The 57,671-nt window shown below is 57.4% G+C and carries 51 protein-coding genes and 1 tRNA gene (2 of these 52 only partly in view); 38 read left to right on the top strand and 14 right to left on the bottom strand.

What is annotated here, in order from left to right; translation table 11 throughout:
- The 9 genes from rpoD to METAL_RS14325 all read left to right on the top strand — a co-directional run.
- Positions 1-1,545, top strand: partial view of an RNA polymerase sigma factor RpoD gene (gene rpoD / locus METAL_RS14365; protein ID WP_005373380.1) — the 3' portion only. It extends 267 nt beyond the left edge of the window; only the last 1,545 of its 1,812 coding nucleotides appear in the window; its start codon lies beyond the left edge, outside the window; the stop codon is at positions 1,543-1,545.
- Positions 1,546-1,556: 11 nt separating this feature from the next.
- Positions 1,557-1,633, top strand: a tRNA-Ile gene (locus tag METAL_RS14360).
- A 71-nt stretch (positions 1,634-1,704) separates the two neighbouring features.
- Positions 1,705-2,865: a methionine adenosyltransferase gene (metK, locus tag METAL_RS14355; RefSeq protein ID WP_005373379.1), complete on the top strand. Its 1,161-nt coding sequence runs from the start codon at positions 1,705-1,707 to the stop codon at positions 2,863-2,865.
- 28 nt (positions 2,866-2,893) lie between these two features.
- Positions 2,894-4,183, top strand: a complete 1,290-nt coding sequence (ahcY, locus tag METAL_RS14350) for an adenosylhomocysteinase (RefSeq protein ID WP_005373377.1) — start codon at positions 2,894-2,896, stop codon at positions 4,181-4,183.
- A gap of 68 nt (positions 4,184-4,251) precedes the next feature.
- Positions 4,252-5,112, top strand: a complete 861-nt coding sequence (gene metF, locus METAL_RS14345; protein WP_005373375.1) for a methylenetetrahydrofolate reductase [NAD(P)H] — start codon at positions 4,252-4,254, stop codon at positions 5,110-5,112.
- 136 nt (positions 5,113-5,248) lie between these two features.
- Entirely contained in the window at positions 5,249-5,995 is a 747-nt protein-coding gene (locus METAL_RS14340) for a 16S rRNA (uracil(1498)-N(3))-methyltransferase (protein WP_005373372.1), read from the top strand.
- Positions 5,989-6,867 carry a CPBP family glutamic-type intramembrane protease gene (locus METAL_RS14335; protein ID WP_005373371.1) on the top strand — a complete coding sequence of 293 codons (879 nt, stop codon included), beginning with the start codon at positions 5,989-5,991 and terminating at the stop codon, positions 6,865-6,867. Before METAL_RS14340 ends, METAL_RS14335 begins: the two co-directional genes overlap by 7 nt.
- 5 nt (positions 6,868-6,872) lie before the next feature.
- On the top strand, positions 6,873-7,808 hold the full coding sequence (locus METAL_RS14330; protein WP_005373370.1) for a YbgA family protein: 936 nt from the start codon (positions 6,873-6,875) through the stop codon (positions 7,806-7,808).
- Positions 7,809-7,810: 2 nt separating this feature from the next.
- Entirely contained in the window at positions 7,811-8,647 is an 837-nt protein-coding gene (locus METAL_RS14325) for an SDR family oxidoreductase (protein WP_005373368.1), read from the top strand.
- 12 nt (positions 8,648-8,659) lie between these two features.
- On the opposite strand, the gene METAL_RS14320 is transcribed toward METAL_RS14325, so the two are convergent.
- On the bottom strand, positions 8,660-8,962 hold the full coding sequence (locus METAL_RS14320) for a hypothetical protein (protein WP_005373367.1): 303 nt from the start codon (positions 8,960-8,962) through the stop codon (positions 8,660-8,662).
- Between the two features lie 152 nt (positions 8,963-9,114).
- On the opposite strand from METAL_RS14320, the gene METAL_RS14315 reads away from it, so the two are divergent.
- Entirely contained in the window at positions 9,115-9,774 is a 660-nt protein-coding gene (locus tag METAL_RS14315) for a glutathione S-transferase family protein (RefSeq protein WP_005373366.1), read from the top strand.
- 5 nt (positions 9,775-9,779) lie between these two features.
- On the opposite strand, the gene bioD is transcribed toward METAL_RS14315, so the two are convergent.
- From bioD to bioB, 5 genes are all read right to left on the bottom strand, one after another.
- A complete protein-coding gene (gene bioD / locus METAL_RS14310; protein WP_005373364.1) occupies positions 9,780-10,451 on the bottom strand; it encodes a dethiobiotin synthase in 672 nt (223 codons plus the stop codon).
- 1 nt (position 10,452) lies between these two features.
- Entirely contained in the window at positions 10,453-11,259 is an 807-nt protein-coding gene (bioC, locus tag METAL_RS14305; RefSeq protein WP_005373362.1) for a malonyl-ACP O-methyltransferase BioC, read from the bottom strand.
- A complete protein-coding gene (gene bioH, locus METAL_RS14300) occupies positions 11,256-12,047 on the bottom strand; it encodes a pimeloyl-ACP methyl ester esterase BioH (RefSeq protein WP_005373360.1) in 792 nt (263 codons plus the stop codon). Before bioH ends, bioC begins: the two co-directional genes overlap by 4 nt.
- A 19-nt stretch (positions 12,048-12,066) precedes the next feature.
- The gene (bioF, locus tag METAL_RS14295) at positions 12,067-13,251 is read right to left on the bottom strand and encodes an 8-amino-7-oxononanoate synthase (RefSeq protein WP_005373359.1); all 1,185 of its coding nucleotides are present in this window, start codon (positions 13,249-13,251) and stop codon (positions 12,067-12,069) included.
- A gap of 180 nt (positions 13,252-13,431) precedes the next feature.
- Entirely contained in the window at positions 13,432-14,433 is a 1,002-nt protein-coding gene (bioB, locus tag METAL_RS14290; protein WP_005373356.1) for a biotin synthase BioB, read from the bottom strand.
- Positions 14,434-14,492: 59 nt separating this feature from the next.
- Here bioB and METAL_RS14285 point away from each other — a divergent pair, with 59 nt between their 5' ends.
- The 3 genes from METAL_RS14285 to METAL_RS14275 all read left to right on the top strand — a co-directional run bounded on the left by METAL_RS14285 (position 14,493) and on the right by METAL_RS14275 (position 17,237).
- Positions 14,493-15,188: a ComF family protein gene (locus METAL_RS14285; RefSeq protein WP_005373355.1), complete on the top strand. Its 696-nt coding sequence runs from the start codon at positions 14,493-14,495 to the stop codon at positions 15,186-15,188.
- A complete protein-coding gene (locus tag METAL_RS14280) occupies positions 15,188-15,481 on the top strand; it encodes a hypothetical protein (RefSeq protein ID WP_005373353.1) in 294 nt (97 codons plus the stop codon). The genes METAL_RS14285 and METAL_RS14280 overlap by 1 nt, the downstream gene beginning before the upstream one ends.
- A gap of 184 nt (positions 15,482-15,665) precedes the next feature.
- Positions 15,666-17,237, top strand: coding sequence for a glycerol-3-phosphate dehydrogenase/oxidase (locus METAL_RS14275; RefSeq protein WP_245549386.1), 1,572 nt, complete (start codon positions 15,666-15,668; stop codon positions 17,235-17,237).
- On the opposite strand, the gene corA is transcribed toward METAL_RS14275, so the two are convergent.
- The 4 genes from corA to METAL_RS14255 all read right to left on the bottom strand — a co-directional run bounded on the left by corA (position 17,215) and on the right by METAL_RS14255 (position 22,656).
- A complete protein-coding gene (gene corA, locus METAL_RS14270) occupies positions 17,215-18,279 on the bottom strand; it encodes a magnesium/cobalt transporter CorA (protein ID WP_005373350.1) in 1,065 nt (354 codons plus the stop codon). The genes METAL_RS14275 and corA overlap by 23 nt on opposite strands.
- A 5-nt stretch (positions 18,280-18,284) precedes the next feature.
- On the bottom strand, positions 18,285-18,926 hold the full coding sequence (locus METAL_RS14265) for a YchE family NAAT transporter (protein WP_005373348.1): 642 nt from the start codon (positions 18,924-18,926) through the stop codon (positions 18,285-18,287).
- A 65-nt stretch (positions 18,927-18,991) separates the two neighbouring features.
- On the bottom strand, positions 18,992-21,679 hold the full coding sequence (locus METAL_RS14260; protein WP_005373347.1) for an efflux RND transporter permease subunit: 2,688 nt from the start codon (positions 21,677-21,679) through the stop codon (positions 18,992-18,994).
- Positions 21,680-21,705: 26 nt separating this feature from the next.
- A complete protein-coding gene (locus tag METAL_RS14255) occupies positions 21,706-22,656 on the bottom strand; it encodes an FAD:protein FMN transferase (protein ID WP_245549385.1) in 951 nt (316 codons plus the stop codon).
- A gap of 491 nt (positions 22,657-23,147) precedes the next feature.
- Between METAL_RS14255 and METAL_RS14250 the strand changes: the two genes are divergently transcribed.
- The 4 genes from METAL_RS14250 to METAL_RS14235 all read left to right on the top strand — a co-directional run bounded on the left by METAL_RS14250 (position 23,148) and on the right by METAL_RS14235 (position 26,935).
- The gene (locus METAL_RS14250; protein WP_005373344.1) at positions 23,148-24,485 is read left to right on the top strand and encodes a hemolysin family protein; all 1,338 of its coding nucleotides are present in this window, start codon (positions 23,148-23,150) and stop codon (positions 24,483-24,485) included.
- A gap of 12 nt (positions 24,486-24,497) precedes the next feature.
- The gene (locus tag METAL_RS14245; protein WP_005373342.1) at positions 24,498-25,562 is read left to right on the top strand and encodes an AI-2E family transporter; all 1,065 of its coding nucleotides are present in this window, start codon (positions 24,498-24,500) and stop codon (positions 25,560-25,562) included.
- Positions 25,563-25,678: 116 nt separating this feature from the next.
- Positions 25,679-25,888, top strand: a complete 210-nt coding sequence (tatA, locus tag METAL_RS14240; protein WP_005373340.1) for a twin-arginine translocase TatA/TatE family subunit — start codon at positions 25,679-25,681, stop codon at positions 25,886-25,888.
- Between the two features lie 90 nt (positions 25,889-25,978).
- Positions 25,979-26,935: an IS5 family transposase gene (locus METAL_RS14235; RefSeq protein ID WP_005369238.1), complete on the top strand. Its 957-nt coding sequence runs from the start codon at positions 25,979-25,981 to the stop codon at positions 26,933-26,935.
- A gap of 572 nt (positions 26,936-27,507) precedes the next feature.
- Here the strand turns inward: METAL_RS14235 and nhaD (METAL_RS14230) are convergent.
- Complete coding sequence (nhaD, locus tag METAL_RS14230; protein WP_005373338.1) at positions 27,508-29,175, bottom strand: sodium:proton antiporter NhaD; 1,668 nt, start codon at positions 29,173-29,175, stop codon at positions 27,508-27,510.
- A 148-nt stretch (positions 29,176-29,323) separates the two neighbouring features.
- Positions 29,324-30,505, bottom strand: a complete 1,182-nt coding sequence (locus tag METAL_RS14225) for a cation:proton antiporter (RefSeq protein WP_005373336.1) — start codon at positions 30,503-30,505, stop codon at positions 29,324-29,326.
- Positions 30,506-30,834: 329 nt separating this feature from the next.
- Between METAL_RS14225 and METAL_RS14220 the strand changes: the two genes are divergently transcribed.
- From METAL_RS14220 to METAL_RS14185, 8 genes are all read left to right on the top strand, one after another.
- Positions 30,835-31,575, top strand: coding sequence for a dihydrodipicolinate reductase C-terminal domain-containing protein (locus METAL_RS14220; protein WP_005373335.1), 741 nt, complete (start codon positions 30,835-30,837; stop codon positions 31,573-31,575).
- 131 nt (positions 31,576-31,706) lie between these two features.
- Positions 31,707-33,851, top strand: coding sequence for an HAD family hydrolase (locus METAL_RS14215; protein ID WP_005373332.1), 2,145 nt, complete (start codon positions 31,707-31,709; stop codon positions 33,849-33,851).
- Positions 33,852-33,870: 19 nt separating this feature from the next.
- The gene (locus METAL_RS14210; RefSeq protein WP_031429566.1) at positions 33,871-34,725 is read left to right on the top strand and encodes an HAD-IIB family hydrolase; all 855 of its coding nucleotides are present in this window, start codon (positions 33,871-33,873) and stop codon (positions 34,723-34,725) included.
- On the top strand, positions 34,715-35,602 hold the full coding sequence (locus METAL_RS14205) for a carbohydrate kinase family protein (protein ID WP_005373329.1): 888 nt from the start codon (positions 34,715-34,717) through the stop codon (positions 35,600-35,602). Before METAL_RS14210 ends, METAL_RS14205 begins: the two co-directional genes overlap by 11 nt.
- A 4-nt stretch (positions 35,603-35,606) precedes the next feature.
- Positions 35,607-37,562, top strand: coding sequence for an alpha-amylase family glycosyl hydrolase (locus METAL_RS14200; RefSeq protein ID WP_005373327.1), 1,956 nt, complete (start codon positions 35,607-35,609; stop codon positions 37,560-37,562).
- A gap of 154 nt (positions 37,563-37,716) precedes the next feature.
- Positions 37,717-39,165 (top strand): sodium:proton antiporter NhaD, encoded by a 1,449-nt coding sequence (gene nhaD, locus METAL_RS14195; RefSeq protein ID WP_005373325.1) that lies wholly within the window; start codon positions 37,717-37,719, stop codon positions 39,163-39,165.
- 31 nt (positions 39,166-39,196) lie between these two features.
- Complete coding sequence (locus tag METAL_RS14190) at positions 39,197-40,756, top strand: DUF4118 domain-containing protein (RefSeq protein ID WP_245549384.1); 1,560 nt, start codon at positions 39,197-39,199, stop codon at positions 40,754-40,756.
- Entirely contained in the window at positions 40,753-41,460 is a 708-nt protein-coding gene (locus METAL_RS14185; RefSeq protein ID WP_005373321.1) for a response regulator, read from the top strand. Before METAL_RS14190 ends, METAL_RS14185 begins: the two co-directional genes overlap by 4 nt.
- 209 nt (positions 41,461-41,669) lie before the next feature.
- On the opposite strand, the gene METAL_RS14180 is transcribed toward METAL_RS14185, so the two are convergent.
- Together METAL_RS14180 and uvrA are read right to left on the bottom strand one after the other, a co-directional pair.
- Positions 41,670-43,079, bottom strand: a complete 1,410-nt coding sequence (locus tag METAL_RS14180) for an amino acid permease (protein WP_005373319.1) — start codon at positions 43,077-43,079, stop codon at positions 41,670-41,672.
- A gap of 357 nt (positions 43,080-43,436) precedes the next feature.
- Positions 43,437-46,253 carry an excinuclease ABC subunit UvrA gene (gene uvrA / locus METAL_RS14175; protein WP_005373318.1) on the bottom strand — a complete coding sequence of 939 codons (2,817 nt, stop codon included), beginning with the start codon at positions 46,251-46,253 and terminating at the stop codon, positions 43,437-43,439.
- 730 nt (positions 46,254-46,983) lie between these two features.
- Here uvrA and METAL_RS14170 point away from each other — a divergent pair.
- From METAL_RS14170 to hflC, 13 genes are all read left to right on the top strand, one after another.
- Positions 46,984-47,403 (top strand): hypothetical protein, encoded by a 420-nt coding sequence (locus tag METAL_RS14170; protein WP_005373316.1) that lies wholly within the window; start codon positions 46,984-46,986, stop codon positions 47,401-47,403.
- Between the two features lie 86 nt (positions 47,404-47,489).
- The gene (locus tag METAL_RS14165) at positions 47,490-48,284 is read left to right on the top strand and encodes an RMD1 family protein (RefSeq protein ID WP_005373315.1); all 795 of its coding nucleotides are present in this window, start codon (positions 47,490-47,492) and stop codon (positions 48,282-48,284) included.
- A gap of 4 nt (positions 48,285-48,288) precedes the next feature.
- Positions 48,289-49,140 carry a 23S rRNA (adenine(2030)-N(6))-methyltransferase RlmJ gene (locus tag METAL_RS14160; RefSeq protein WP_005373313.1) on the top strand — a complete coding sequence of 284 codons (852 nt, stop codon included), beginning with the start codon at positions 48,289-48,291 and terminating at the stop codon, positions 49,138-49,140.
- 237 nt (positions 49,141-49,377) lie between these two features.
- Positions 49,378-50,076 carry a type IV pilus assembly protein FimV gene (locus METAL_RS14155; RefSeq protein WP_157203350.1) on the top strand — a complete coding sequence of 233 codons (699 nt, stop codon included), beginning with the start codon at positions 49,378-49,380 and terminating at the stop codon, positions 50,074-50,076.
- 3 nt (positions 50,077-50,079) lie between these two features.
- A complete protein-coding gene (locus METAL_RS14150) occupies positions 50,080-51,261 on the top strand; it encodes a hypothetical protein (protein WP_005373310.1) in 1,182 nt (393 codons plus the stop codon).
- 33 nt (positions 51,262-51,294) lie between these two features.
- On the top strand, positions 51,295-51,831 hold the full coding sequence (locus METAL_RS14145) for a GTP-binding protein (protein ID WP_005373309.1): 537 nt from the start codon (positions 51,295-51,297) through the stop codon (positions 51,829-51,831).
- A gap of 1 nt (position 51,832) precedes the next feature.
- Entirely contained in the window at positions 51,833-52,477 is a 645-nt protein-coding gene (locus METAL_RS14140) for a hypothetical protein (RefSeq protein ID WP_005373307.1), read from the top strand.
- A gap of 36 nt (positions 52,478-52,513) precedes the next feature.
- The gene (locus tag METAL_RS14135; protein ID WP_005373305.1) at positions 52,514-52,876 is read left to right on the top strand and encodes a roadblock/LC7 domain-containing protein; all 363 of its coding nucleotides are present in this window, start codon (positions 52,514-52,516) and stop codon (positions 52,874-52,876) included.
- Between the two features lie 451 nt (positions 52,877-53,327).
- Entirely contained in the window at positions 53,328-54,101 is a 774-nt protein-coding gene (locus METAL_RS14130; RefSeq protein ID WP_005373304.1) for an alpha/beta fold hydrolase, read from the top strand.
- Positions 54,102-54,348: 247 nt separating this feature from the next.
- Positions 54,349-54,588 (top strand): RNA chaperone Hfq, encoded by a 240-nt coding sequence (hfq, locus tag METAL_RS14125; RefSeq protein ID WP_005373302.1) that lies wholly within the window; start codon positions 54,349-54,351, stop codon positions 54,586-54,588.
- 114 nt (positions 54,589-54,702) lie between these two features.
- Complete coding sequence (gene hflX / locus METAL_RS14120; RefSeq protein ID WP_005373294.1) at positions 54,703-55,971, top strand: ribosome rescue GTPase HflX; 1,269 nt, start codon at positions 54,703-54,705, stop codon at positions 55,969-55,971.
- A gap of 226 nt (positions 55,972-56,197) precedes the next feature.
- Positions 56,198-57,409 (top strand): FtsH protease activity modulator HflK, encoded by a 1,212-nt coding sequence (gene hflK, locus METAL_RS14115; protein ID WP_005373293.1) that lies wholly within the window; start codon positions 56,198-56,200, stop codon positions 57,407-57,409.
- A protein-coding gene (gene hflC / locus METAL_RS14110) for a protease modulator HflC (RefSeq protein WP_005373292.1) crosses the window boundary here: on the top strand, positions 57,406-57,671 show its 5' end (the start). Its footprint extends 595 nt past the window's final position; only the first 266 of its 861 coding nucleotides appear in the window; it begins with the start codon at positions 57,406-57,408; its stop codon lies off the right edge, out of view. The genes hflK and hflC overlap by 4 nt, the downstream gene beginning before the upstream one ends.

Here is a 57,671-nt window from a genome sequence, read left to right as displayed (position 1 = left end):
GACAGCGAATTCGGACGGACTACCGATCCGGTCCGAATGTACATGCGCGAAATGGGTTCGGTCGAGCTGTTGACTCGGGCGGACGAATTGAAAATCGCGAAAAGGATTGAAGAAGGGCAGCAGCAGCTGGTCAAGGCTCTGGCACGCTCCTGCGTGGTGGTGGACGACTTTCTGCAATCCTACAATTCGATTTCGGCCGACGAGGGCGGCATCCGCCTGAACGATCTGATCACCGGTTTCGCCGATTACAGCGAAACCGACGACTTGAGCGTGGCGCAGACCGGCGCGGAAGATGTCGAGGACACCGCTCCGGCCGACGAAGAGCTGAAAGGGCTGAATCTCGAAGAGGTCAGCGAAAAAGTCGAGCGGTTAAGGGTGCAATTGCAGGTCGCGACCAATGCCTGCAAGAAATACGGCTATGCGAGTGCGGAAACCGAGCAGGCGTTCGATGTGCTGGCCGATTTGTTCATGGAATTCAAATGGACGCCCCAGTATCTGAAAAAAATGTCCGGAATCATTCCCGAAGGCGTTGCAAGCGTTCGCGAGCAGGAAAGAATCATTCTGGACATCTGCACCAAGCATGCAAAAATGCCGCGTCCGGAATTCATCGCGATGTTTACCGAGGACGAGAGCAATCCGGTCTGGCTGGACCGCTGCCTGGAGGAGGGCAGCAAGTACGCGGAAGCGTTGAAGCCGCATGAAAAGGAACTCCGTAAGGCGATCAAGGCCCTGGGCGAGATCGAAGCGAAATTCGGTCTGACGATCAACGGCCTGAAAGACATCAACCGGCGCATGTCGATCGGCGAGGCCAAATCGCGGCGTGCGAAAAAGGAAATGATCGAAGCGAACTTGCGTCTGGTCATCTCGATCGCGAAAAAATACACGAATCGCGGCCTGCAGTTCCTCGACCTGATTCAGGAGGGCAACATTGGCCTGATGAAAGCGGTCGATAAATTCGAATACCGGCGCGGTTACAAATTCTCGACCTACGCGACCTGGTGGATTCGCCAGGCGATTACCCGCTCGATCGCGGATCAGGCGCGTACGATCCGGATTCCGGTGCACATGATCGAAACGATCAACAAGCTGAACCGGATTTCCCGGCAGATCCTGCAGGAACTGGGCCGCGAGGCGACGCCGGAAGAACTGGCCGTGCGGATGGAAATGCCCGAAGACAAGGTGCGCAAGGTGCTGAAGATCGCGAAAGAGCCGATTTCGATGGAAACGCCGATCGGCGATGACGAAGATTCGCATCTGGGCGATTTTATCGAAGATTCGAGAGTGCTATCGCCGGTCGAATCTGCTACAATTGCCGGCTTGCGCGAATCGACGCAAAACGTGCTGGCGGGACTGACCGCGCGTGAAGCGAAGGTGCTCAGGATGCGTTTCGGCATCAATATGAATACCGACCATACGCTCGAAGAAGTCGGCAAGCAGTTTGATGTGACCCGCGAAAGAATACGCCAGATCGAAGCCAAGGCGCTCAGAAAGCTGCGGCATCCATCGAGATCGGAACAGCTGCGCTGTTTTCTTGACGGCGACTAAAAAACGAACACGGGCCCTTAGCTCAGTTGGTTAGAGCGTCCGACTCATAATCGGCAGGTCGTAGGTTCAAGTCCTACAGGGCCCACCAACGCATAAAAAAGGCTGCCGTTGCAGCCTTTTTGCGTATCAGGCTTTCTATCACTTTTAAAAGGCACTTCTATGAGCAACAATTTCATTTTTACCTCGGAATCGGTTTCGGAAGGGCATCCCGACAAGGTCGCGGACCAGATTTCCGATGCGGTACTGGACGCGCTGCTGGCGCAGGACCCCAAATCGCGCGTCGCGTGCGAAACGATGGTAAAAACCGGCATGGTCATCATCGCCGGCGAAATTACGACCAATGCCGGGGTCGATCTGGAAGAACTGGTCCGCAAGACCGTCTGCGCTATCGGTTACGATCACGGCGACATCGGCTTCGACGGCCAGAGCTGCGCGGTGTTGAACGCGATCGGCAAACAGTCGTCCGACATTGCGATGGGCGTCGACGAAGCCGAAAACCACGAACAGGGCGCGGGCGACCAGGGCCTGATGTTCGGCTATGCGACCAACGAAACCGACGTGTTGATGCCGGCCCCGATCCAGTATTCGCATCTGCTGGTCAAACGCCAGGCCGAAGTGCGCAAGAATAAAACCTTGCCTTGGCTGCGTCCGGACGCGAAGAGCCAAATCACGTTCCGCTACGAAAATCACAAACCGGTCGCGATCGACACGGTGGTGCTGTCGACCCAGCATGCGCCGGACATCAGCAACCAGGCGATCCATGAAGCGGTGATGGACGAAATCATCCTGCCGGTATTGCCGAGAGAATGGGTACACAAGGACACCCAGTTTTTCATCAATCCGACCGGGCAGTTCGTGATCGGCGGCCCGGTCGGCGACTGCGGCCTGACCGGACGCAAGATCATCGTCGACAGCTACGGCGGCATGGCACGCCACGGCGGCGGTGCGTTTTCGGGCAAGGACCCGTCCAAGGTCGACCGTTCGGCGGCCTATATGGCGCGCTACGTGGCGAAGAACATCGTTGCGGCGGGCCTTGCCGAGCGCTGCGAAATTCAGGTGTCCTACGCGATCGGCGTGGCGGAACCGACGTCGATCACGATCGAAACTTTCGGCACCGGCAAGCTCGGCGAAGATCGTCTGGTCGAGATCGTCCGTTCGATTTTCGATCTCCGGCCGAAAGGCCTGATCGCGATGCTGGACCTGTTGAAGCCGATCTATCAGCCCACCGCCGCCTACGGCCACTTCGGACGGACCGAAGACACCTTTACTTGGGAAAGAACCGACAAGGTCGAAGCCTTGCGCGATGCGGCCGGCATTTAATTCAGTAAGGAAAATAGAGGAGCGGGAAATGAGCCAAGATTATAAAGTCGCCGACATGGCGCTGGCGGAGTGGGGGCGCAAGGAGATCGCCATCGCCGAAACCGAAATGCCGGGCCTGATGGCGCTGCGTGCCGAATACGGCGCCGGGCAGCCGCTGAAGGGCGCGCGGATCGCCGGTTGCCTGCACATGACGATTCAGACCGCGGTGCTGATCGAAACCTTGACCGCGCTGGGCGCGGAAGTGCGCTGGTCGTCCTGCAACATCTTTTCCACCCAGGACCATGCCGCGTCCGCGATCGCCGCGGACGGGATCCCGGTGTTCGCCTGGAAGGGCGAGACCGAGGCCGAATTCGACTGGTGCATCGAACAGACCATCGAAGGCCCGAACGGCTGGCGGCCGAACATGATTCTCGACGACGGCGGCGACCTGACGCTGATGATGCACGAGAAATATCCCGAGCTGATGGCGAACGTCCGGGGCCTGTCCGAGGAAACCACGACCGGCGTGTTGCGCCTGCACGAACGGGTCGCCAAAGGCACTCTGATGGTGCCGGCTTTCAACGTGAACGATTCGGTCACCAAGTCCAAATTCGACAACTTGTACGGCTGCCGCGAATCGCTGGTCGACGGCATCAAGCGCGCGACCGACGTGATGGTGGCGGGCAAGATCGCGGTGGTTTGCGGCTACGGCGACGTCGGCAAGGGCTGCGCGCAGTCGCTGCGCGGCTTGGGGGCGACGGTCTGGATCACCGAAATCGATCCGATCTGCGCCTTGCAGGCGGCGATGGAAGGTTACCGGGTCGTCACGATGGAAGAAGCCGCGCCGCTCGCGAACATTTTCGTGACCGCGACCGGCAACGTGAATGTAATCACGCATCAGCACATGCAGGCGATGAAAAACCAGGCGATCGTCTGCAACATCGGCCATTTCGACTCGGAAATCGACATCGCTTCGCTCCGCCAGTATACCTGGGAAAACATCAAGCCGCAGGTCGACCATGTGATCTTCCCGGACGGCAAGCGCCTGATCGTGCTGGCCGAAGGCCGGCTGGTCAACCTCGGCTGCGCGACCGGCCATCCGAGCTTCGTGATGTCCAATTCCTTCTGCAACCAAGTGCTGGCGCAGATCGAACTGTGGAACGCTGCCGAACAGTACGAAAACAAGGTTTACGTGCTACCCAAAAAGCTGGACGAAAAAGTCGCCAGCCTGCATCTGGCGCAAATCGGCGTCCAGTTGACCCGGCTGACCGAGGAGCAGGCGCGTTACATCAACGTGCCGGTCGAAGGTCCTTACAAAGGCGAATATTACCGTTATTGATCTTCTCCCGATCCGGGCTGCCTTGCTGGGCAGTCCAACCTATCGTCTGCCCGGCTCAGGCTCAACGCATGAAATCACGCTACACGCACCCGAAAGTGCTCAGTTTCGAGTTTTATCCTCCGAAAACCGAAGAAGGCGCGGCCAGCCTTAAAATCGTTCACGAGAAGCTTGCCCGGCTGAATCCCGGATTTTTTTCGGTGACTTTCGGCGCGGGTGGATCGACGCGCGAAAAAACCTTCGAAACGGTCGTCGAAATCCAGTCCAAGGGCATCGCGGCCGCGCCGCACCTGTCCTGCGTCGCTTCGACCCGGAATGGCATCCGGACGATATTGAACGACTATCGGGACAAGGGCATCCGCAAGATCGTCGCGTTGCGCGGCGACCTGCCGTCCGGCATGCTGTCGGCCGGCGAATTCCGCTATGCGAACGAACTGGTCGAGTTCATCCGCAAGGAAACCGGCGATGCGTTCGAAATTCACGTCGCGGCTTATCCTGAAGTGCATCCCCAGGCGCCGAATGCCGACGCCGATTTCAACAATTTCAAGCGTAAGGTCGAAGCGGGAGCGGACGCCGCGATCACCCAGTATTTTTATAACGCCGAGGCCTATTTTTATTTCCGCGACCGCTGCGAACGAAACGGGATAACGATCCCGATCGTGCCGGGCATCATGCCGATCACGCAGTACTCGCAGTTGTTCCGTTTCTCCGAGATGTGCGGCGCGGACATTCCGCGCTGGCTGCGCAAGCGCCTCGAATGTCTGGGCGATGATCGCGCGGCGATCCAGGTCTTCGGTCGGGATGTGGTGACCGAATTGTGCCGGAAACTGCTCGAACAAGAGGCGCCGGGCCTGCATTTCTATACGATGAATCAGTCGGGCCCGACGCTCGCGATACTCGAGAATCTCCAATTCTGGCCGTCGGCGGCATGAATACGCCGTCTTCCGGGGCCGCCTAATATAGACCTGCCAGGTTTTAAAAACCTGGTAGGTCTTGCGACCTTCTCAGACTGAATCTTCGGCGCTGCCCCCCGTCGAATTTCATATTGCCAAGCTTTCCTTCATCGCGATGCGAATTTCCCGACTCTATGTTTCCCAACCGTTAAACTGTGGTCAGCACATCGAACTTGACGATGACAGCGCGCACTATGTCAGGACCGTGCTGCGGTTGGCCAAAGATAACAGAATCATATTGTTCGACGGCTCGGGAGCGGATTATCCGTCGGTATTGCTCGAGGTCAGCCGGAACCGGGTGGCCGTCGCGATCGAGCAGCGGCAGAGCCGAGATGTCGAGTCTCCGCTGGCGGTGTGCCTCGGGCTCGGCATGGCGCGCGGCGATCGGATGGATTTGTCCGTGCAAAAAGCCGTCGAGCTCGGCGTGAACCGGATTACCCCGATCGAAACCGAGCGCTGCCTGGTACAGTTGAAAGGCGACAAGCGCGTCCAGCGCTTTACCCATTGGCAGCGCATCGTGCGGCATGCGACCGAACAATGCGGACGGAGCATCCTGCCGGAACTGGCGCCGATCACTTCGCTCCATCAATGGGTATCCGAACAACAAGGTTTGAAACTGTTTCTCGACCCTTATGCCGAGATTACCCTGGCCGATTTGCAGCCGGAAGATGATCAAGTGACGCTGTTGACCGGACCTGAAGGCGGCTTTGCCGATCACGAGCGGGAGGCCGCGAAAGCGGCCGGTTTCGTGCCGGTTCGGCTCGGCGGGCGGATTTTGCGCACCGAAACCGCCTCGTTGGCAGCCTTGTCCGCGGTGCAGATGCTGTGGGGCGATTTTCGGAGCGGCCCGAAAGCATGCTGAAGCGCATTTATTATGCGTTGGTTCCGCTGGCGGTCTTGCTGGCCGTTTCGCTGCTGGCCTGCCTGCTCGGTTATTTCCTGGTTCAGGCCGTCGGCGACCGTTTTACCCTGTCCAAAGTCATTTCGAAAACCACGCTGGTTTTCCTGGTGCTGAGCATCTTTCCGGCGATGGCCCGGCTGAAGATCGGTCGGAGCGACCTGGGCTTCGCCTCCGGGAACCTGTGGCTCAAGCAGATTCCGCAGGGCTTCGCGCTCGGCCTCCTGATACTGCTGCCGGTGCTGTCGGCCGAGTATCTTCTGGACATCCAGAGCCTCGACCGGGCGAAAGAGTGGACTGCCCTGCTGATCGCCCGGAAGATGGGTTTGATCCTGTTATTGTCGCTGCTGATTTCGTTGATCGAAGAGTCGCTGTTCCGCGGTTTGCTGATCGCGTCGCTGGGCAGGAAAATGCCGCCGTTCGCGGCGATCGCGGTTAGCGCGCTCTATTATGCCTCGCTGCACTTTCTGCACAGCCATTCGACGATTCCAGGGGAACAGGCGGATTGGTCGAGCGGTTTCCGGCTGCTCGCCGAAGCGTTCGGGAATCTGTTTAACGCGTACAATTTTCCGGACTGGCTGGCTTTGTTTGCGGTCGGCATTTTTTTGGGCATCCTGCGAACGCGTTCGTCCGCGAATCTAGGGCTTTGCATCGGTTGCCATTCGGCCTGGGTCTGGCAGATCAAGATGGGCAAGACCCTGTTCGATACGCATCACAATGCCGAATACGGCTTTCTGGTCGGCTATTACGACGGCATGATCGGCTGGCTGGTGGCCGGCTGGCTGGCGCTGTTCCTGCTCGCTTACGGCGTTTACCTTCGCGTTCGCGGTATTTGAAAAATATGAACAAAATTCCGATCGGCATCAGCAGTTGTCTGCTCGGCCAGGAAGTCCGTTTCGACGGCGGCCACAAGCACGATTTTTATATTACCGGTACGCTCGGCCAATATTTCGAATTCCATCCGTTTTGCCCGGAGGTCGAGATCGGCCTGGGCGTCCCGCGGCCAACGCTGCACCTGGTCAATGTCGACGGACAGGTACGCTGCGTCGGCGTCAAAGACTCCGAACACGACGTGACCGAGCGCCTGCGGGCGTATGCGGAAGGGCTCAAGGACCGGCATGCCGGGCTGTGCGGCTACATTTTAAAAAAGGACTCGCCGAGCTGCGGAATGGAGCGCGTCAAGGTCTATCACGGCGGGCAGCCGCGCAAGGAAGGGGGCGGGATCTATGCGGAGGCGATGATGAAGGCGAATCCGCTGCTGCCGGTCGAGGAGGAGGGCAGGCTCGGCGATCCGGGGCTGCGCGAGAATTTCGTCCAGCGCGTTTATGTCTATTACCGCTGGAAGCAACTGATCGCCGAAGGCATTACCGCCCAAAGCCTGACCCGCTTCCATGCCCGCCATAAACTGATCGTCATGAGTCACGGCGATTACCGCGAACTCGGGCGGATGCTGGCCGGTTTGACCGAAGAGAATCTGGCCGAAACGGCCGGGCGGTATATCGCCGGGCTGATGAAACTGCTGAGACCCGTGCCGACCCGCGGCAGGCACGTGAATGTCCTCCAGCATATCCAGGGCTATTTGAAAACGGAGCTTGATTCCGACGACAAGGCCGAAATGGCGGAGGTGATCGAACGCTACCGGCGCGGCGAAATTCCGCTGATCGTGCCCTTGACCTTGCTTAAGCATCATTTCCGGAAGGCGCCGGATCCCTACATCGACGATTCTTACTACATGTCGCCTTATCCGCAGGAACTGCGGCTGATCAACGGACTGTAACGATGGCCAACATTTTGATCGTCGGCTGCGGCGATGTCGGCACGCGGCTCGGAAAGCAGTTGATCGCCGAGGGGCATCGGGTGACCGGTTTAAGACGGTATCCGCCCGATGTCGAGGAAGGCATTCGTTGCCTGAAGGCGGATATTTCGAATGCGGATACGCTAGCCGGTCTCGAAGCGGATTTCGACCAACTGTTCTACATCGTCTCGGCCGACGGCCGGAACGAAGCCAGTTACCGAGCCGTTTATCAAACCGGCTTGCGGAATGTGCTGGAAAAATTTCCCGGCACACCCTGGATCTTCGTGTCATCGACCAGCGTGTACGGGCAGTCGCACGGCGAATGGGTCGACGAAATGTCCCCGGCCGAACCGGGCAATCCGAACGCCCGGCTGATCCGGGAAGCGGAAAAACGGGTACTGGCGGCGCATCCCGGCAACATCGTCGCGCGCTTTTCCGGCATTTACGGGCCGGGACGCGAATATCTGGTCAGGCTGGCGGCGAGCCGGTCGGCGATTCAGCGAACGCCGCCTTACTATACGAACCGGATTCACCGGGACGACTGTGCCGGCGTGCTGGCCTTTCTCTTCGAACAGCGTCTGGCGGGCAGGGCATTGGATGCCTGTTATCTGGCCAGCGACGACGATCCGGCGCCGCTGTGGGAGGTCGTCTCCTGGCTGGCCGAACGCCAGCAGTGTCCTCTTCCGGCCGTCAAAGAGACCGGCACCGATGCGCCGATGAACAAACGCTGTAATAACGCCCGCTTGAAGGCGCTGGGGTACCGTTTTTTATATCCCGGTTATCGGGAGGGATATGGGTGGGTAAAACCGGCGCCGGATTGAAGACGCCGGGAGTCAGAAATCGCCACTTTCGGTAACGGTGAATTCGATCCCGCCGGTTCGTTTGGCGATCCGGTTATATAAAAAGCAACCGATCACTGTGAAAAGATAGCCGAACAAACCGCTGATCAGCGGGATCATCAAGGTGGCGATCAGCAAGCGAAGCCATATTGCATTAAAGCGGCCGAGTATTTCCGGATGCGAAATCACCCCCACGAGCAACAGTGCGATAAAAAAGAGGATACTGACGGCGGCGGATACAAACGCGACGATTTTGCCCGTCCGATGCAAAGAGATATGGGTGATTTGTTTTTTCATGGGGGTCGAATATTACATTTTGCGGTAGCTGGAAAAATGCACTGCATCCTATCGTATTTCCGGCCCGTCTGAAAACTCCCGCATAGCGGATTAAAAACGGGCAGGGCATCGGGCGCTGCTTTCGCCGGACAACTCACCGGAGCATCGACAGCATGATCGAAATTTTTTGGGGCCGCGGCAGCCCGTATTCCTGGCGGGTCCAACTGGCGCTCGAAATCAAAGGAATCCCTTACCGGAGCCGGCAATTGAGTTTTGCCGATGAGGATCTCAAGTCGGACGAGTTCCTGGCCATCAATCCCCGGGGACAGGTTCCCGCGCTGAGAGACGGCGGATCGACGCTGTACGAATCGATCGCGATTCTCGCTTATCTCGATGCGATACGGCCGGAGCCGGCTCTGTTCGGGAACGCTCCCGAGGAACGCGGGCTGATCTGGCGGCTGATCATGGAATGTGTTTATCACCTGGAACCGCACATGACCGCGTTTGCGGGCACGATCATTTCCGGAGAGTTGCCGGAAAAAACGGACGAAGCGATCGCGTCCCGCCGGCAGGTCGAACAGGAGCTGGACCGGCTCGAAGCGCTACTGGAGCGAAACGATTATCTGGCCGGCAGCCGGCTTTCCGCGGCGGACATGGCGGTTTATCCGGTCGTTCAGCTCCTGCTGATCGCCGCCCGGCGCGAAAACACCGAGGCGGTCAGCGGCAGGCTGTGCCGGGCCGATGCGCATTTTCCGGCGCTGAAGGCGTGGTGTCGGCGGATCGAGGCATTGCCCGGATTCGAAAGGACCAATCCGCCGCACTGGCGGGTTTGAGGGCGTCAGAGCCGATCCGTCGTCAGAAAACGGCCCAGGTCGTTTAAATCGGCATTCGGCAGATAGGGGAGCGTCCCCAGCAGAGGCGCAGCCAGCGTTTCCCTGAGGGTGGCGATATTGGCTTCCGCGCAGCGCATGTCGGGATCGTTGCACACCGCAATCCAGCCGGCCAGCCTGAGTCCTTTCAGCGTGATCGCTTCGGCGGTCAGTTTCGCGTGATTGATGCAGCCGAGTTTGATTCCGGCTGACAGGATCACCGGAAGGCCCAAGGTCAGGGCAAGGTCGCTGATGTCCTGGTGCGCATTGACCGGCGCATACCAGCCGCCGGCGCCTTCGACCAGAACGACGTCGGCTCGCGCCTGCAATTGTTCGAGGCGGGATTTTACCACAGCGAAATCGGCCGGGTTGTTCCTGCCGGCCAGATGCGGTGAAATCGGCAGTTCGTAGGCGTAGGGATTGATCAGGTCGTAGTCGAGGGAGACGCTGGCATGGGCCTGCAGCAGCAGCGCGTCTTCGTTTGTCAATTTTCCGCCCCGAAACCGGCAGCCCGAGGCGACCGGTTTCATGCCCGCGACCCTTTTTCCCCGGTGTTTGAAGGCCTGCATGAGCGCCAGCGTCGCCCAGGTTTTGCCGGCGTTGGTGTCGGTGCCGGTAATGAAATAGCCTTGCCGGAGCATGTCAGGCACGCGCGGAAACTTGTAGGATTTCGAAAGTAGCCGGAAGCGAGCCTTCGACCCGGTGACGCTCGTAAGCGCCATACATCGCCTGCATCCGCGCTTTGCCGGTTAGGTTTTTCGGCCTGGCGAGATGGGCATTATGGGCGCCGATCGCTTTGAGTTCGCGCATCAGGTCGGCCACGTTCGCATAGCGGGGCGTATGAACGAATTGCCGTATCCGGCATGCGCTGAAACCCGTTGTTTGCAGGAGACCGAGCAATTCCTGTCGGGTATGAAAGTCGTTCACATGCGGCAAATCGTCGACTTTAGCCCAGGCGCGCTTGAGTTCCTTCAGGGTTTGCGGGCCGAACGTCGAGAAGATCAACGGGCTGCCGGGTTTCATGATCCGCTTCAGGTCGGTCAGCACCCGGTCCAACCGGTCGCACCACTGTAGCGCCAGATTCGAATAGACGCCGTCCAGACACGCGTCCGCGAACGGCAGGCGTTCGGCGTCGGCGCAGATGTAAGTAACCGTCGAATCCGCGTTAAGAGGCCGGCCTAGCTTGGCGCGCGCGGCATCGAGCATGGCCGGGGCGATGTCCAGTGCAATCACGGTCTTGGGCGGAATGGGAACGGCTAACAACAGCCCGGTCAGATTGCCGGTACCGCAGCCGAGATCGAGCACGGTGCCGCGGATGCCCGCTTCCTCGATCGGCCGCATCAGGTCGGACGCGCTCCGGCGCTGCAATGCGGCAGCCCGGTCGTAAGTCCGGGAAGCGGCGCCGAACGATTGCCGGATGCGGGGCTTGTCGAGCAGGGCCGCGTTCATTGGGACTCCATAAAGCCGGCAATGATCGCCAGCAGCTGTTGCTGATGAGTCAGGAAGGGCACATGCCCGGCCTTCTCCAGCCGATGTAATTGCAACTTCGGCTGCAGGCGCTGGAGATGCGCGCCGACCGCGTGCGGCACCAGGGTGTCCCGCCCGCCCAGAATCGCCGCGACGGGGCGGTCGAAGGCGGCCACGGCCAGGCGTAAGTCGGCCTCTTTCAGCACTTGCAATCCCTGCAGCAGCGAGGCATTGTCGGGCGGAGCGCATTCGAAAACGGCCGCTTTCAAGATCTTCAACAACGCTTTCGTTTCGGGCAATCCATGCACTTGCAGGGCTAGAAAGCGCAGCAGGGTTTGCTGGGCATCGGCGGTCAACTGGCCGGAAAAAGCCTCGAGCACGCGAAGCGAGACACCGGGCCAATGGTCGGGATCGTCGGTGCCATCATAAGTGCGGACGAAGCGGGGATTGCCGGCCAGCAGAAGCAGACGGTCGGTGCGGTCCGGGAAGCGGGAGGCGATATCGAGCGCGACCGTTGCGCCGAGCGACCAGCCCAGCCAGCAGGCCGGCTCATCGCCGACCGCGGTCAGCAGGGCTGGGGCGAGATGCTCCAGGTCAAACGCGGAAATCCTGCCGCTGCGTCCGTGTCCCGGCAGATCGACGCAGGTGACGCGGTAATGCCCGGCCAGCGCCTTGGCAAAGGGCCGCCAGATGCCCGAGTGCATGCCCCAGCCGTGCACCATCACGATCGGTTTGCCGTGGCCGTAGGTTTCTGTATGGATGTGTGTCATTTAGGAAGTTCAATGCCGTTCACGGCGCCGTATCCGTATCGTTTTTAGCCTTGAGTCGGTCCAGTGCATCCAGCAGCCTGTCGACCTGCGCTTCCTCATGGGCCGCGGAAAGCGTGACTCTAAGCCGCGCGCTGCCTTGCGGTACGGTCGGCGGCCGAATCGCGCCGATCAAAAAACCCGTTGCGAGCAGTGCTTCGCTGAGCGCAGTGGCTTTCCAGCTGTCGCCGATCAGGATCGGCTGGATCGGCGAGGGAGACGGCATTGGTTCGAGGCCGATCTGTGCGGCGCCGTGCCGGAAGCGCTCGGTCAGGATTTTCAGCTTGTCGCGCCGCCAGGTTTCGGCATGGGCAAGCCGCAGGCTCGCGCGTGTCGCTTCCGCGACCGCGGGCGGCAGCGCGGTGGTATAGATGTAGGTGCGCGCTTTCTGGATCAACAGTTCGATGAGGGCGTCGGAGCCGGCCACGAAGGCGCCGAAGGTGCCGAACGCCTTGCCCAGCGTGCCGACCAGCACCGGTACGTCGGTTTGATTCAGTCCGAAATGTTCGAGCACGCCGCCGCCCCGTTCGCCGAGCACCCCGAGGCCGTGCGCATCGTCGACCAGCAGCCAGGCGCCGGTTTCTTGCGCGAGTTCGGCGAGGGCCGGCAGCGGCGCCAGGTCGCCGTCCATGCTGAAGACGCCGTCGGTCACGATCAGTTTTTTGCCGCCGGCGCCAGACATTGCGCTTTTCAGGTGTTCGGGGCCGGCATGGCGGTAGCGCTTGAAGCGCGCGCCCGACAACAGGCCGCCGTCGATCAGCGAAGCATGGTTCAGGCGGTCTTCGAACACCGTATCGCCGCGGCCGGTCAGCGCGGCAATCGCGCCGAGGTTTGCCATGTAACCGGTCGAGAACAGCAAGGCCCGCTCGCGGCCGGTAAACTCGGCCAGTTCCTCTTCGAGCGCGTGATGGGCCATGCTATGGCCGCAGACCAGATGCGCCGAGCCGCTGCCGACGCCGTAGCGGTCGGCGGCGTTTTTGAAGGCGCCAATCACCTCGGGATGATTCGCGAGGCCCAGATAATCGTTGCTGCAAAAATTGACCAGTTCGCGGCCGTCGGCCGTCAGATGCACGCCTTGCGGCGAGGCAACGATACGCCGTCTGCGGAATAAGCTTTGTGCGGCTATCGCTGCGAGCGTATGTTCGACATCGGTCTCGAAGGCGTTCATTCGGAAATATTGTTGGCAAGCGTAGGGCGGATGCCGTCAGGCGATCCGCCAACTGGCAATTATCACCGGCGGAACCGCTATCGCGTTCCGCCTTACTCGGGTTGTCGTTAACCCTGCATGAGTCCTCAAATGTGTTGGGTTGTAACCCAACTTACCTTTGAACCCTCGGGGCGATGGCCGTTATTGATGCGCGTAGTTGGAACCGCCCATATGCACGCCGAGCCGTTCGAACAATGCCTTGTCGCGGTTCGTCATCGGGTTGTCGGTGGTCAGGAGCTTGTCGCCGTAGAAGATCGAATTGGCGCCGGCCAGAAAGCACAACGCTTGCATTTCGTCATTCATTTCGGTGCGGCCCGCCGACAGGCGCACGCGCGATTTCGGCATCATGATCCGCGCGACCGCGATCGTCCGGATGAAGACGAACGGATCCAGCGCTTCGGTGCCCATCAGCGGCGTGCCTTCGACCTGCACCAGCATGTTGATCGGCACGCTTTCAGGGTGCGACGGCATGTTCGCCAGCTCGATCAGCAGTTTGGCGCGGTCGTCGTCGCTTTCGCCCATCCCGACGATGCCGCCGCAGCAGACATTAATGCCGGCGTCGCGGACACGCGCGAGCGTGTCGAGGCGGTCTTGGTAGGTGCGGGTGGTGATCACCTCGGAATAATACTCTTCGGACGTATCCAGGTTGTGATTGTAGTAATCGAGGCCGCCTTCCTTCAGGCGCGCGGTCTGTTCGTCGGTCAGCATGCCCAGCGTAACACAGGTCTCCATGCCCAGCGCTTTGACGCCCTGCACCATTTCGACTACTCTCTCGATATCCTTGTCCTTCGGCCTGCGCCAGGCGGCGCCCATGCAGAAGCGGCTCGCGCCTTCCGCCTTGGCCCGTTCCGCGGCTTTCAGGACCGCATCGACCGGCATCAACGCCTCCGGCTTCAGGCCGGTATCGTAACGGGCGCTTTGCGGGCAGTAGCCGCAATCTTCGGAGCACGAGCCGGTCTTGATGCTCAACAGGCTGCTGACCTGCACTTCGTTCGGGTCGAAGTAGGCCCGGTGCGCGCATTGCGCCTTGAAGATCAGATCGTTGAAGGGCAATGCGAACAGCGCGCGTACTTCGTCGAGTTGCCAGTCATGGCGGACCGGTGCGGCGGCTTCGAGGGCACTGGAGGCAGGAAGGGCGGTCATGCGAAAAATCTCCGGGTAGGGCTGAATTGAAAACCGATCCACTCAATTCTCTAAAAAGGGTGAACAACTGGCTCGATATTATACAGCAACTGCTGTTTCCGCCAACCTGTGTCCTGTGCGGGAGTGCGGGGCAGACGGGGCGTGATCTTTGCTTGCCGTGCCGGGAGCAATTGCCGGTCAATGCCTGCTGTTGCCCGCGCTGCGCAAATCCGCTGGCAGCGGCCGATGCGGACCGGCTTTGCGGGCGCTGCGTTGCCCGCCCGCCTGCGTTCGATCAGGTGTATGCGCCTTTTCTGTACCAGGAAGGCATGCGCCATCTGATCACCGGCCTGAAATTCGGTTCCCGCCATGCCCATGCGCGTTTGCTCGGGCAGCTGCTGGCCGAGCATGTCGGCCGGCATGCGTTGATGCCCGATTGCATCATGCCGGTGCCTTTGCACAGGGCGCGCTACCGAAAGCGCGGATTCAATCAAGCGATCGAGATCGCCCGGCTGATCGCTTCCGAAACCGGGACTCCGCTCGATCTCTACAGTTGCCGGCGGCGGCGCGCTACCCCGCATCAGGCCGGCCTGACTTCCAAACAGCGGCAGAGAAACATCAAAAGTGCGTTTGAACTGATTGTGCCGGTTCATTACCGGCATGTGGCGATTCTCGACGACGTAATGACGACCGGTTCCACCGTGCAGGAGATGGCTTTGCTGCTCAAGGGGCAAGGGGTCGAACGCGTCGATGTCTGGGTTTGCGCCCGCGCCTGATGTGTTATGATCAAATCCACGAAAAACACGAAAAACACGAAAAACACGAAAAACACGAAAAACACGAAAAACACGAAAAACACGAAAAACACGAAAAACACGAAAAACACGAAAAACACGAAAAACACGAAAAACACGAAAAACACGAAAAACACGAAAAACACGAAAAACACGAAAAACACGAAAGGCGCGAAAGGCGCGAAAGGCGCGAAAGGCGCGAAAGGCGCGAAAGGCGCGAAAGGCGCGAAAGAGTGTCGTGCTTAGGGGCGGAAAATGTATGGCTGCTTTTTTGAGCCGGTCTATCAAGAGCGCAGGGAATATCCGAGAGCGCCTGGTTTGCCGATCGGCTTGAGCCGCTATCCGAAAGCGACGGTTGAATGGATCAAGCTATGAAATCTTTCGTGCCTTTCGTGTTTTTCGTGGACAATGCACGGTATCAATGATGAGGTATTTACGGCGGCTGAGGCAATGAATCGGATGATGACGCGCGATTTTTCCCGATTGAACGGGCCGATATTCGATGTATTGGTTTGCGGCGGCGGCATTTACGGCGCCTGGACCGCGTATGATGCGGCCCTGCGCGGCTTGAAAGTCGTCTTGATCGACCGGGGCGACTGGGCGAACGCGACGTCCAGCGCTTCGAGTAAGCTGGTGCACGGCGGCCTTCGCTATCTCGAAAATTTCGATTTCAAGCTGGTGCGCAAAACGCTGGCCGAACGGCAGATGCTGCTGGCCGCGGCGCCGCATCGGGTGCGGCCGTTGCGTTTCGGCGTGCCGGTTTACCGGGGCGGCCGGCTGGACCGCTTTCGGTTGGCGGTCGGCCTGACGCTGTATGACGGGTTGGCCGGCGCGATCGGCGGGGGCCAGGGTTTTCGTTATTACGGCGGACGCAGGTTTTCCGGGCGCTTTCCGTTTTTGCGCGCCGACGGTTTGAAAGCCGGATTTACCTATCTCGACGCCCAGACCGACGATGCGCGGCTGGTGCTGGAGTTGGTGGCCGGTGCGCAAAGCGCCGGCGCGGTCTGTGTCAATTACTGCGAAGCGGGCGATTTTCTGGAGCGGGACGGCAAACTTTCCGCCACGGTCGTGACCGACCGGACGACAGGCGAAAGCATGGCCGTGCAGGCGCGGCACTTCGTGAATACGGCCGGGCAATGGGCCTTCCGGCTGCAGCAAGGCCGGCAAAACTACCGCCTGAGCAAGGGCGTGCATCTGGTGCTGCCGAACCTGTTGGGCAATGAGGCCTTATTGCTGACCGCAAAGGCCGACGGCCGGGTATTCTTCATGATTCCCTGGTACGGACGGACGCTGGTCGGCACGACCGATACCGACTATGCGGGCGATGTCGACGCCGTAAAAGTCGAAGCGGAGGACATCGATTACCTGTTGAACGAAGTGAACCATTTCGCTCGCAATACGCATTGGGCGAAAGACGACATCATCGGCGCTTTCGCGGGACTGCGGGTCCTGAAGGCAAGCGATGCGTCCTCCCCGTCGGCGGTCAGCCGCGACTGGGAACTGCAGGCGGCGCCGAACGGGCTGTTGACCTCGATCGGCGGCAAATTGACGTCGGCCAGAAGCGACGCGGCGGAGATCGTCGACCGGCTTTGCGGTGACTTGGGTAAACCGGTACGCTGCGCGACTTTCGGCAAGCCGCTGCCCTGGGCGCCAGAGGGGGATTTTCCGGCTTGGTCCGCAGCGATGATCCGGCGCGCCGTTGCACTGGGCATCGACCGCGAAAGCGCCGACTGGCTGCTGTTCCGGTACGGCAGCCGCGTCCCGGAAATCTTCGACCAGTGCGGGAAACGGCCCGGCTCGGCGGTGCGGATCGTTGCGGACGCGCCTTTTATCGTTGCCGATTTGCTGGTCTGCGCACGCACCGAAATGGTCGTGCGTCTCGAAGATCTGCTCCGGCGCAGGCTGCCTCTGCTGATTCTGGCGAAACTGGCGCCGAAAGAGGTCAGGCGGATTGCGGAAACGATTGCGCCGGTTCTGGGCTGGGATCAGGAAAGGATCGAGGCGGAACTCAAAGCCATTTGCGTTTCTTGAAGAATAGCAGCAGTACGCCCGAGATGGCGATAAACACCGCCCACAATACCGGATAGCCCCATTTCCATTTCAGTTCGGGCATGTATTCGAAATTCATCCCGTACACGCCGGCAATGAAAGTCAACGGAATGAACAGCGTCGCGAACACGGTCAATACTTTCATCGTCTCGTTCATTTTGTTGCTGATGCTGGACAGGTAGATATCCAGCATTCCGGAAATCAGGTCGCGGTAGGATTCCAGCGCCTCGATGATCCGGAGCGCATGATCGTAGACATCGGTGAAATAATGTTGGGTACGTTCGTGCAAGAGCGGCGATTCGCTGCGGTGAATCGCCGTCAGCAGTTCTCGGAGCGGGGAGATCGATCGGCGCAGATAAATCAGTTCGCGTTTGATTTTCTGAATCGTCGCCAGGGTGCAGTGGGTCGGATTGGTCAGGAGCTCGTCTTCGACCGTTTCGATCAGTTCGTCGAAAGCATCCTGCAGCGCGAAGTATTCGTCGATGACCGTATCCATGATTACGTAAGCCAGATAGTCGCCTTTCTGGGTGCGTATGTGGCTTTGCGGTACGTTCAGCCGGTTGATGATCGGGTCCAGGATCGTGTCGGACTTTTCCTTGAAGGTGAAGACGATATTGTTCAACAGCAGCAGGCTGATCTGCTCGTACTCGACCGAGGCATCGCCGTTCTGCAGCGCGATCGCCTTGAGTACGATATACAAATAATGCTCGAATTCCTCGAATTTGGGCCGCTGGTGCGTATTCAGAATGTCTTCGAGTACCAGAGGATGAATATTGAAATGCCGACCGATTGTCTCGACGACCGAGACATCCTGCAGGCCGTGCACAATGATCCAGGTGACCGTTTCGGGCGTGTCGTACTGCGGGATCTCGTCCGTTGCGGCGAGTGTGCGTATTTCAAGTAGCGAGGCGTTGTAATTGATTACCGTAATGCTCCGGATGTGATCGTGCACTTCGCCGACATGCACGAGCGAGCCGGGCGGCATGCCCGATTTTTCGGAAGCATAGCTTAACGATTCGATCATGCGCGTCAAAGCGGGGCGGACAAAACCGGAAACAGGCCTTTCAAGCCGCTCGCCATGAACTCGATCGCCAGCGCCGACAGGATCAGGCCCATCAGCCGGGTAAAGACATTGATGCCGGTCTGCCCCAGGTGCCGGGTCAGCCAGGGAATGAAACGGATGACGGCCCACAAGATCAGCACGACCGCGAGAATGTCGAGGCTGATCAGCAAATAGTGTTCGATGCCGTTACCCATTTGCGCATACAGGATCACCGCGCTGATCGCGCCGGGGCCGGCCAACAGCGGCATCGACACCGGCACGATCGCGAGCGAGCGGTGGTTTTCGAGCGCTTCGGCTTCCTGGCGGTTATGCACCGTTTCGCTGGTTCTCGCCTGCAGCATCGAGAGCGCCATCAGCATCAGCAAAATGCCGCCGCTGATTTTAAAGGAATTGATGCTGATCCCGAAAAAATGCAGCAGATCCTCGCCGACGAACAGCGCGGCCAGCAGGATCGCCGCGACCGCCAGCGCGGCGGTGCCGGCGATCGAATTCAGTTCGTTCCGGTCGCCGCGCGCCGTCAGGCCGGCAATGATCGGCATGACGCCGACCGGATCGACCACCGCCAGCAGCGCAATGAAGATTTTGATATAGTCGCTATAGTCGAGCATCGTTTATCTTCCTCCAGGCGGCTTGCGGCGCAGGATCGTAAATGGAAACGGGATGACGCTTCCCGTCAGGCCGTTTCCGGCAGTTTGACCGTGGGATGGGATATTTTGTGTTTGAATACCAGTTTGCTCAGCGCCGGCAGAATCACGAACGTACAGGTCATGATCCAGAAGATTCCGATCGTGATCACCAGGCCCATGCTCGCGATGCCCTGGTGCGGCGAAAACGCCAGCCCCGCGAAGCTCGACGCGGTGGTCAGCGCGCCGTAGAACATCGCCCGCGCGGTGCTCGACTGGTAGATGTTCTGCTCTTCCGACAGCGAGTGATGCAGTTTTTCGACCATGTGAATGCCGTTGTCGACGCCGAGGCCCAGGAGCAGCGGCAGCGCGATGATATTGGCGAAATTGATCGGCGTGCCGGTCAGCACCGTGCTGGCCATCGTAAACAGCCCGGCCAGAATCAGCGGCGTCATCACCAACACCGTATCGATCACGTTGCGGCGGATCGCCATCAAGAGCAGGGTGATCGTGATCAGCGCGATGATGATCGCTTCCTGGAAGGCGTTGATCACTTCCTTCATCGACTCCCAGTACATGATCGGCAGATCGGTGGTTTCCGGCGCGATTGCCTGCACGTCGGTGATGAATTTCGCCATGTTGTCGAGATTGTTCAGATCGTATCTGGGAATGATCTGAATCCGGTACAGCCCGCTCTTGCTGAGCCATCTTTCCCTGATGTCCGGCGGCACGTCGGCGAGCGTGACCTCGCTCGCGTTCAGGCTCGCGTAGAGTTCGTTCATCACTTTCGGCAGCGTGCCGAGCAGCGTGATCTGCACCTGTTCGATGAACTGGTCGCGGCTGGTGATCTGTCTTGCGTCCAGCTCGATCAAAATGTCGCTCAATTCCTTTCTCAGCGTGGTCAGCGACTCGACTTCCTTGGCGTTGGTTTTTTGAGGCAGCACCGTGTCGATGGCCCGAATCAGTTTTCCGATGCCGTTTTCCGGAGCGCGATCGGGCTGCAGCTCGGGGAATCGCTGCGGCTGGGCGCCAAGTATCAGGGCAATTTCCTCGATGATCGCCAGTTTGTCTTCCTGGTTTTCCGGCACGAAATCGAACAGGCTGATCGATTTATCGACCGTATCCACTTTCGCGAGCTGCCGCTGCAGCGCCTTGGTTTTGTCCGCATCGGGCGCGAGGATGGTCAGGGTCATCGGCGAAGTGTCCTTGTCCTTCATCAGATCTTTGAACGCGATCACCGACTCGGTTTTGGGATCGCGCAGGTTCAGCGGATTGAAATCGGTTTCGACCTGAAAGACCAGCACGATCGACAACAAGGTCAGCAATCCGGTCACGATCGCAATCGGTTTGGCATAATGCAGGGTCAGATTGGCCAGCCTCTCGGCCAGTCTGGCCAGTGCCGGATGCGTATTCATGGTGTCGGCGGGAACCGAAACCGGCACGAATTTGAGCAGCAGCGGCAGAACGGTCAGCGTGATCAACAGGCAGATGAACAGGCTGGTCCCGGCCAGGAGGCCAAGTTCGGACACGCCTTTGTAATCGGTCGGTATGAAAGCGTACAGCCCGATCGCGGTGGTGCCGGCGCACAACAGCAGCGACGGGCTGGTGCTGAGCAGGGTGCTGCGGATCGCACGGACCTTGTCGATGTGGTGGCTCAGGTTGTCCCGGTAGCGCAGGCAGAAATGGATCGCATATTCGACGCCGAGGCCGATGTTCGAAACCGCGAACGCGACCGAAATCAGGTTCAACTGCTTCACCGAAAGGGCGGCGAAACCGCCGCAAAACACCATGCCGAGTGCCAGAGTGAACAGGGTCGCCAAGGTCAGGGCCAGCGAGCGGTAAGCGGTCAATAAAATAGCGAAGACCAGCACTACCGAAAAAATGCTGGCGTTGAAGGTGCCGGTACTCATGCCGAGGAGTTCGTCGTCTTCGAGGCCGACTTCGCCGGTCACCCAGACTTTGACTTTCGGCAGGTTCGGTTCCTGAATCGATTCGGCCGCTTTCCGGATCGCTTCGATCGCGTTTTCGGCGGGCCGTATCGACGTGTAATCGAATTTGGGCAGCACGTTGATGAAACCTTTGTTCGCGCTTGCCTGGGTGATTTTCTGTTCGGCGATCAGGTTTTCCCAAGACAACAGGCTGTCTTCGCCGTTGACGCGTTTATGCAGGGCGGTGTTGATTTTGTCGATCAGCGAGGTCAGATCGATCGGTACGGACTGGTCCTTGTTCGCGGAGGTCAGCGCCTCTTCGAGAATCGAGAAAAAACCGGTCAGGTTCGGCTCTTTCGAGATGCGGCCGATAAAAGGCTGGGCCTGCGACAGGCTGTCCGACAGGGTTTGCAGGTCGTCCTGCCCGAGATAGAGCAGGCCGTTGCGGTGAAAATAGTCGTTGTCGTTCGGCACGTATACCGAATCGAAATGGGTTTTGTCCGCGCTCAGCAAGCGGCCCAGGCGCTTGGTCGCCGATTTGGTCAGTTCGGGCACGTCCGATTCGACGACCAGCAACAGCGTATGCATATCCTGGGAGAAGTTTTGTTCGAACTTGCGGCGGTTTTGTTGAAACGGCGCATCGGGCGCGATCAGTTCCGCGGTATCGGTATTGATGCTCAAATTGTTGGCGGTGTATTGCACGACCAGGCCGACCAGCAGGCAGATGATCAGAAAAGTTTTGAACGGATTGCCGAGGATACGGTTGCCGACAGCGGAGATGATTTTCTGTAGGTTGCTTGTAGAAGACATTCAGCGGGTGTCCTTATTCCGAGCGCTTATGGATGGGTGACGAGATTGGACGCAGCGAACGAGTCCGATTGCGATTCAACCAACTGATCGTTTTGCAGCCGTATGAACAGGGCGGCGAGATGTTCGGCATTGGCGGTTTTGAGTCCCTGCGCCTCGCCGAGGCACAAGAGGGCCGTGGACCAGGCGTCGGCGACGGTCGGATCGGGATGGGCGACCGTCACCGAAACCAGGTCGTGCGTGACGGGCCGGCCGGTGCGCGCGTCCAGGATATGGCCGTAGCGCCGGCCGTCGGCGTCGAAATAGTGTCGGTAAGTCCCCGAGGTCATGATCGCGAGCGGCGACGCTTTCGGCATCGCCAGAATCTTGTGCAGCGTGTGCTCGCCGGGCAGGGGTTTTTCGAGGGCGATGCGCCAGGCCGTCTGATCGGGCTTCTGGCCGCGGGTTTTCAGTTCGCCGCCGATTTCGACCATGTAGTCGCCGATCCCGTGTTTTTCGAGCACGCGGCTCAGGCTTTCCACGCTGTAGCCCTGCGCGATGGAAGACAGGTCTGTCTGCAGTGTCGCCTGTTTCTTGCCCAGATGGGTATCGTCGACAACGGTCAGTTTCTCCATGCCGATCTGTTTTAACGTGTCGGCTATCGCTTTGTCATCCGGAACGGCCGGCGTTTCGCCGTTGAACCCCCACAACGTGAATAACGGTTTGATCGTCAGGTCGTAGCAGCCTTGCGAAGCTTTATGGACCGTTTCCGCGATTTTCACCAATTGCACGATTTCGGGGCCGACTTCCTGGCTATCCGTCGTGGCATGGCGATTGAACGATTCGATGACCGAATCGGGGCGGTAATTGGAAAGAAGTTTATCGAGGGAGGCGAATTCATCGGCGACCGCTTTCTTGACCGCCTGGGCATCGACCGGGGCGGGAGACCAGTAACTGATATGATAGCTGGTGCCTTGCGCGAAGCCTTTCAACTGCTGCACGGGCGGCGGTTGCGTGCAGCCTGCGGCCGCGATGAACAGAAAGGCCGTGATGATGCCGGGCCAACCCGGCGGAAAACGCCGACGGCGCGGCTTGCGTGAGGAAGCACTGAATCGAGCGGGAAATGAAGGTGCTGCAAAATCTCTCGGGGCGTAATCGCGGCATGGTGCTGGTCTGATCATTCGGCAGATATTAATACGAAATAGAGTTGGATACGAGCTTTGGACGGACGCAAAACGGGGCCGGTTTATCGCAAAAAGCGGGGGTGAGTCGGTTTCATTCGAGTCCTCGCATTTGGCCGTGGGGTTTATTATAATCCGAACGGTCTTGGGGGATTTTAAAAATTGGCGTTCGGACAGGCGCAACGCCCATCGAACGATTGTCTACAGACTTGTATGATGGCGGGAAGCCATGCCCATCCTTTCCAATCTCCGCGGCCTTCGGAAGGTCACTCCGAAAAACTCGAAAACGAGTTTTTATCTTTTATGAATATATGAATAATCTGTTTTTGATTGCGATCGCCGTTTTGCTCGTTGCCCTGAACGGTTTTTTCGTGGCGGCCGAGTTCGGGTTGGTCAGGCTGCGCCCGACGCGCATCCGCGCGATTGCGAAAACCCAGGGCTGGCGCGGACGCATGCTCGCGAAAGTTCATGCGCATCTGGATGCGTATTTGTCCGCCTGCCAGCTCGGCATTACGCTCGCCTCGCTCGGCCTCGGCTGGATCGGCGAGCCGGCATTCGCCGATCTAATTTTGCCGGTATTGAGCCTGATGGATCTGCATTCGCCGGAGATGGTACACAGCATCGCTTTCCTGATCGCCTTTTCGGTCATTTCCGTTCTGCATATCGTTGTCGGAGAGCTGGCGCCCAAATCGCTTGCGATCCGCAGCCCGGAAAAGACCGGCCTGATCAGCGCCGCGCCGCTCTATGGATTCTACGTGCTGATGTACCCGGCGATCCGGCTGTTGAACTGCAGTGCGAATCTGACTCTGCGGCTATTCGGAATCAAACAGCGTGACGGGCACGATCCCCATTACACCGCCGAAGAGCTGAAGCTGATCCTCCGAAGCAACCGCAAGGGCGGCACGTTTACCCGGGAAGAATGGAGAGTGCTCGCGAATACGCTCGATTTCGGCGAATTGCAGGTTTCCGACCTGATGCGTCCTCTGCATGAAATGGCGGCGCTCCATGCGAAGAAAAGTTTGAACGAAAATTTGCGGTCCGTCTGTCAAAAGCGTTTTAGCCGTTATCCTTATTTCGACCGGAACGGCGTGGACGTGCTGGGATTGATTCATTTGAAGGATTTATTTTTCGCGCAGCAGCAAGGCAGGCCGATCGACGATCTTCGCCCGTTCCTGCGCCCTGTTCATTATGTTTCCGCGCATACGCCGGCGCTTGAACTGTTCCGCCATTTTCGCGCCGGCGCCGCACACTTCGCCATTGTCGGCCGGAAAAACCGGATGCCGCAGGGTTTCATTACGCTGGACAATTTATTGAGCGCAATGGTCGGCGAGATTCGCGACGAATTCCGCCCCAACATTGCAGAATGGACCCGGCTCGATGACGGTACGATCGTGGCGAAAGGCAGTCTGGCGATTTTTTCGCTGGAACGGATTCTGGGTATCGATATCGAAAACGAAGAACTCGAACTCGAAAACGAGGTGTCGGTCGCCGGTTTGATTCTGGCCAAACTCGGCGACATACCGGTCGAGGGGCAGCAGATCGAATTCAGTCAGTTCGATGTCGTGATCGACAAGATGCAGAACTCGCGAATCGAGCAAATCCGTATTTTTCCGACCAACACGGAAAGTCTTGAGCTCCCTCCGGAATGAGGCCGTCGTCCGATGTTAAACGAATTGCTGCCCGACAAGCCGACCCGCTTCCTGATACCCGGCATTTTGCTGGTCGGCCTGTTGTGGTTGAGTTACCTGGTGCTGCGCGAGTTCTTGCAGACGATCGCCTGGGCTTTGATCGTCGCCTATGTGATGTGGCCGGCCTACCTCAGGCTCAGGGGCAGGTTGGGGTGTCGGAACACGTTGAGCGCCGCGGTGATGTCGTGCATTATTTCCGCAGTGATCCTGCTGGTGCTGTACGGGCTGGTCGATGTCTTGCAGGAGGAGCTCAGGACCATGTATCAGGTGGTCGCGAACAACCTGCAGAATCCGTCTTACCGGATGCCCTCGCTTCTGGCCGAGATTCCGTGGGTCGGTCCTCACCTGCAGGAGGAGCTGGATCAGTTTATCGGTGACCGCGCCGGGATGGCCGCGCAGGTTTCCAAATGGGTGCAGCAGTGGCTCGGCGACGCGGCCCGGTTCATCGGCGGGATCGGCCAGTATGTGCTGAAGCTTTCGGTGATGCTGGTCATGCTGTTTTTTTGCTTCCGCGACGGGGAAACCGCTGTCGAGCAGCTGCAGCAGGGGCTGGTCCGATTTCTGGGCAAATACCAGCACGTGTATCTCGGCGCCGCCGGTTATACGACCCGCGCGGTCGTCTATGGCTTGGTGCTGGCCGCCCTGGCGCAAGGTATCGTGGCGGGCTTCGGCTACGCCTTCGCCGGGGTCAGGGCGCCGGTCATGTTCGGCGCGGTCACCGCGTTGCTGGCGCTGGTGCCGATGGGCGCGACGCTGGTCTGGGCGCCGCTGGGATTGGGCTTGATCGCCACCGACCATCTCTGGCAGGGGCTCGGGCTGATCATGTGGGGCGTGCTGGTCGTCAGCACGGTCGATAATGTGATCCGCCCTTTGGTGATCAGCGGCGCCAGCCGCGTGCCGTTCCTGATCGTGATGTTCGGGGTTCTGGGCGGGTTGTCCGCCTTCGGCCCGATCGGGCTGTTTTTGGGGCCGGTGATTCTGGCGGTGCTGCTGGCGGTCTGGCAGGCCTGGATCCAGCAACAGCGGTTGGAAGAATAGCGCGGCGCGGTTTACGCGCGCTACGGTAAAATACGGTCCATATTCCGAATATTGCCGTATTTGCAGGAAATCCGCCGGATCGTCGGCGATTCTTAACTTCACTTAAGGCGATAAAGATGGGAATCAGCGTTACCAAATTGTTAATCGTACTGGGCATTGCGGTGGTCTTGTTCGGCACCAGGCGCCTCAGAAACGCCGGGGCCGACATCGGCGCGGCCATACGGAATTTTCGTTCGGCGATCAAGGAGGGCGAAAGCGAGACGCACGAAAGCGAACAGGATTCGTCTGTCGAAGGCGAAGCGGCCGGGCGTAAAAAAGAAGACTGAAATACGGATTAAGAGCTAAAGGAAACTCTGAATAAGTCCTACGCCTGGGATAAAATATCCGCAGCTTGCCATTTTCGATAGGTGCCCGCCATGAAGCAACTCGGACTCAGTGCCCCACTGTTTGTGAAGAAACCGAAACAGACTCGGCGGCAGCAATTTCTCCAAGAGATGGAGCAGGTAGTGCCTTGGAGTTTGTGGACGAGCCGGATAGCGCCGCACTACCCGACAGCGGGCCGAGGCCGCCGCCCCTTTCCCTTGGCGACGATGTTGCGCATTCACCTGATGCAGCAGTGGTTCGGCTATTCCGATCCGGCGATGGAGGAAGTATTGCACGACATGCCGCTGCTGCGCGAGTTTGCCGGGCTCGATGCGGGCGAGGACGCCCTGCCGGATGAAACCACGATCCTCAAGTTCCGGCATCTGCTGGAACGCCATCAGTTGGCACAAACCCTATTTGATGAAACGGCGGCGCTGTTGGCCGAAAAAGGCCTGTTGCTACGGCAAGGCACGATCGTCGATGCGACATTAATCGCTGCCCCGCCGTCCACCAAGAACCGGGCGCGCAAACGGGATGCCGAGATGAGTTCGACCAAGAAAGGGAACAATTACCACTTTGGGATGAAGGCGCACATTGGGGTCGATGCCGAGTCGGGGTTAGTGCATACTGTGGAGATGACCACCGCCAAGGTGGCGGATGGGGTCATGACGGAGGCGTTGCTGCACGGCGAGGAACGGGTCGTGCTGGGCGATCGGGCCTATACCCGCAAGGACCGGAATCTGGCGGCGGATCGCCTGGAAGGTGAGCCGGTTTGGGCCTTTCCGTTCAAGCGGGGGAAGGGTGAGGAGTTGCCGGTAGAGCAAGCCCTTCACAACCACATGCTGGCGCCGTTACGCGCCATGGTCGAACATCCGTTCCGGATCGTCAAGCGCCAGTTCGGCTATACCAAAGTGCGTTACCGGGGGCTGTTCAAGAATGCCCAACAACTCTACTTGCTGTTTGCCCTGGGCAATCTTTATCACGTTCGGCAGGCGCTGCAGCCGACCTAGGGAGACCTTTGTCCTTCGCCCTGGAAAACCGAGAACACTGAGTGAAATCACCCCGATAGCGGGCGCTGCCGGGAAGGATTTGCCCATTTTCGGCGAGGTGCCACGGATGTCGCACGGTGTCGCTTATAAAAACCACTTATTCAGAGCTTCCTAAAGGTTGTTATGCTGTGAAAGCAGCCTATATAAAATCCCCCCTATCCCCCCTTTTTCAAAGGGGGGAGCGGCATTCCTTTTTCAAAGGCGGAAAGCGGCATGCTCAAAGGGGCGAGGGCAGGAGTCGCTTCAACCGTGGCCAAAACGACATCTTCCTTTGAAAAAAAGGGGCCCCAGTGCTTCACTCATTTCGCAAACGGGAAGACGACATCCCCCCTTTGAAAAAGAGGGTAGGGGGGATTTGCTCTGCAAATAGTGGGTGGGGACAGTGCTTAATTCGCATTGAAGTCTTCTTCCCCAAAGGCCGCCCTGGCTGCGTTGATAGTATGGCTCCGCTGCGGTTAACCGAACGGCAAGGCTACCTTTCCTGGCAAATCGGCCGTGGCGCCGGCTTGAACGATCCGGCGCCGCGGGGACGGTTACTCTATGAAATAATGCCCGTTGATCAGGAAATGGGCGCCGATACTCGCGAAAAATCCCAAAACGATCGCCGGCGTCCACTTTAAATGGCTGGTGAACGTGTACAGGCCTTTGGTTTGCCCCATCAGCCCGACGCCGGCGGCCGAGCCGACCGCCAGCATGCTGCCGCCGACCCCGGCGGTCAAGGTGACCAGCAGCCATTGCCCCTGCGAAATATCCGGCGCCATGGTCAGCACCGCAAGCATGATCGTGCCGTTGTCGACGAACGCGGAAGCGAAGCCGACCAGAATGTTCGCGATGGTCGGGTCCATGCCGGTGTACAGATACTGCGAAGTCAGTTCCAGATAACCGATAAAGCTGAGTCCGCCGACCGCCACCATCACGCCGTAGAAAAACAGCAGGGTATCCCATTCGAGATTGGCGACCTTGGTAAATACGTCGAAAGGTTCGTTCAGTTGTTCTTCCCGGTCATGCTCCCATTTTTCCATCCGGTGCATGATCTTCATCGGGCCGAAATAATCGATATAGCCTTCCTTGACTACGGTCAGGTCTTTGACCGCCAGATCTCTTTCGGCTTGCATTTCGAGCTGGTATTCTTCAGTGTCTTTTTGAGAATGAATGAGGCCAGCAGGGATTTTTTGCAGGTAATAGCTGAAGAATTTCAGATAAGTCAGACCCATCATCATGCCGGCGGTCGGCGGTAGGTGCAGGAAGTTCTCGAAGCAGGCCGAAGTCATGATCGTCAGGATGAACAGGACGATGATCGCGATACCGCCGCGCTTCATCGGTTGCGACTCTTCGATCGGAACGGGACAGGCCTCCGGGATCCAGAAATACATCAGCGCGGCCGGCACGATGAAATTGACCAGCGCCGGGATCAGCAGCGAAAAGAAGTCCGCAAAAGGTACGACGCCTCTCTGCCAGACCAGCAGCGTCGTGATGTCCCCGAAAGGGCTGAACGAGCCGCCGGCATTCGTCGCCACGACCACATTCACGCAGGACAGCGAGACGAAACGCCGGTTGTCCTTACCCATCGCCAAAATGACCGACCCCATCAGGAGCGCCGTGGTCAGGTTATTACAGGCGGAAGAAATGAAAAATGAAAGAAAGCCGGTAATCCAGAACAATTGCCGGTAGTTGAAGCCTTTATTCAACAGCCAGACCCGCAGGCGTTCGAATACGCCGCGGTCTTCCATCGCATTCAGGTAGCTCATCGACACTAGAATGAACAAAAACAGTTCGGCGTACGCTTCCAGCGTGGTGCGGAAAGCGGCCCCGGCCTGTGCGGTCATATCGCCGTGTGCATAGATGCCGGCGATGATCACCCAGATCAGACTGGCCGCAAACACCATCGGTTTCGATTTGCGCAGATCGGTGATCTCTTCGAGCATCGCAAGGATGTAGGCGATCACAAACAGCAATACAACCAAATAGCCGCCCCAATGATGAGTCAAGTTCAATGATTGGTCGGCGCTGGTTTCGCCCGTCTGGTCGATTGCAAACGAGAGAGTGGGCAGGAGCAGTCCGAACACGGTTAGGATGGCTTTGCAAAGCGGCGGAAGACGCGTTGCGGCTTTGGTTCTGCGGTTCCGGCAGCAATGGTTGAGTAAGTAAGAATAGGAGAGAAGAGCGAAAGAAAACAAGCAGAACACAATGTAAGAATCCATAACCCGATAAGTATAATCGACAGAAATACTGGGTTTATTATATAAAATTGCGGCTTGTGCGTCATGTGATTAACCGCGCCCGCCAAGGCTTCGCGTTCCCCCGCGGGGTTAAAGCGGAGGCTGCGTGATCCGTTTCATCTTTGGTTTTTTATGGTTGGTGAAACAAACTGAATTTTCCGCGCAGTTTTACGGCGAGAATAGGGAACAGCAAAACCGAAACCATGCCGGCGCTGACCAGGATCGCCGCCCTGTCCGGCTGCATGAGCCCCGAGGAAACGCCGATTTCGCTGATGATCACGATCAGCGGGAGTCCCGTGGCCGAGTAAAACGCGAAAGGCAGCCGCTCATCGGGAGTCAGTTCCTTCTTGTAAAGTACGAGCGGAACGCCGCGCACCAGGACCAGCAAGCCGGACAGCAACGCCACTTGCAACGGCGCCAACGGCGCGGACCATAAGGCGCTGACATCGAAATTCATGCCCGCGACGATAAAGAAGATGGGGATCAGAAAGCCGTAACCGATGGCGTCCAGTTTTTGCAGCAGCAATTCCCCTTGTTTCCCTTTAATGACGAGTCCTGCCACTATGCCGGCCGCAAAAGCGCCCATCACGATATTCAGGCCGAATTCGGCGGCGAGCGCGACGAACAGAATCTGCAGCAGTATGCAAATCCGCACCGGAAGCTGGCCGCTGCTTTGCATGGTGCGCTTCATCATTTCGATCAAGCGCATCGAACGCGCATTCAGGGCGAGATTCGCCGCGATAAAAGCGATAATGATGAACGTCACCATGAACAGCCCGTGCAGGAACGTGTCGTGCGTGGGAATCAGCAGCAGCGAAATGATCATCAACGGGCCGAATTCGCCGGCTGCGGCGGCGGCCACCATATAAGTGCCGAAGGCGGAATCCAGTTCTCCCCGGTCGCGCAGGATCGGGGCCAGGACTCCCAACGCGGTGGTGGACAAGGCGACCGCGGCGAGTAACGGCGGCGCTTGAATCAACCCGATCATGCTGAAAATGAACATGCAGGCCAGGGCCACGAACAGCGAAAGAAACCAGCCGCCGATCGCCAATACCGCAGGTCTGCCGCGGATCTTGTCAAAGTCGATCTCAAGCCCCACCATGAACAAAAGAAACGCCAGACCGAGTTCCGCCATCGTCGCGATCATGCCGTCCGGACTGGCCAGGTGGAGCATGTGAGGACCTATCAGGATCCCCAGCATGACTTCGAGAACCACGACGGGCAAGCGGAAGCCGGTGGGCAGTTCGGCCAGGAGCGGCGCGAGCATCGCGGCGAAGGCAATCAGCAGAAGTTCGGAAGGATAGGCTTCCATGGCGGCACTCCGGAAGAGGTTAATGACGATCGATGGGACCGAAGTTTAAAGGAGAAAGCAATCGGTGACCAATATTTTTTCGATATTTTTCCGCGTGCGAATTCGCCGGAAATGCCCGACTTCCGCACTTTTAGACGCCATGACTAGCGTAATTCAAGCCGTTTGCAAAAGGGCACGAGTTTGGCCTGCTCTTCATTATCGTGCTACCATCCCGATTGGCACAAACCACTGTTACAACGATCACCCGCTTGAAAGTTGCCTATTTATCAATAGTTTGGCTTTGATGTTGCGGCAATTTCCGGGAGGATGTGTACCAAAGGAGATTCTTCTTGATCCATAAAATACGAATCGGTCTGATCGGTTACGGTAAAACGGGTAAAGCCGTTGCCAATGTTTTTAGCTCGGATTCGCGTTTCGAACTGTGCTGGATTGCCCGGAGCACCGTCAGTGAAGGCGTTCAAACGCATCCGGACACTGCCGTTCCCATTTTCGGCATGGAGCGCCAATCGTTCGAGCGGCTGTTCGACAGTTATCCGGTCGATGCCATTGTGGATTTCTCTTCGGCGAAAGCCGTCCATCGGTACGGAGAACTGGTCCGTAAACGAGGCATGATGCTGGTGAGCGCGATTTCTTCCTATTCCGAAAGCGATCTGGCTTATATCCGCAGTCTGGCGCAGAGCGCGCGCGTCATGTGCTCTCCCAACATCACTCTGGGAATCAATCTCCTGATGATGGCGGCGAACCTGTTGCGCAAGGCCGCGCCTTTCGCGGATGTGGAAATCATCGAGCAGCATTTCAAGGAAAAACCCGAAGTTTCGGGTACGGCATTAAAGATTGCGGAAAATCTGGGTTTGCGGAAGAATCAAGTCACTTCATTGAGGCTCGGCGGGATTGTCGGCGAGCATGAAGTGATTTTCGGCTTCCCCCACCAGACCGTACGGTTGGCCCATTCGTCGATTAGGCGCGAGGCTTTCGGTGCGGGCGCCGCTTTCGCCCTTTCCCATTTATCCGTTTGCGGTAACGGATTTTACACCTTCGAAGATTTATTGCTGCGGGCGGCATACCGGTAGCTGCCGAAGCCGGACAACTTCCCGGAGAAGTCCGACAGCCTACAGGCGCAGGCAGTTTACAGTTTATAGCCGCCGAGCGGGCGGCGCCTTACTGGCCACCGTTTTGTCAACGGGATCGACAGTAGAAAGAAATGACCAAAAACAAAAAAAGCGAACCGCTGTATCTCGTACTGATCAGCGTGCACGGCCTGATTCGCGGCCGCGACCTGGAGTTGGGGCGCGATGCGGATACCGGCGGGCAAACCAAATATGTCGTCGAGCTGGCGGAAGCCCTGGCGAAACAGCCGGAAGTCGGGCGCGTCGATTTGGTGACCCGACGCATCATCGACAGCGAGGTTGCGCACGATTATGCGGAGGCGATCGAGCCCTTGGCGGACAATGCCCGGATCGTCCGCATCGCGGCGGGTCCCGAAGGCTATATCCGGAAAGAAGAGCTTTGGGACCATCTGGACTGTTTTGCCGACAATCTGCTCGGCTGGCTCCACAAGCAGCCCCGTCTGCCGGATATTCTGCACAGCCATTATGCGGATGCCGGCTATGTGGGCGTCCGGCTGGCGCATCTGACGGGGTTGCCGCTTGTTCATACCGGTCATTCCCTGGGGCGGGACAAGCGCCGCCGCCTCCTGGCCCAGGGGGCTTCGATGGCGGAAATCGAGCAGCGTTATCATATTTCCTGCCGTATCGGCGCCGAAGAAGACGCCTTGACCAACGCCGATCTGGTCATCACCAGCACGCAAAACGAAATCGTGGAACAGTACGAGCTTTACGACTGCTATACGCCGGAAAAAATGGTGATCATACCGCCCGGTATCGACCTCGAACAGTTTCATCCGCCGGCCTCCGCCGGCGAAGCAATCGCGTTTGCCAAGGTCCTGGAAAAGTTTTTGCACGCGCCGGAGAAGCCGATGATCCTGGCGCTGTCCCGGCCGGACGAACGGAAGAACATCGTCGGACTGTTGGAGGCCTTCGGCGAGTCGCCGCGTCTGCAGGAGGCGGCCAATCTCGTGATCATTGCCGGCAACCGCGGGGACATCCGGGAAATGAACGAAGGCGCGCAAGCGGTCTTGACCGAATTGCTGCTGGTGATGGACCGTTACGATCTGTACGGGCGCGTGGCGTTGCCGAAACATCACCATGCCGGCGAGGTCGCCGAGATCTATAGGCTCGCGGCCGCTTCGAAAGGGGTTTTCATCAATCCGGCCCTGACCGAGCCTTTCGGCCTGACGCTATTGGAAGCGGCTGCGAGCGGGCTACCGCTGGTCTCCACGGAAAACGGCGGGCCGGTCGACATCATCGGTAACTGCCGCAACGGCTTGCTGGTCGATCCCCTGGATAAATCGGCGATTGCCGAAGCCTTGTTGACGATTCTCAAGCATCCGAAAATCTGGAAGGCATTTTCCTCCAACGGCCTGCAAAACATTCGCCGGCGTTATGCCTGGAACACCCATGCCCAGACCTATTTGCGGCGCATCCAGCCTTTGACGGAGGGGAGGGACAGGCTGCCGAAAACCCCACCGGTCGCGATGGCCGGCCGCTTTCGGACGCGCGCCATTTTTACCGCACTCGACCGAACCCTGTTGGGCGATACGGAAGCCTTGGAACAGTTCATCAAGTTCGTCCAGGACAAACGCAAAAAATTCCTGTTCGGCATCGCCACCTGGCGGCGGCTGGATTCGGCGCTGGCGGTATTGAAAAAATACCGGATCCCGACGCCGGATATCCTGATCACCAGTCTCGGCACCGAAATCTATTACGCGCCGCAACTGATTGCCGACATCGCCTGGACGCATCACATCGACCATTTATGGACGCCCCAGGCCCTGCGCCGGATCATCGGCGAGCTCCCCGGCATCCCCGGCCTGGTGCCGGCCAAAGCCGAGCAAAGCCGCTTCAAGCTGTCTTACCACTACGACAGTGCCGCCGCACCGCCGATGGAAGACATTTTGATGGTGCTGCGTCAGCATGAAGTGTCGGTCAATCCCACGCTTTCGTTCGGCAAGTTTTTCGACCTGGTTCCGGCGAGGGCCTCCAAGGGCAACGCGCTGCGCTATATCGCCCGGCAATGGCAGATTCCTCTCGAACGGATTCTGGTGATGGGCGGCTCCGGAGCCGACGAAGACATGCTGCGCGGTAACACCCTCGGCGTCGTGGCCGCCAATGACAATCGCGCGGAGTTAGCGGCGCTCGGCGATCAGGAGCATGTTTATTTTGCCGAACACCCCTATGCTTTGGGGCTGCTCGAAGCGATCGAACATTATGACTTTTTTGGCCATTAGCCTGGGGATACGCAAGCTCATGCTTAAACGTCTCCTGATTTGCACCGACCTGGATCGGACTTTATTGCCGAACGGCCGCCAGCCGGAATCGCCCGGCGCCCGTGAGCGTTTCGCGTGCCTGGCGGCGCGGCCCGAAGTGATGCTGGCTTATGTCAGCGGCAGGCATCGGGCGTTGGTCGAAGAGGCGATCCGGGACTATGCGCTGCCGCTGCCCGACTGGGTCATCGGCGACGTCGGCACCACGATTTACCGTGTCCGGAGAGGAATATGGCGGCACTGGCCCGAATGGGAGCAGGATATCGGCAGCGATTGGCGCGGCCTGGAAGCGAAGGATTTGCGGCCTTTGTTCGCCGATCTGCCGGACTTGTGCCTGCAGGAAGAAGCCAAGCAGAACCGTTATAAACTCAGCTATTACCTGCCGCCCTACATAGACGCGGAGGCGCTACAGCAGGAAATGGGGCGGCGCCTGTGCGCAAGCAACCTGACGGCCGGCCTGATCCACAGCGTCGACGAACAAACGGGTACCGGTCTCCTGGATGTGTTGCCCGCGCGGGCGACCAAACTGCATGCGGTCGAATTTTTAATGCGGCATCAGGCTTTCGCCGTGGCCGATACGGTTTATGCCGGCGACAGCGGCAACGACCTGCCGGTGATCGTCAGCCCGATCCGCTCCGTCCTGGTCGCCAACGCCGCCGCCGACGTGGTCGAGAAGGCCGAAAGGCTGGCGGCGAAACAGGGATCGACGAACGCATTTTATCGGGCCCGGGGCGGATTCCTGGGTATGAACGGCAATTACAGCGCGGGGATCCTGGAGGGCGTCGCCCATTATCACCCTGACGCAGTGCTTTGGATGAAAGAAGACAATGAACGATAACCCGCCTATCCATGTTTTCGGCGAAGTGCTTTTCGACCATTTTCCCGACGGCAGCCGAGCCCTCGGCGGCGCGCCGTTCAACGTGGCCTGGCATCTGCAGGCACTCGGACAATCGCCCCGCTTCATCAGCCGCATCGGCGACGATCCGCCGGGGCGCGAAATCGCCGCCTCGATGGAAGCCTGGGGCATGAGCCGCGCGGACCTGCAAATCGACCGCGATCGTCCTACCGGCAGCGTCCGGGTGTCGATCAGGGACGGCGAACCGCATTATGAGATCGTTCCCGACGCCGCCTACGACTTTATCGCCGCCGGATCGCTCGCAGATAAAACCACAGAGGGCGTTTTGTATCACGGTTCGCTGGCCGTCCGGAACCCGGTCGCGCGGGCGGCGCTGCAGGCCGTCAAGGCCAGGCACCGGGGCAAAGTTTTCGTCGACGTCAATCTGCGGCCGCCCTGGTGGGACAGGGAAATTCTGCGGGCGTTGCTCGACGGCGCGGATTGGGTCAAACTCAACGAGGCCGAGCTGGCCGAACTGTGCCCCGAAAGCAGGGGCGGGCTGGAAGCGGCCATGGTGGCGTTTTACGAGCTGTTCGACCTGGAGACGCTGGTGGTGACCCGCGGCGGGAAAGGCGCGGTCGCCTGGGACAGGCGGGAGCGTTTCGTGGCCGTACAGCCTGCGGCCGGCACCGCCGTGGTGGATACGGTAGGCGCCGGCGACGCGTTCGTGGCGCTGCTTTTGTTGGGGTTGAACCGGCAATGGCCTTTGGAACTCACCCTGGAACGGGCGCAGTCCTTTGCCGGCGCGCTGGTCGGCAGGCGCGGGGCCACGGTTGCCGAGAAAGCGTTTTACCGCGCGTTCATCGACGAATGGAACTGAGACCATGTACGAACAAGTTTCCCACTCTCTCCTGAATGCCATCCTCGACGATTTGAAGCCTGAAATCAGGCGTCAGGATCTGCGGCATTTTTACACTCGCCTGGGCGCCAATTTTTACGCGATCTATTCGCTGTTTGACACGCTCTACGGGCACCGCGACGATTTCAAGACGCAAATGCTGCGGCTGGTGGAAACGATGGCCAAGGGCTACATCGACCGTTCCCCGGAACTGGAGCGCGTCGACATCGAGCGCGAATCGGACCACAACTGGTTCCTGTCCCAGAAATGGGTCGGCCTGGGGCTGTATACCAACGGATTTGCCGAAAACCTGAACGACCTGGCCGATAAAACGCCTTATTTTCAGGAGCTGGGCATCAACATGGTGCACATCATGCCGATTCTGATGTGCCCTCCCGGAAAGAGCGACGGCGGCTATGCGGTCAGCGACTTCCGCCGGATCGACGACCGCCTCGGCAACATGGAAGATTTCCGCCGCGTGGCGGAAGAATTCAGGAAACGCGATATCCTGCTGGTGCTGGACATCGTGCTCAACCATACGTCCGACGAGCACGCATGGGCCAAAAAAGCGGTCGCCGGAGAGCGTCGGTATCAGGATTATTATTTCGTTTTCGACAACCGGGAAATTCCCGACATGTTCGAACAGACCCTGCCGGAAATTTTTCCCGAAAGCGCGCCGGGCAATTTCACCTGGAACGCGGGCATGCAAAAGTGGGTGATGACCGTGTTCCACGACTACCAGTGGGACTTGAATTACAGCAATCCTGCGGTTTTCATCGAAATGCTCGACATTATTCTGTTCTGGGCCAATCAGGGCGTCGACATTCTGCGGCTGGACGCCGTCGCCTTCCTGTGGAAAAAAATCGGCACCACCTGCCAGAACGAACGCAACGCGCACCTGATTCTGCAGTTGATGAAGGACTGCTGCCAAGTGACCGCCCCCGGCGTATTGTTCATTGCCGAAGCGATCGTCGCGCCGGTCGAGGTGATCAAATATTTCGGCGAAGACGCGATCATCGCCAAGGAATGCGAAATCGCTTACAACGCCACCTTGATGGCGCTGCTCTGGGACGCGGTCGCCACCAAGAACGCCAAGCTGCTCTACCAAGGCGTGAAAAATCTGCCCGCCAAACTGGAACGGGCGACCTGGCTCAACTATGTGCGCTGCCATGACGACATCGGTTTCGGTTTCGACGATAACGACATCAGGGCCGCCGGCTACGAACCTTATGCCCACCGCCGGTTTCTGATCGATTATTTCAGCGGCCAGTTCGATCATTCGCCGGCGCGGGGGCTGGTGTTCATGCGCAACGACGAAACGGGGGACGCGCGCATTTGCGGCTCACTGGCGTCCCTGGCCGGGCTGGAATCGGCGCTGGAGAGCGGTGATCAGGCAATGGCGGCGTCCGCGATCGACAGAATCGTGTTGTTGCATAGCCTGATTCTGTCTTTCGGCGGCATTCCGCTGCTCTACAGCGGCGACGCCCTTGGCGTCGTCAACGACTACAGTTATCGCGACGACCCCAGCAAAAGCTCGGACAATCGGTGGATCCACCGCCCTAAAATCAACTGGCAGCGCGCCGAGCTGCGGAAAAAACAGGGGACGGTCGAGTACGCCATTTTCAACGCGATCAAAAAAATGATCGCCATACGCAAGGAAACGTCCGCTTTTGCGGATTTCAACAACCGGGAACTGCTGGACGTCAACAATCGGCATTTGCTCTGCTTTATCCGTTTCAACCACCAGCGTCCGTCGGAGCGGGTGCTGGTGGTCGCCAATTTCGATGCCCATCCCCAATATCTCGACCTCGAGACGATCAGCGGCAAAGGCGTAAATCTTTATGCCCGGTTCATCGATTTATACAGCGGCAGAAGTCCGGCCCAGTACGACCGCCGGATCGTGCTGCCCCCTTACCAGTTTTATTGGCTGACCGAAATATAGAAATCCGCCGGTAATCACCCTCGCCAAAATCGGCTTTTAACAAAGCTCTTTACGCTTTTTTTACGCGCCGAAAAATACAATTTGCGCGTCTTGCGAAACGGCTAAGGAATGGAGCGGTTTCGAAGGCTTTTCTTCAATCACCATCGGAGAGAGCATGTTGCTTTTCATTGTGCGCCTTTTGGGCCTGGCCTCCTTGTTATTTCCCGGGCTTGGATTCGCCCAGCCCGCGGCGGAAGCGGCGCCATCCTTTCATATCGACTTGACCCATCATTGGGCCGGTTATTTTTCCCTCGTCGTGATGGTCACCGCTTATGTCGCAGCCATGCTCGAAGACGTCATCGAATTGCGCAAATCCAAGCCGATGCTGTTGGCGGCAGCGCTCATCTGGTTCGTCATTTCTCTCGTCTACCAGCAACACGGCAGCAGTCTGCCCGCCCTGACCGCCTTTAAGAGCAACCTGCAAGCCTATATAGAGTTGCTTTTATTCATTATGGTCTCGATGACTTATCTGAACTCGATGGAGGATATGGGCATTTTTCACGCCCTGAAAGTTTGGCTGGTCAGTAAAAATTTAAGCTATCGGCAATTATTCTGGCTGACGGGAGGACTGGTATTCCTGCTGTCCAGCGTGGTCAACGGCCTGACCGCCGGGCTATTGATGGGAACCGTCGTGGTGGCGGTCGGCAAAAACAATCCCCGCTTCGCCTCGCTCGCCTGTTTGAACATTGTCGTTGCGACCAATGCGGGAGGAACGTTCAGCCCGCTCGGGGGCATTTCGACGCTGTTCGTCTGGCAGCACGGCATGTTGGGTTTTACCCAGTTTTTCAAGTTATTCCTTCCGTGCTTGGTAAATTTTCTGCTGCCGGCCGCGCTGATGCATTTCGCTTTGCCGAAAGACAAACCCTCCGCGGAAAATGCGGAGATTCATTTGCAGCGCGGGGCCAAGCGGGTCATTTTTTTGTTCGGGGTAACGATTGTTCTGGCGGTCAGTTTCGATACGGCGCTGGGTTTGCCGGCCGCGGCCGGCATGATGGCGGGTTTGACTTTGTTGCAGTTTTTTTATTATTTCCTGCAGAAATCTTATCATGTAAAAGGCCGGTACAATGTCGAGTTCGCCCTGTTTTTCAACGCGGATGGCGCCAATTCCCGGAGCGAGGACACGCGTTTCGATATTTTCGAAAAGGTCGGCCGGTTGGAATGGGACACTTTATTGTTTTTCTATGGAGCGATGATGGGCATCGGCGGTTTGGGCTTTATCGGTTATTTGGACACGATTTCACAAGTGCTCTACGGTCAGTTCAGCCCGACTTTGGCGAATATCATGGTCGGCCTGTCTTCGGCTTTCGTTGATAACGGTACGTTGATGTTTGCGGTACTGACCATGCATCCGGATATTCCTCAAGGCCAGTGGCTGCTGTTGACCTTGACGCTGGGCGTCGGCGGCAGTCTGCTGGCGATCGGTTCGGCGCCGGCCATCGGCCTGTTGGGGCAAGCCAAAGGATTGTACACTTTCAGCAGTCACCTGAAATGGTGCCCGGTCATCTTGCTGGGTTATTTCGCCAGTATCGGGGTGCACTTTCTGCTCAATGCCGGATCGTTCTGAACCGGCGGCTAGCCATCGAGCGGGAGTCAGGGTGCCAAGCCAGCATCGTCCAAGTCTGGAAAACGCAGCCGCTTTCGGCGCACCCGGCATGCAGCAAATACGGAGTTATGCCTGGGGTGTGGCCGCTCCCTTTCTCTGTACGCTGATCGATTGGCCGCTGCGGCATTGGGTGGGGCAGGCCGGCATTTTGATGACTTATCTGCTTGGGGTCTTCCTGGTTGCCAGCCGCTGCGGCCGCGGACCGTCTCTGATCGCCTCGCTGCTCACTGCGCCCTTGTTTGCGTTTTATTTTGCCCGGCCTATTTTTTCGTTTGCGATTCACGATCTGGAGAACATGATCGGCTTGACCGTGATGATCGTGGTGGCCAATGTCACCGGCAGCCTGCTGGAAAAATCCAAACTTCAGGCGGAACTGGCCTGGCAACGGGAAATCCGCGCCAGCGCCCTCTACCGTTTGAGCGGGGACCTTTTGGCTGCGCAGGATTACGAAAGTGTCGGCCGGATCGCGGTGGAGCACATTCACGATGAATTCGGCGCGGCCTCGGTGCTGTTAAGCGTGGATGCCGACAACCGCTTGCAACGTCCGTCGAGTTTGCCTCTGCCCATGTCTTTGACCGGCATCGACCTGGCCGAAGCGCAGCGGGTATTTGAAGCGCGACAATTCAAGCAGGACAACACGATCGCCTATTACCCCCTCAAAGGTTCGCGCGCCTGGCAGGGCGTTTTAATGATGCAGGCCGCCGAGCCGCTTGCTGAGCAATCTTCGGAGCGAGCCGCCTTTCTCGATACTTTTTGCCATCTGATCGCGCAAACGCTGGAACGTTTACAACTGGCCGCACAGGCCAAAGAAGCGACGCTGCAAGCCGAAACGGAAGCGATGCGCAATGCGCTGTTGAGTTCCATTTCGCACGATTTGCGCACCCCTTTGACGCGCATCATCGGTGCCGCCAATACCTTGATCGAGAACGATGCCGAGTTCGAACCTTCGGAGCGTCAGGATTTCAATCATATCGTTCTGGAAGAGGCGCAGCGCATGTCCGAGTTGACCGGCAAATTGCTGGACATGGCCAGGCTCAGCAGAGGTGAAATCATTCTGCACCGGGACTGGAACGCCATCGAAGAGATCGTCGGCAGTGCCTTGAACCGGCTGGACAAGCATTTGCAGGACCGGCCAGTCCGTACGGTGTTGCCGGACAATTTGCCGCTGCTGTGGATCGATGCGGTGTTGATCGAGCAGGTGCTGGCCAATCTGATCGAAAACGCGCTCAAATACAGCCCGGCGGGCAGCCCGATCGATATCTGCGGCCAAGTTCAGGACGGCTATTGCCGGTTGACCGTCGCGGATTACGGTCCGGGAATTGCCAAAGGGCAGGAAATGAAAATCTTCGAGAAATTTTACCGGGGCGCCGTCGAATCCGGTCAAAGCGGAGTCGGCCTCGGTTTGGCGCTGTGCAAGGCGATTGTCGAGGCGCACGGAGGCCGCATTAACGCCGGCAACCGTGCCGGCAAAGGCGCGGAGTTCGTTATCGCGTTGCCGCTGCGCGAGCCGCCTTCCTTTGTCGAATCTGAAGTGCATGGGAACCTGTCATGACGGCTGAACAGTTGATTCTGATCATCGAGGACGATCTGCAAACCCGGCGGTTCTTGAAATCCAGCCTCAATCACCGGGGATGGCGCACGGTGGACGCCGACTGCGCCAAAACCGGCCTTGCACTGCTGAACAGCGAAAATCCCGATCTGGTGATTCTCGACCTGGGCTTGCCGGACATGGACGGCATCGCGGTTACGCGGCGCCTCAGGCAGTTATCCGATTTGCCCATCCTGATTTTGTCGGCCCGGAGCCAGGAGCAGAACAAGATCATGGCGCTGGATGCCGGCGCGGACGACTACCTGACCAAACCCTTCGGCAGCGGCGAACTTCATGCGCGCCTGCAGGCTCTGCTGCGCCGCGTCTCCCGAAGTTTCGGCTCGACGGAGGTGTTCGAAACCGGCCGCTTGAAGGTGGATTTGGCCCGGCGCCAGGTCTTTTTGTCCGATCACGAAGTGCGCATCACCCCGATCGAATACCGGCTGCTCAGCATGCTGGTACGCCATGCGGGGGCGGTGGTGACGCATCGCCAATTACTCCAGGAAGTGTGGGGGGCCGAACATATTCACGATCAACATTATTTGCGCATCTACATGGGCCAGTTGCGCCATAAGCTGGAAGCCAATCCGGCGCGGCCGCGGTATTTGCTGACCGAGATCGGCGTGGGTTACCGGCTTTCGGTCAATGAAGAAGTGAAACCTCGGTAGAATGACTCAGGATTGGGTCGATCATCACGTCTCCCTCTTGTTCCGCCGCCGGGCGCTTATCGTGATATTCCAAAGGGCACAAACCGCGGTAGGGTACGCTGTGCGTACCATTGGGGGTGAAAAGGTACGCACAGCGTAGCCTACAACTTCCGTTTCGGTTTTACGGTTCCATCGAGGTATGCGGTTGAATTGACTGATCGTCGGTTGATTTAGGCAAGTTGCCCAATCTTGCTGTGATACTTGGAATAACTGAAATAAATGATCAGGCCGAGCACCAGCCAGACGAAAAACCGCAGCCAGGTCAGTGCCGGCAGGAACGCCATCAGGGCGGCGCACGAAATCATGCCCAGCACCGGAAACAGTGGGGTGAAAGGCGTGCGGAAAGGGCGTTTCATCTCCGGCTGGGTGATGCGCAGCACGATCACGCCGAAGCAGACGATCACGAACGCGGCCAATGTGCCGATGTTGACGAGTTCGGCCAGATCGCCCAGCGGCATGAATCCGGCGATGAATGCCATGATGACCCCGCAGATTACGATCACCCGTACCGGGGTTTGGGTGGCCGGATTGACGGTGCAGAAAAAAGGCGAGAGCAGTCCGTCGCGGGACATCGCGAAAATGATCCGCGTCAGTCCGTAATACAGCACCAGCATCACGGTGGTCAACCCGGCGATGACACCGGTCGAGATCAGCGCCGATGCCCAGTTCACGCCGATCAATTCGAGCGCGTGGGCGACCGGAGAAGAAACGTTCAGGTCGGTATAGGGTACGACGCCGGTCAACAGCCCCGAGACCAGGATATAGACGACCGTGCAGAACGCCAGCGACGAAACGATGCCGAACGGTAGGTCACGCTGCGGGTTCCGGGCTTCTTCGGCGGCGGTCGAGACCGCGTCGAAACCGACATAGGCAAAAAAAACGATCGACGCGCCGGCCAGTACGCCGGTGGTTTTGCCGTCCGGCAGCGTTTCGAACCAGCCGAAAGGCATGAACGGCTGCCAATGGGCGGGGTTGACGTTGAATACCGCAACCGAAATGAAGACCGCGATCGTGATCAATTTTACGAAGACCATCGCATTATTGGCCTTTGCGCTTTGCTTGACGCCGATGATCAACAGAAGCATCAAGACCAGAATGATCATGAAGGCCGGCAGATTGATCAGGCCGCCCAATTTGGGGGCCTTGGTTAGGGACTCCGGCAACGCCAGGCCGATAGCGGTCAGGGCATTGTTGAAATAACCCGCCCAGCCGTTCGCGACGGCGGCTACCGAAATGCCGTACTCCAGCAATAAATCCCAGCCGATGATCCAGGCGATCAGTTCGCCGAACGCGGCGTAGCTATAGCCGTAGGCGCTGCCGCAGCCGCCTACGGACGCAGCGAGCTCTGCATAAGACAGCGCCGCAAAGGTGCAGGCAAAACCGGCAATGACAAAGGACAGGACGACTGCGGGGCCGGATTGCGTAGCGGCCGCAATGCCGGTCAGCACGAAAATCCCCGTTCCGATGATGGCGCCGATGCCGAGAAAGGCAAGGTCCCACTTGCTCAGGCAGCGTTTCAATCCGTAATCCGATTCTTGCTCGGCCTCGATCCGTTTGGTGCGGAATATTTGCAGCGACATTGTTTTTCTCCGTTGGCAGGATATAAGGGTAGTTAAATACGGATTAAGAGTTAAAGGCTGTGAAAGCCGCCTGATAAAATCCCCCCTGCCCCCCTTTTTCAAAGGGGGGAAAGCGGCATTGTCAAAGGGGGCGAAGGTATGAGTCGCTTCAATAATAACCCAAACGACATCCCCCCTTTGAAAAAAGGGGGCAGGTAAGACACTACCCCCTTTGAAAAAGGGGGGCAGGGGGGATTTACTCTGCAAACAGTTGATGGGGTAACACTGATGTAGCTCTTAATTCGCATTTAAAGTGTAGTGCGTATTTTGCAACCCATAAAGTCTGGCCTTCGCCAAGCCATGTCGAGTATCGCCCGATTATTCGAAAAAACGCCGCAGATAATGGCCCGTGAATGAAGCGGGGTTGGCGGCGATTTCCTTCGGCGAGCCTTCGGCGACCAGCGTTCCGCCGCCGTCGCCGCCTTCGGGGCCCATGTCGACGATCCAGTCCGCGGTCTTGATTACGTCCAGGTTGTGCTCGATCACGATCACCGTGTTGCCGTGGTCGCGCAATGTGTGCAGCACCGACAAGAGTTGCTTGATGTCGTGGAAGTGCAGGCCGGTGGTCGGTTCGTCGAGAATGTACAAGGTTCTGCCGGTGTCGCGTTTGGACAGTTCCTTGGCCAGCTTGACCCGCTGCGCTTCGCCGCCGGACAGCGTGGTGGCGTTCTGGCCGAGCGTGATGTAGCTCAGGCCGACTTCGGTTAGGGTCTGCAGCTTGCGCGCGACCGACGGAATCGCGCTGAAAAATTTGGCGGCGTCTTCGACCGTCATTTCCAGTACTTCGTGGATCGTCTTGCCCTTGAAGCGGATTTCCAGTGTCTCGCGGTTGTAGCGTTTGCCGTGGCAGATTTCGCAGTTCACGAAAATGTCGGGCAGGAAGTGCATTTCGACCTTGATCACGCCGTCGCCCTTGCAGGCCTCGCAGCGGCCGCCCTTCACGTTGAAGCTGAAGCGGCCGGGCGTGTAGCCGCGCGAGCGCGCTTCCGGCGTGCCGGCGAACAGGTCCCGGATCGGGGTGAACAGGCCGGTGTAGGTGGCCGGGTTTGAGCGCGGTGTGCGCCCGATCGGGCTCTGGTCGATGTCCACGACTTTGTCGAAATGCTCCAGGCCGTCGATTCCGTCGCAAGGCGCGGGCAGGGCGCCGGCGCGATTGATCAGCCGTGCGGCGTGACAATATAAGGTATCGTTGATCAGCGTCGATTTGCCGGAGCCGGATACGCCGGTCACGCAGGTCAGCAGCCCGATCGGAAACGCGATGTCGACGTTTTTCAGATTGTTGCCGCGCGCGTTGCGGATCACGATTTGCCTGTCCTTGTCGTTCGGCGTGATTTTCTCGGGCACATGGATGCCGGTCTTGCCGGACAGGTATTGACCGGTCAGCGAGTCCTGATTTGCCAGAATGTCTTCGAGCGCGCCCTGGGCGATGATCTGACCGCCGTGGATGCCGGCGCCGGGGCCGATGTCGACGATGTGCTGGGCCGAGCGGATCGCATCTTCGTCGTGTTCGACGACGATCACGGTGTTGCCGAGGTCGCGCAGCCGGAACAGGGTGTTGAGCAGGCGCTGGTTGTCGCGCTGGTGCAGGCCGATCGACGGTTCGTCGAGCACGTACATGACCCCGACCAGGCCCGCGCCGATCTGGCTCGCAAGCCGGATCCGCTGGGCTTCGCCGCCGGACAGCGTATCGGCGCTGCGGTCGAGCGTCAGGTAGTCCAGGCCGACATTGACCAGGAATTCCAGGCGCTCCTGAATCTCCTTGATGATCTTGGCCGCGACCTCGCCGCGTTTGCCCGGCAGGTTCAGCGCTTGAAAAAATGCCAGCGCCTTGCGGATCGGAAAACGCGTCAGATGGTGGATCGGCAGGTCCTCGACGAAAACATTGCGGGCCGACAGGTTCAGCCGCGCCCCGTCGCAGACGTTGCAGGGCTTCTGCGAGAGATATTTGGCCAGTTCCTCGCGCACCATCAGCGAATCGGTTTCATGGTAGCGCCGCTCCATGATCGCGATGATCCCTTCGAAACGGTGGCGCTTCTTTTTCGAAAAGCCGAAATCGCCGGCCAATTTGAACTCGATTTCGTCGTTGCCGCTGCCGTATAGGACGACTGTCTGGATGGCTTTCGGCAACTCCGAAAACGGCATTTCCGGGTCGAAGCCGTAATGTTTGGCGAGCCCGAGAATGATCTGGTAATAGTAGGCGTTGCGCCGATCCCAGCCGCGGATCGCGCCGCCGGCCAGGCTGATGTCGGGGTTGTGCACGACCAGTTCGGGGTCGAAATATTCGCGCACGCCGAGGCCGTCGCAACTGGTGCAGGCGCCTTTCGGGTTGTTGAACGAAAAGACGCGCGGTTCGAGCTCGGTCAGGCTGTAGCCGCAATGCGGGCAGGCGTAGCGTTCCGAAAGCAGCAGCTCGGTTCCGTCGTCCAGGCAGGCCGCGATCGCCATGCCGTCGGCGATGCGCAAGGCGGTCTCGAACGATTCGGCCAGCCTTAGCGCGATGTCTTCGCGAATCTTGAAGCGGTCGACGATCACCTCGATCGTGTGTTTCTTTTTCAGGTCGAGGGGCGGCGCTTCTTCCAGTTCGTACACGGTCCCGTCGATGCGTGCGCGGATGAAGCCTTGCGCGCGGAGGTCTTCGAGCAACTGGCTGTGCTCGCCCTTGCGTTCGCTGACCACCGGCGCGAGCAGCATCCAGCGCTGCTCCGGCGGCTGCGCCAGCACCTGGTCGACCATCTGGCTGATCGTCTGCGCTTCGAGCGAAACCTGATGTTCCGGACAGCGCGGCGTGCCGGCGCGCGCGTACAAAAGGCGCAGATAATCGTAAATTTCGGTGATCGTGCCGACCGTCGAACGCGGGTTGTGCGAGGTCGATTTCTGTTCGATCGAAATCGCCGGCGACAGCCCTTCGATATGGTCCACGTCCGGCTTTTCCATGATCGCGAGAAACTGCCGGGCGTAGGCGGACAACGATTCGACATACCGGCGCTGCCCTTCCGCATAGATCGTATCGAACGCCAGCGACGACTTGCCGGAGCCGGATAGGCCGGTAATCACGATCAACCGATCGCGGGGCAGGTCGAGGTCGATATTTTTCAGATTATGGGTACGGGCGCCGCGGATGCTAATGGTGTCCATCAAGAAATTCCGTGTGACTGGTCAGCCACATACTATACGATCAAAGAGGGGCCAAGTTCAAACCGGGGAACAACACGGGATTTCAAGGACAATCGCCCCGATTAAAACCGGGAAATCCCGTGCAATTCCGATAATGCACTCACTGTAGGGGATGATGCCTATAAAGAAGCTTGACAATGTTTCCCCTTATATTTTACTGTCAGCGTTAGAGATGAAATAGAGGGGGCAGGCTGTAATGCAGTGCGGCTTGCATCGGTTGTCTTTCTAATTCGTTGAATATAATCATCTTTTTTGGTAAGAACCGATGGGGCTCTGAGTCCCGCTATGCTTTATTGGCTTTTACCGAAAGTCGATTTCTTCCTCCGAATATCTCACCACTTTATATCAGACCTCTTTTCCTTTGGGCGGCCCAGGATTCTAATCGGGCAACCCTTGCCAACTCGGCTTTCTGCCGGTTCTAAAAAGCATCCAGTTTAACACAGATCGATTTACTGCGAGGCACTTGGCAAAGTTTGTAAAGGAATTGTTAGTGATCAAGGCTGAAGGGTGTTAATAGAACCCATTTCCTAGTGTTTTGATAAGTTGTAGCGGTTGAAAGCCGGATTGTGATTATAATGATTGCGGAAGAATGCCCATTCCGGCAAGTCTACCGTGAAGGCGTTCTTGCGGTTCGAAGAAGCGCGGTTTCGTCGGGCCGTCGATAATAATAATCACAATAAAGAGGAAGCTTATGAAATGGTTTAACTTCTTAGGACTCGTCGCAGTTTCATTTTGGGTTTATATTCCGGCGGTTCAGGCGACCGAACACCACAGCGGTCATGGTGCCGGGATGTCCGGCGGAGGCGGGGCCGGTGCGAGCCAATGCCAGAAAGCCAGGCTGGAGCGTTTTAATCCGCCGCATTTGGCGAAAGTGGCGCCGGGGTCCGATTTTTCATTCTATGCCTTCAATATAGACAATCCCGGCCAGTTGTCCGCAACGGTCAAAAAAGAGCCGGTGGAGCTGACTGCGGAATACAAGGAACCTTATTTTCTTGTCAAAGGCAAGTTGCCCGCCCATTTGACCCACACCGCCGCGCGGATCGATATCAAGGCTGCTGCAAAATCGGCCCATTGCGAAGAAGAGAAAGGCTGGCTGTTGATCATCGAATGATGGCGCCGTGTCTCTGGTACCGTTTCGCGCACGCTTTGCCCTGATCCATGTTTCCGGCTTCGGTTTGCCAATGAAAAACTTTTCCGATGTCAGCTAATCTTCCTGTCAAGCGGTGCGTCGCTTATTGCCTGGCGCACCGTTTCAATATCGACGTCTTGGCGAGAGCGCTCTCGGAATCGAGCCTCATCCGTTTGATCAAAGGCGCACTGCTGGTCGAGGAAAACGATACTTATTCGGTCATTCTGGGTTACGGCGCGGTGGTGCACTGGAACGTCAGCCCGGAGCGGCAGGCGGTGATCCATCGCTTGTTGCTCGCCAACGCCGAGCAGGCCCTGGAATCGATTGAAGAGGATCATTTTACGTTTACTTATGATTGCCCGGTAACCCGGATTGTCGAGGATCATATCGAGCTCGAGTCCTCCGATCCGATCCTGATGTTTGCGTTGTCGCAGGGGATGGCGCAGTCGATCAAGCTGGCATCCTTCGAAACCCAGGCGCTCAGGACCATCGAAAATACCAGTTATATTCCGAAGTCGCTGGCCGACAAGGGCAGGATCAACATCAGCCGCCGCGAGATTGCCAAAATCCGCGGCCAGTTGTTTCTGACCAAGAGCGACATCATCGTCAATTACGATCTGCTCGATATTCCGGAGTTTTTCTGGGAGTATCCGGAATACGAAGACTATTACGCAATCGCGGCTAAATATCTCGAAATCGCGCCTCGCACCGAAGTGCTGTCGAAAAAACTCGAAACGATCCACGAATTGTTCGAGATGTTGGCCGATGAACAAAACCATCGTCATTCTTCACGGTTGGAGTGGATCATCATCTGGCTGATCGCATTCGAAATCGGTATGACGATCTACGACAAGGTGCTATAAAATCGTGCTGAGTTATCGTCATGCCTTCCATGCCGGCAATTTTGCCGATGTGCTGAAACATCTGGTGCTGGTGCATATCCTTGAGCATTTGAAAAGGAAAGATAAGCCTTTCTGTTACATCGATACGCACGCGGGCGCGGGGATGTATGCGTTGAACAGCGAGTTTGCGTTGAAAAACCGCGAGTTCGAGAGCGGTATCGCCCGTTTGTGGCGGCGCAGCGACATGCCGGCCGGCGTACAACGCTATGTCGATCGGGTCCGGCAGTGCAATCAGGGGAAGGAGCTGGCGCATTATCCGGGCTCTCCCTTTATTGCCGCCACTCTGATGCGCAAGGACGACAGGCTGTGCCTCTACGATTTGCATTCTACCGAATTCAAGTTTCTGCATAGGCTCTTCGAGAAAGATCGGCGCATCAGGACCTTCCACGCAGACGGTCTGGTCGATTCTCTCGGGTTGCTGCCGCCGAAGGAACGTCGCGGTCTGGTTTTGATCGATCCTTCCTATGAACTCTCCGACGATTACCGTTTGATGATCGAAAGTCTGAAAAAAATGCACAAGCGGTTTGCGACCGGAATTTATGCGCTGTGGTACCCGGTCGTCGAACGCCAGCGGATCCGGCGCCTGGAGCGGCAGTTGCAGGACAGCGGTATTGGAAATGTCGCGCTGTTTGAGCTGGGCATCGCTCCCGACAGCAAAGGGCGCGGAATGACCGCCAGCGGCATGGCCGTGATCAATCCGCCCTGGACATTGGCCGCCGAAATGCAGCGGGAACTGCCGTGGTTGGCCGATGCGCTGGGGACCGAAAAACAGGGCAACTGCCGGATCGTGAATCTGGTGCACGAAAGCGCCGGCTAAATCGGTAGAGGCTATCGAACCCGCTCCGCTACGGGAAGCGTGATACGAAAGCTTGTCCGAAAGGCTGCCGGCTTTGAACTTGTAAGTAAAACCGCGCGCGGCAAAACGGAGTTTAATTTCTGCGGCGCTCGTCACAACATTGGTATTGCTTATCTGTTTCGCCGATAGCCCATTTGTAAATCAGTAATAAGTGACTATTCTTGTGGTAACTGAGTTGTCCATGTGATGAGGTCTGTCTTGATTACTGCTAACGATGGCGATTTTGACGAATCTCCGGTGCTGGAATTTGTTTATGATGAATCCACTGCCGGATTCTGCGAATGGCCTGCCTTATCGGTGGAAAAGCGTCTCGAACGCCTGGCTTTTCGGGTTTCACGAATGCCCCGGTCTTTACGGGCGCATGTGGAGCGTATTCATTACTGTTTCGGTCATCATTTGAACGAACCATTGTATGCGGCGCTGATTGATTTGCTGATCGTGCTCGACCCGTCTGGACGCAGGCTGAGCCAGCGCATGATATTCGGATCCAGATCGCGGCTGACCGTCAGCCAGTTTCAGATGCTGAGAGATTTCTTGAAAAAGGAAGAAAATGCACTCGAATCGTTACCGCATGCCCGCTTTTCACTGTTCAGCAAAGGATTGCAGTCGAATGTCATGCTGGTGCGGATGGTCGAAGAACCGTGCGAAACGGCGCATGATCCTTTGCAACTGGCAAGGGATTATGTCGAGTTTAGCCAGTTGGATGAAGCGGCCCGTGTGCTCGAACAAGCCATTCTGGACCACCCGGAACGCTTTGAATTACACAGCGAACTCTTGGCGCTCTACCGCTCGACCCGCGACCGGGCAGGTTTTAAGCGAACTCATCAAGCGCTTGTTTGCCTCGGGGCCAAGCTGCCGCCTGAATGGGCGCAGTTGGGCGATTTTTTAAAGGTCTGATCAATGCCGGATAAAAAACCATTAACAGTTGCGCTGCATGGGATGGATGAACGCAGCCGTAAAATCATGATGATGTTTTTGCAGGGGCCATGCAGGGGGAAGGTGGTTGTCATTGATGATGACGACTCTGATGTCGATATTTTCGACGGGGACATGCCCGCTTCAAAAAAATTATTGTCCGAACATTTGGGAACGGCGAGGGAAAAGCCGACGATCGTGCTGTCTTTGCAGGATTTCAATCATGAGGGCGTGCTCCAGGTCAGAAAACCGGTAAAAACCGATGACATGCTGTCGGTGTTGAACGAAGCGAAAATTCAATTGGCCGACTTTGCCAGAAAAAAGGCGGAGAAACAGGCGGTTCTCGCGGTGGCCGAGACGAAACAAAATGATGAGTTCGAGCCGCAGCCTCTCAAGACCTATGTCATGGACCGGGACGAGCGCGGAAAAATCTCGAAGCACCGGACGGCGATGCGCTTCGATGAAAAAGGCTTTCAGGCGTATATCGGCTCGCTGTCCGACATCGACGTCAACGATCCGGCGCAATTTGCAAACGCATCGTACGATCCGAAGGATTATTTTCAAGGATATATCCAGTCCGCATTTATGGTGTGCCGTGCCAAAGGCCAAATCATGCAGTTGCAATCGGGATGGAAACCGATCATGATTTTTCCACATACGCATGAAGTGTGGCTCGATGCGGATGATCCGCAATTGCGGGCATTTGCCGGCATCAGGTTGAATCAGAGCTCGACTTCCAAAATGTCGATCAGTCCGGTGAATGGGCAAACCATGGGACTGGGCGGATCGCTGGACAAGTTTCAGAGCATGGATGCCTTTTTATGGAAACTGGCCTGTTGGACGTCAAAAGGCCGTTACCCCCGCATGATCGATTATACCCGGCCGGTCTATCTGAAATGCTGGCCCAATTTTACGCGTCTGTTGATTACGCCGCACGCGCTCAGAATTGCGGCGTTGTTGATGCAGGGTCCCCGGACATTGCCAAACGTTGCGCAGGTACTCGATGTCAAGCCGCAATATGTGTTTGTATTCGCCAGCGCTGCCTGTGCATTGGGTCTGATGAGTCAGGCGAAGCGGGAAGCCGATAATCTGGTTCAGCCGCCGGAGGTGAAAGCGACTAAGGGGCAAGGCTTATTGAGCCGTATCATGAATAAATTGCGCGGTTAACTCAGCACAGCGGAACGACACGATCATCACACTATGAGTCAGTACAAAATTATTTTCACAGGGCCGGTCGGAGCCGGAAAAACCACGGCAATCCACTCGATCAGCGATGTGCCACCGGTGAAAACCGACGCGTCCGCGAGCGATATGACCAAATCCAGAAAGGCGGCCACGACTGTCGCCATGGATTACGGCATCATGAACCTCTCCGACGGAGAGAAAATTCATTTATACGGAACGCCGGGGCAGGAGCGTTTCGATTTCATGTGGGATATTCTGATCAATGGAGGTATCGGATTGGTGCTGTTGCTGGATAATACCCGCGCCGACCCGTTCAAGGATATGAAGTTTTTTCTGGAAGCGTTCGGCGATTTCATTTCGAAAACCAGTGTCGCGATCGGCGTTACGCAGATGGATCTGAGCAGTAAACCGACGATTGCCGATTATCATACGCAGTTGCAAGCTTCGGGTTTGAAGCTCCCGATTTTCGCTGTGGACGCACGGGTCAGAAGCGATGTGTCGCTGTTGGTGCAATCCCTTCTCTATTCTCTGGATCCGGGGTTGGCCGAATAATATGAGCGGCTATCATTTGACAGAGGGGCTTTTTTTGTATCCGACGCCGTCGGGAGCTTATTATGCGGTGTCTTCGAACGAGATGGACAAGCCGCGCCAGTTTATCCGGCAGATGCTGTCACAGCCTGCGACCAAGGCTTTGACCTTCGAAAATCTTCAGGAGTTGACAGGCTTGGAAGACCCGGAAAAATGCATGGAAATGCTGCATCACTGTCAAAAACTGGGTTGGGTGCAGGGATTGAAACAAGCCTTGAATTATCCGTCGGAGCAACTCGACAAAATTTTACCGGATATGTTGAGCGCTATTACCGAGAACGGTAAGGTGCTGTTGGCGGATATGGAAGGATTTTATCTGGCAAGTCACGGATTTCCGCATGAAGTGGCCGAAGAATTGTCGGCATTGAGTGCCGAGATTGCCACCGTTCACGCGCGCCGTTCCGGGGTGTTGATGAATAATTTAGGGCAGACAAGCCAGGCATGGGCTATTGTCGATGTGTTCGGAAATAGCCAAATGGGATTCTGGCCGCTGTTTATTGGAAAAAATCGTTTTGTGTTGATCATTTCCGGAATTCCCCATTTCAATCAGCCAGAATTTGTGAGTTTGATTTGGGCTTTGGCGATCCGTTACGCCACCAAAGCCTCTTAAATTTTAATAATTACTTTTCGTTAGAGAGGAAGCGATATGCGGGCAGACATGCTTACATCTGTATTGACAGATTTGAATGGAACTTCAGCGGATATTGAGGCATCGGGAATCATCTCGACGGACGGGCTGATGATGGCGTCAGTGTTGCCGGCCGGAATGGACGAAGATAGAGTGGGGGCGATGAGTGCCGCCATGCTGTCCCTCGGTGACAGGACCGCGCATGAGTTATCCAGAGGCACGCTCGAACAGGTGCTGATCAAAGGCGAGAAGGGCTATGTGTTGATGACCTATGCGGGTGAGGATGCCGTATTAACCGTGTTGGCCAAGCCGAATGCGAAGTTGGGCCTGATCTTTTTGGATGTGAAGCGTGCGGCGGAAAGTATTATCGGCCTGTTGTGATCCCGGTTGCCGTTAAGCGGCTGCAGCTTTAAAAAATCGATCGGAGCCGTGCATCGGCAGAAGGCTTCCGTTGCGGAGGACATCTCCGATTCATCGATCTCCCTCCCACGTTGTCCGAATATTCTTGCGGTCATAAGGATGTGGCGCAAGCGTTTCTTTCATCTCGCAGGCTGCGGCCTCAATCCCGTTTTTAGCCGTTGTCTTCCGCCATTCAAAGCGCGGCGGCAGGATTTGCTTGCAGTTTGGAAAGTTCTTTGGTTTACTACGCCGTTTCAAAAACTTCAGCCGCGTCTTCATTAATAATCAATGAGGGAGATCGGCGTGTCCCGGCGAGCTGCCGAGATTGCATGTTTGCCGGAACAAGACCGAATGGTCGGTCATACTTGATTTTCTGAGCTTGTCCCTACGATCTGCACGGGCCGGTGATTGAGTCCATCATTGTAAGGAACGGATGGCTGTTGTCGAATTAGCCTATAGCGAGTTTGGTCGGTCGGATTGCGCGCCGCTGATTGTTTTGCACGGATTTTTCGCTTCCTCGCGCAACTGGCGGTTTATCGCGGAGAGGCTGGCGGCTTCGCATCATGTCTTTGTGGTGGATCTGCGTAATCACGGCGCTTCGCCGCATCATCCGGTCATGGATTATCCGGCGATGATGGAAGATGTTCGATCTTTCATGGTTCGGCGCGGTCTGGCGAAAGCCAGCCTGCTCGGGCACAGCATGGGCGGCAAGGTGGCGATGTGGTTGGCGCTGAACGATCCTGGCGCGGTCGATAAACTGATCATTGCCGATATTGCGCCGACGCGCTATTCGCACCGTTTCGATTCGACCATTTCGGCGTTGAAAATGTTGCCGTTGGCGGCGATCGGTAATCGGAAACAGGCGGAGGAGTACCTGGCTCCCGCCATTCCTGAACTCGGTTATCGGCAATTTTTGCTGCAAAACCTGGTATTGCGCGACGGCCATTACCGGTGGCGCGTCGATCTGGATATCTTCAGCCGTTCCGCGCCGCAAATCGTGACTTTTCCCGATGCCGCAAACCGGGCGCCTTATTCCGGGGACGCCCTGTTCATCACCGGTGCCGAGTCGGCTTTCGTTAAAGCCGAGACTGTGTTTCCGCTGTTTCCGAAGGCTCGAATGAAAACGCTCGCCGGTGCCGGGCATTGGCTGCATGTCCAGCAGCCTGAAAGTTTTCTGGCGGCGACGCTGGATTTCTTGCGCGCATAAAGGGGTGATGGCGTCCAGGCGTTGCTCACCCTCGATCCGTTACAACGCAGGAAAGTGTCAAAATATGCCCAGACAATAGGAAAGCCTGACGATAAATGATAAGCTATTAACAATCAGACGCCATCACAAGCACACTGTCTAGGAAAATGTTTTGGAACCGGAACCGTTCTTAAATTAGCCATTGTGCGGATTCGTATTTACCGTTATCTTAGATATCACTCGAATAAACATAATAAGGAGAAATCGGATGTCAAAAGGCCAAAATTTGCAGGATAATTTTCTGAACACCTTGAGAAAGGAGCATACTCCTGTTTCTATTTTTCTTGTCAACGGCATTAAACTGCAAGGCAAGGTCGACTCGTTCGATCAATACGTGATCATGCTGAAAAACACAGTCAGCCAAATGGTTTACAAGCACGCCATTTCGACGATCGTGCCCGGGAAAGCCGTCAAGATGGTTCCTGAGGCCGAGGGCGAAGAAGAATAATTACCGGTTTGCTTTATATTAGAGCAACGCCACTTCCGGTAACGTACCTATTCAACCCGTTAGTGCGTATCGGTATTTGCCATCCATTGGCCTTTCCTGCGCTGGAGTTATTGATTGTTTGATCGCCCCGACTCGGGTGAACGGGCCGTTCTTGTTCATCTGATCCTGCATTCCGGGCAGGAGGATCTTCTGGAATTAAAGGAATTGGCCAGATCGGCCGGCGCGGAACCGGTGCATACGGTGACCGGCAGCCGCAAAAATCCCGATCCGAAATATTTCGTCGGCAGCGGAAAAGTCGATGAAATCAAGCAGGCCATTGCCGACCATGTGGCCGACATCGTCTTGTTCAATCATCCCCTGACGCCCAGCCAGGAGCGGAATCTCGAATCCGCCCTCGGCGTGCGCGTTGTCGACAGAAACGGTCTGATTCTCGATATTTTCGCGCAGCGCGCCCAGACTTTCGAAGGCAAATTGCAAGTCGAACTGGCCCAGCTCAAGCATCTTTCGACCCGACTGGTACGCGGCTGGACCCACCTGGAACGGCAAAAAGGCGGCATCGGCCTGCGCGGTCCCGGCGAAACCCAATTGGAAACCGACCGGCGTTTGATCGGCGACCGGATCAAGCAGATTCAGTCGCGCCTCGAAAAAGTCGAAAAACAGCGCCATCAGAGCCGCGGTAAGCGCAGAAAAGCCGAGATCCCGACCGTGTCATTGGTCGGCTATACCAATGCGGGCAAATCGACCCTGTTCAACCGGCTTACCGGCGCGAATATCTATGCGGCCGACCAGTTGTTCGCAACACTCGACCCGACCCTGCGCAATTGCCGCTTGCCGAACAACTCGGCAATTGTCCTGGCCGATACGGTCGGTTTCATCCGCCATCTGCCGCACGAGTTGGTCGCGGCTTTCAAATCGACTTTGCAGGAAGCCAGCGAGGCCGACCTGTTGCTGCATGTGATCGATGCGCATGCGGAGGACCGCGATGAAACGATCACCCAAGTGAACCAAGTGTTAAAAGAGATCGGCGCCGATAAAATCCGCCAGCTCGAAATTTACAACAAAATCGACTTGCTGGACGGCGGACGCCCCCGAATCGACCGCGATGAAACGGGCCGGCCGGTACGCGTCTGGCTGTCCGCGACGACCGGCGAAGGGGCGGATTTGTCGCTTCAGGCGCTTGCGGAAATTTTTTCCGTACACAAAATCCGGATGCGCTGCCATCTGCGGCCGGAGCAAGGCGACATCCGTGCAAAAATATACGCTTATGCGGACGTCTTCGCCGAGAAGATCGGCGATGACGGCCATTTCGAGATGGTCATTGAAATCGACCCCAAACATTCGGGTGTTTTGGAAAAGATACCTAGCGAAGTGATATCGCCCTGAACCGTGCAGAGTGAAAAACGGGATGAAGGGCGCTTTTGTCCGCCGTATTCCCTGAAATTTTCGTGTTTTTCGCTATTTACGTTAAAATGCCCCCATACTCGCAGCGGCAAGGAACCGGCTCGTTCCGCTTTGACGGTAAACGCTCGGCCCAAGGGAACCTTAGGTGTTTATCCGTGCTATTGATCAATCGTTAATTTAAACAAATATCCTGTTATGGAGCAAAAGTATGTCCTGGAATGAACCTGGAGGCGACAACAAAGACCCGTGGAGCGGTCGGGGCGACCAAAAAGGACCGCCCGATCTCGATGAAGCCATACGCAAGACCCTGGACAAATTAAGCAATTTATTCGGCGGTGGCGGCGGCGACGGGCAGGAGTCGACGGGTGGTCCGAAAAAGAATCTCGGATTGATCGTGGTAGGCGCAATCGCGGCGATATGGATCGCCAGCGGTACTTACAAGGTCGATGCGGGAAATACCGGCGTCGTTACGCGTTTCGGCAAATATGTGGGAGAAACGAGCCCCGGCTTGAATTGGCATTTGCCGGCGCCGATCGAGCGGGTCGATATCGTGAACGTCGAGCAGAACCGCACCCTATCGGTCGGTTCTTCAGGCTTCGGCGAGGCGGGCGAGCGCTCGGAACCGAAGGAAGCCTTGATGCTGACCCGTGACGAAAATTATGTCGATGTGCGTCTGGTCGTTCAGTATAAAGTCAGCAATTTGACGAACAGTGCGAAAAAATTCCTGTTCAATGTGGTCGATCCCGCAACGACGCTGAAGCAAGTCACCCAAAGCGCCGAACGCGGCGTGATCGGCAGTTCGGACATGGACTTCATCTTGACGGAAGGACGCAACGAGATCGTCATACAGATCAAAAAGGAAGTGCAGGAAGTGATGGACCGCTATGAAACCGGGATCGAGATTACCAGCGTGAGCCTGCAGGATGCGCAGGCGCCCGAGCAGGTACAGGCTGCGTTCCAGGACGTGATCAAGGCCCGCGAAGACAAGCAACGCCTGATCAACGAAGCGGAAGCTTACGCGAACGACATCGTGCCGAAAGCGCGCGGCGCGGCGGCCAGAATGCTGCAGGAAGCGCAGGGTTACAAAGACCGGGTTATCGCCCAGTCCGAAGGGGAAACGAACCGTTTCTCGAAAATGCTTACGGAATACCTGAAGCAGCCGGAGGTGACGCGCAAGCGCCTTTACATCGACACGATGGAGTCGGTGTTGGGCGAAGCGAACGTGGTCATGATCGACGTGAAAGGCGGCAACAATATACTCTATTTACCGTTGGATAAAATGGCGCAAAAGTTACCTGAAATCGAGACTCAGAGCGTCGCTCCGGCGGCAAAGGCCGAGACGGCTCCTGCCGAAACGGAAGAACAGCCGGTTGCGGCGCGGTCTTCGTTCCGCGGACGCGACGCAAGGGGGCGCCAATGACAACTTTAAATAAAATCATCATCGGTCTCGCCGCGCTGTGGCTGATCGGCGCCATGTTCGTTTTCACGGTCGGCGAGACCGAAAAGGCGATCAAATTCAAGTTCGGCAGAATCGTAGAGCATGATTTCGAACCGGGGCTGCATTTCAAGTTGCCGTACCCGTTCAACGATATCAAGAAATTTGACGCCCGCATCCAGACGATGGTGTCCAAACCGGAAGGTTTTTTGACCGCGGAAAAGAAAAACGTCTTCGTCGATTTCTT

Source organism: Methylomicrobium album BG8 (assembly GCF_000214275.2).
Lineage (GTDB): Bacteria > Pseudomonadota > Gammaproteobacteria > Methylococcales > Methylomonadaceae > Methylomicrobium > Methylomicrobium agile.
The sequence above is the reverse complement of the archived record's forward strand: the minus strand, read 5'-3'. Positions and strand labels throughout refer to the sequence as shown.

What these genes read in the sequence shown, in the direction of transcription:
- metK (WP_005373379.1), top strand. Translation starts at nt 1,705, where the DNA reads ATGAGCAACAATTTCATTTTTACCTCGGAATCGGTTTCGGAAGGGCAT.
- ahcY (WP_005373377.1), top strand. Translation starts at nt 2,894, where the DNA reads ATGAGCCAAGATTATAAAGTCGCCGACATGGCGCTGGCGGAGTGGGGG.
- uvrA (WP_005373318.1), bottom strand. Translation starts at nt 46,253, where the DNA reads ATGGACACCATTAGCATCCGCGGCGCCCGTACCCATAATCTGAAAAAT.
- METAL_RS14330 (WP_005373370.1), top strand. Translation starts at nt 6,873, where the DNA reads ATGAACAAAATTCCGATCGGCATCAGCAGTTGTCTGCTCGGCCAGGAA.
- METAL_RS14130 (WP_005373304.1), top strand. Translation starts at nt 53,328, where the DNA reads ATGGCTGTTGTCGAATTAGCCTATAGCGAGTTTGGTCGGTCGGATTGC.
- METAL_RS14170 (WP_005373316.1), top strand. Translation starts at nt 46,984, where the DNA reads ATGAAATGGTTTAACTTCTTAGGACTCGTCGCAGTTTCATTTTGGGTT.
- bioB (WP_005373356.1), bottom strand. Translation starts at nt 14,433, where the DNA reads ATGACCGCCCTTCCTGCCTCCAGTGCCCTCGAAGCCGCCGCACCGGTC.
- METAL_RS14335 (WP_005373371.1), top strand. Translation starts at nt 5,989, where the DNA reads ATGCTGAAGCGCATTTATTATGCGTTGGTTCCGCTGGCGGTCTTGCTG.
- bioF (WP_005373359.1), bottom strand. Translation starts at nt 13,251, where the DNA reads ATGAACGCCTTCGAGACCGATGTCGAACATACGCTCGCAGCGATAGCC.
- tatA (WP_005373340.1), top strand. Translation starts at nt 25,679, where the DNA reads ATGGGAATCAGCGTTACCAAATTGTTAATCGTACTGGGCATTGCGGTG.
- METAL_RS14245 (WP_005373342.1), top strand. Translation starts at nt 24,498, where the DNA reads ATGTTAAACGAATTGCTGCCCGACAAGCCGACCCGCTTCCTGATACCC.
- nhaD (WP_005373338.1), bottom strand. Translation starts at nt 29,175, where the DNA reads ATGGATTCTTACATTGTGTTCTGCTTGTTTTCTTTCGCTCTTCTCTCC.
- METAL_RS14180 (WP_005373319.1), bottom strand. Translation starts at nt 43,079, where the DNA reads ATGTCGCTGCAAATATTCCGCACCAAACGGATCGAGGCCGAGCAAGAA.
- METAL_RS14235 (WP_005369238.1), top strand. Translation starts at nt 25,979, where the DNA reads ATGAAGCAACTCGGACTCAGTGCCCCACTGTTTGTGAAGAAACCGAAA.
- METAL_RS14250 (WP_005373344.1), top strand. Translation starts at nt 23,148, where the DNA reads ATGAATAATCTGTTTTTGATTGCGATCGCCGTTTTGCTCGTTGCCCTG.
- METAL_RS14225 (WP_005373336.1), bottom strand. Translation starts at nt 30,505, where the DNA reads ATGGAAGCCTATCCTTCCGAACTTCTGCTGATTGCCTTCGCCGCGATG.
- METAL_RS14145 (WP_005373309.1), top strand. Translation starts at nt 51,295, where the DNA reads ATGAGTCAGTACAAAATTATTTTCACAGGGCCGGTCGGAGCCGGAAAA.
- METAL_RS14165 (WP_005373315.1), top strand. Translation starts at nt 47,490, where the DNA reads ATGTCAGCTAATCTTCCTGTCAAGCGGTGCGTCGCTTATTGCCTGGCG.
- corA (WP_005373350.1), bottom strand. Translation starts at nt 18,279, where the DNA reads ATGATCGAATCGTTAAGCTATGCTTCCGAAAAATCGGGCATGCCGCCC.
- bioD (WP_005373364.1), bottom strand. Translation starts at nt 10,451, where the DNA reads ATGCTCCGGCAAGGCTATTTCATTACCGGCACCGACACCAACGCCGGC.
- METAL_RS14215 (WP_005373332.1), top strand. Translation starts at nt 31,707, where the DNA reads ATGACCAAAAACAAAAAAAGCGAACCGCTGTATCTCGTACTGATCAGC.
- METAL_RS14275 (WP_245549386.1), top strand. Translation starts at nt 15,666, where the DNA reads ATGATGACGCGCGATTTTTCCCGATTGAACGGGCCGATATTCGATGTA.
- METAL_RS14280 (WP_005373353.1), top strand. Translation starts at nt 15,188, where the DNA reads ATGTGTTATGATCAAATCCACGAAAAACACGAAAAACACGAAAAACAC.
- METAL_RS14260 (WP_005373347.1), bottom strand. Translation starts at nt 21,679, where the DNA reads ATGTCTTCTACAAGCAACCTACAGAAAATCATCTCCGCTGTCGGCAAC.
- METAL_RS14340 (WP_005373372.1), top strand. Translation starts at nt 5,249, where the DNA reads ATGCGAATTTCCCGACTCTATGTTTCCCAACCGTTAAACTGTGGTCAG.
- METAL_RS14210 (WP_031429566.1), top strand. Translation starts at nt 33,871, where the DNA reads ATGCTTAAACGTCTCCTGATTTGCACCGACCTGGATCGGACTTTATTG.
- METAL_RS14185 (WP_005373321.1), top strand. Translation starts at nt 40,753, where the DNA reads ATGACGGCTGAACAGTTGATTCTGATCATCGAGGACGATCTGCAAACC.
- METAL_RS14315 (WP_005373366.1), top strand. Translation starts at nt 9,115, where the DNA reads ATGATCGAAATTTTTTGGGGCCGCGGCAGCCCGTATTCCTGGCGGGTC.
- METAL_RS14325 (WP_005373368.1), top strand. Translation starts at nt 7,811, where the DNA reads ATGGCCAACATTTTGATCGTCGGCTGCGGCGATGTCGGCACGCGGCTC.
- hfq (WP_005373302.1), top strand. Translation starts at nt 54,349, where the DNA reads ATGTCAAAAGGCCAAAATTTGCAGGATAATTTTCTGAACACCTTGAGA.
- METAL_RS14135 (WP_005373305.1), top strand. Translation starts at nt 52,514, where the DNA reads ATGCGGGCAGACATGCTTACATCTGTATTGACAGATTTGAATGGAACT.
- bioC (WP_005373362.1), bottom strand. Translation starts at nt 11,259, where the DNA reads ATGAACGCGGCCCTGCTCGACAAGCCCCGCATCCGGCAATCGTTCGGC.
- METAL_RS14265 (WP_005373348.1), bottom strand. Translation starts at nt 18,926, where the DNA reads ATGCTCGACTATAGCGACTATATCAAAATCTTCATTGCGCTGCTGGCG.
- METAL_RS14140 (WP_005373307.1), top strand. Translation starts at nt 51,833, where the DNA reads ATGAGCGGCTATCATTTGACAGAGGGGCTTTTTTTGTATCCGACGCCG.
- METAL_RS14205 (WP_005373329.1), top strand. Translation starts at nt 34,715, where the DNA reads ATGAACGATAACCCGCCTATCCATGTTTTCGGCGAAGTGCTTTTCGAC.
- METAL_RS14200 (WP_005373327.1), top strand. Translation starts at nt 35,607, where the DNA reads ATGTACGAACAAGTTTCCCACTCTCTCCTGAATGCCATCCTCGACGAT.
- hflK (WP_005373293.1), top strand. Translation starts at nt 56,198, where the DNA reads ATGTCCTGGAATGAACCTGGAGGCGACAACAAAGACCCGTGGAGCGGT.
- bioH (WP_005373360.1), bottom strand. Translation starts at nt 12,047, where the DNA reads ATGACACACATCCATACAGAAACCTACGGCCACGGCAAACCGATCGTG.
- metF (WP_005373375.1), top strand. Translation starts at nt 4,252, where the DNA reads ATGAAATCACGCTACACGCACCCGAAAGTGCTCAGTTTCGAGTTTTAT.
- nhaD (WP_005373325.1), top strand. Translation starts at nt 37,717, where the DNA reads ATGTTGCTTTTCATTGTGCGCCTTTTGGGCCTGGCCTCCTTGTTATTT.
- METAL_RS14150 (WP_005373310.1), top strand. Translation starts at nt 50,080, where the DNA reads ATGCCGGATAAAAAACCATTAACAGTTGCGCTGCATGGGATGGATGAA.
- METAL_RS14320 (WP_005373367.1), bottom strand. Translation starts at nt 8,962, where the DNA reads ATGAAAAAACAAATCACCCATATCTCTTTGCATCGGACGGGCAAAATC.